The sequence below is a fragment of the Planosporangium thailandense genome, from assembly GCF_011947195.1.
Taxonomy (GTDB): domain Bacteria; phylum Actinomycetota; class Actinomycetes; order Mycobacteriales; family Micromonosporaceae; genus Planosporangium; species Planosporangium thailandense.
Map to the genome: position 1 here is coordinate 1 of NZ_JAATVY010000020.1, position 57,671 is coordinate 57,671.

45 protein-coding genes (1 of these 45 running past the window's edge) are annotated in these 57,671 nt (G+C 71.5%); 23 read left to right on the forward strand and 22 right to left on the reverse strand.

Annotated elements, in window-relative coordinates; translation table 11 throughout:
• Window positions 1–145 precede the first annotated feature (145 nt).
• Together HC031_RS23190 and HC031_RS23195 are read left to right on the forward strand one after the other, a co-directional pair.
• Window positions 146–439 (forward strand): cupin domain-containing protein, encoded by a 294-nt coding sequence (locus HC031_RS23190; RefSeq protein WP_205863131.1) that lies wholly within the window; start codon window positions 146–148, stop codon window positions 437–439.
• Window positions 440–474: 35 nt separating this feature from the next.
• Complete coding sequence (locus tag HC031_RS23195) at window positions 475–1,044, forward strand: sugar O-acetyltransferase (RefSeq protein WP_338090790.1); 570 nt, start codon at window positions 475–477, stop codon at window positions 1,042–1,044.
• 29 nt (window positions 1,045–1,073) lie between these two features.
• On the opposite strand, the gene HC031_RS23200 is transcribed toward HC031_RS23195, so the two are convergent.
• Window positions 1,074–6,329, reverse strand: a complete 5,256-nt coding sequence (locus HC031_RS23200; RefSeq protein WP_338090791.1) for a diguanylate cyclase — start codon at window positions 6,327–6,329, stop codon at window positions 1,074–1,076.
• A 169-nt stretch (window positions 6,330–6,498) separates the two neighbouring features.
• On the opposite strand from HC031_RS23200, the gene HC031_RS23205 reads away from it, so the two are divergent.
• The 3 genes from HC031_RS23205 (at window position 6,499) to paaI (ending at window position 14,841) form a co-directional block, all read left to right on the forward strand.
• Window positions 6,499–12,612, forward strand: a complete 6,114-nt coding sequence (locus tag HC031_RS23205; protein WP_167927515.1) for a DUF4011 domain-containing protein — start codon at window positions 6,499–6,501, stop codon at window positions 12,610–12,612.
• Between the two features lie 301 nt (window positions 12,613–12,913).
• Window positions 12,914–14,401: a GGDEF domain-containing protein gene (locus HC031_RS23210; protein WP_167927516.1), complete on the forward strand. Its 1,488-nt coding sequence runs from the start codon at window positions 12,914–12,916 to the stop codon at window positions 14,399–14,401.
• Between the two features lie 68 nt (window positions 14,402–14,469).
• Complete coding sequence (gene paaI, locus HC031_RS23215) at window positions 14,470–14,841, forward strand: hydroxyphenylacetyl-CoA thioesterase PaaI (protein ID WP_167927595.1); 372 nt, start codon at window positions 14,470–14,472, stop codon at window positions 14,839–14,841.
• A gap of 39 nt (window positions 14,842–14,880) precedes the next feature.
• On the opposite strand, the gene speB is transcribed toward paaI, so the two are convergent.
• From speB to HC031_RS23230, 3 genes are read right to left on the reverse strand one after another with little or no spacing between them, the layout of a single operon-like run.
• Complete coding sequence (gene speB / locus HC031_RS23220) at window positions 14,881–15,858, reverse strand: agmatinase (protein ID WP_167927517.1); 978 nt, start codon at window positions 15,856–15,858, stop codon at window positions 14,881–14,883.
• Window positions 15,859–15,866: 8 nt separating this feature from the next.
• Window positions 15,867–16,697 (reverse strand): nitrilase-related carbon-nitrogen hydrolase, encoded by an 831-nt coding sequence (locus HC031_RS23225; protein WP_338090792.1) that lies wholly within the window; start codon window positions 16,695–16,697, stop codon window positions 15,867–15,869.
• Between the two features lie 4 nt (window positions 16,698–16,701).
• The gene (locus tag HC031_RS23230; RefSeq protein ID WP_167927519.1) at window positions 16,702–17,202 is read right to left on the reverse strand and encodes a YybH family protein; all 501 of its coding nucleotides are present in this window, start codon (window positions 17,200–17,202) and stop codon (window positions 16,702–16,704) included.
• Window positions 17,203–17,410: 208 nt separating this feature from the next.
• Between HC031_RS23230 and HC031_RS23235 the strand changes: the two genes are divergently transcribed.
• From HC031_RS23235 to HC031_RS23270, 8 genes are all read left to right on the forward strand, one after another.
• The gene (locus tag HC031_RS23235) at window positions 17,411–17,998 is read left to right on the forward strand and encodes a helix-turn-helix domain-containing protein (protein ID WP_167927520.1); all 588 of its coding nucleotides are present in this window, start codon (window positions 17,411–17,413) and stop codon (window positions 17,996–17,998) included.
• A gap of 172 nt (window positions 17,999–18,170) precedes the next feature.
• Window positions 18,171–19,646 carry a cytosine permease gene (locus HC031_RS23240; protein ID WP_205863132.1) on the forward strand — a complete coding sequence of 492 codons (1,476 nt, stop codon included), beginning with the start codon at window positions 18,171–18,173 and terminating at the stop codon, window positions 19,644–19,646.
• On the forward strand, window positions 19,643–20,746 hold the full coding sequence (locus HC031_RS23245; protein ID WP_167927521.1) for an alcohol dehydrogenase catalytic domain-containing protein: 1,104 nt from the start codon (window positions 19,643–19,645) through the stop codon (window positions 20,744–20,746). Before HC031_RS23240 ends, HC031_RS23245 begins: the two co-directional genes overlap by 4 nt.
• Window positions 20,747–20,774: 28 nt before the next feature.
• Window positions 20,775–22,205, forward strand: a complete 1,431-nt coding sequence (locus HC031_RS23250) for a gamma-aminobutyraldehyde dehydrogenase (RefSeq protein ID WP_167927522.1) — start codon at window positions 20,775–20,777, stop codon at window positions 22,203–22,205.
• A gap of 66 nt (window positions 22,206–22,271) precedes the next feature.
• Entirely contained in the window at window positions 22,272–23,609 is a 1,338-nt protein-coding gene (gabT, locus tag HC031_RS23255) for a 4-aminobutyrate--2-oxoglutarate transaminase (protein ID WP_167927523.1), read from the forward strand.
• Complete coding sequence (locus HC031_RS23260) at window positions 23,606–25,054, forward strand: NAD-dependent succinate-semialdehyde dehydrogenase (protein WP_167927524.1); 1,449 nt, start codon at window positions 23,606–23,608, stop codon at window positions 25,052–25,054. The genes gabT and HC031_RS23260 overlap by 4 nt, the downstream gene beginning before the upstream one ends.
• Before the next feature lie 253 nt (window positions 25,055–25,307).
• Window positions 25,308–26,831: a GGDEF domain-containing protein gene (locus HC031_RS23265; protein ID WP_167927525.1), complete on the forward strand. Its 1,524-nt coding sequence runs from the start codon at window positions 25,308–25,310 to the stop codon at window positions 26,829–26,831.
• Between the two features lie 175 nt (window positions 26,832–27,006).
• Window positions 27,007–28,563: a GGDEF domain-containing protein gene (locus HC031_RS23270; RefSeq protein ID WP_167927526.1), complete on the forward strand. Its 1,557-nt coding sequence runs from the start codon at window positions 27,007–27,009 to the stop codon at window positions 28,561–28,563.
• A gap of 34 nt (window positions 28,564–28,597) precedes the next feature.
• Here HC031_RS23270 and HC031_RS34520 read toward each other — a convergent pair whose 3' ends face one another.
• Window positions 28,598–29,803 carry a SpoIIE family protein phosphatase gene (locus HC031_RS34520; RefSeq protein WP_167927527.1) on the reverse strand — a complete coding sequence of 402 codons (1,206 nt, stop codon included), beginning with the start codon at window positions 29,801–29,803 and terminating at the stop codon, window positions 28,598–28,600.
• A gap of 145 nt (window positions 29,804–29,948) precedes the next feature.
• Between HC031_RS34520 and HC031_RS23280 the strand changes: the two genes are divergently transcribed.
• On the forward strand, window positions 29,949–30,299 hold the full coding sequence (locus tag HC031_RS23280; protein WP_167927528.1) for an STAS domain-containing protein: 351 nt from the start codon (window positions 29,949–29,951) through the stop codon (window positions 30,297–30,299).
• A gap of 84 nt (window positions 30,300–30,383) precedes the next feature.
• A complete protein-coding gene (locus HC031_RS23285) occupies window positions 30,384–30,860 on the forward strand; it encodes a VOC family protein (protein WP_167927529.1) in 477 nt (158 codons plus the stop codon).
• A 68-nt stretch (window positions 30,861–30,928) separates the two neighbouring features.
• On the opposite strand, the gene HC031_RS23290 is transcribed toward HC031_RS23285, so the two are convergent.
• From HC031_RS23290 to HC031_RS23315, 6 genes are all read right to left on the reverse strand, one after another.
• Window positions 30,929–32,311 carry an L-serine ammonia-lyase gene (locus HC031_RS23290; RefSeq protein WP_167927530.1) on the reverse strand — a complete coding sequence of 461 codons (1,383 nt, stop codon included), beginning with the start codon at window positions 32,309–32,311 and terminating at the stop codon, window positions 30,929–30,931.
• Entirely contained in the window at window positions 32,311–33,441 is a 1,131-nt protein-coding gene (locus tag HC031_RS23295; protein ID WP_167927531.1) for an SRPBCC family protein, read from the reverse strand. The genes HC031_RS23290 and HC031_RS23295 overlap by 1 nt, the downstream gene beginning before the upstream one ends.
• Window positions 33,442–33,534: 93 nt before the next feature.
• A complete protein-coding gene (locus tag HC031_RS23300) occupies window positions 33,535–35,985 on the reverse strand; it encodes a GcvT family protein (RefSeq protein ID WP_167927532.1) in 2,451 nt (816 codons plus the stop codon).
• A gap of 259 nt (window positions 35,986–36,244) precedes the next feature.
• Window positions 36,245–37,792 (reverse strand): FtsX-like permease family protein, encoded by a 1,548-nt coding sequence (locus HC031_RS23305; protein WP_167927533.1) that lies wholly within the window; start codon window positions 37,790–37,792, stop codon window positions 36,245–36,247.
• On the reverse strand, window positions 37,789–38,481 hold the full coding sequence (locus tag HC031_RS23310) for an ABC transporter ATP-binding protein (protein WP_167927534.1): 693 nt from the start codon (window positions 38,479–38,481) through the stop codon (window positions 37,789–37,791). The genes HC031_RS23305 and HC031_RS23310 overlap by 4 nt, the downstream gene beginning before the upstream one ends.
• Window positions 38,478–39,038 (reverse strand): helix-turn-helix transcriptional regulator, encoded by a 561-nt coding sequence (locus HC031_RS23315; protein ID WP_167927535.1) that lies wholly within the window; start codon window positions 39,036–39,038, stop codon window positions 38,478–38,480. The genes HC031_RS23310 and HC031_RS23315 overlap by 4 nt, the downstream gene beginning before the upstream one ends.
• Before the next feature lie 190 nt (window positions 39,039–39,228).
• On the opposite strand from HC031_RS23315, the gene HC031_RS23320 reads away from it, so the two are divergent.
• On the forward strand, window positions 39,229–40,287 hold the full coding sequence (locus tag HC031_RS23320; protein ID WP_167927536.1) for an alpha/beta hydrolase: 1,059 nt from the start codon (window positions 39,229–39,231) through the stop codon (window positions 40,285–40,287).
• Window positions 40,288–40,320: 33 nt separating this feature from the next.
• Here HC031_RS23320 and HC031_RS23325 read toward each other — a convergent pair whose 3' ends face one another.
• The gene (locus HC031_RS23325; RefSeq protein WP_167927537.1) at window positions 40,321–40,947 is read right to left on the reverse strand and encodes a hypothetical protein; all 627 of its coding nucleotides are present in this window, start codon (window positions 40,945–40,947) and stop codon (window positions 40,321–40,323) included.
• Window positions 40,948–41,170: 223 nt separating this feature from the next.
• On the opposite strand from HC031_RS23325, the gene HC031_RS23330 reads away from it, so the two are divergent.
• Window positions 41,171–42,052, forward strand: a complete 882-nt coding sequence (locus tag HC031_RS23330) for a GH12 family glycosyl hydrolase domain-containing protein (protein ID WP_338090793.1) — start codon at window positions 41,171–41,173, stop codon at window positions 42,050–42,052.
• A 460-nt stretch (window positions 42,053–42,512) separates the two neighbouring features.
• Here the strand turns inward: HC031_RS23330 and HC031_RS23335 are convergent, their stop codons facing one another.
• Window positions 42,513–43,052, reverse strand: coding sequence for a hypothetical protein (locus HC031_RS23335; protein WP_205863133.1), 540 nt, complete (start codon window positions 43,050–43,052; stop codon window positions 42,513–42,515).
• Window positions 43,053–43,138: 86 nt separating this feature from the next.
• Here HC031_RS23335 and HC031_RS23340 point away from each other — a divergent pair, with 86 nt between their 5' ends.
• Complete coding sequence (locus HC031_RS23340; RefSeq protein ID WP_167927539.1) at window positions 43,139–43,762, forward strand: TetR/AcrR family transcriptional regulator; 624 nt, start codon at window positions 43,139–43,141, stop codon at window positions 43,760–43,762.
• Window positions 43,759–45,027 (forward strand): MFS transporter, encoded by a 1,269-nt coding sequence (locus HC031_RS23345; protein WP_167927540.1) that lies wholly within the window; start codon window positions 43,759–43,761, stop codon window positions 45,025–45,027. Before HC031_RS23340 ends, HC031_RS23345 begins: the two co-directional genes overlap by 4 nt.
• A gap of 96 nt (window positions 45,028–45,123) precedes the next feature.
• Here the strand turns inward: HC031_RS23345 and HC031_RS23350 are convergent, their stop codons facing one another.
• Both HC031_RS23350 and HC031_RS23360 read right to left on the reverse strand, forming a co-directional pair.
• Complete coding sequence (locus tag HC031_RS23350) at window positions 45,124–46,002, reverse strand: ornithine cyclodeaminase family protein (protein WP_167927541.1); 879 nt, start codon at window positions 46,000–46,002, stop codon at window positions 45,124–45,126.
• Window positions 46,003–46,332: 330 nt separating this feature from the next.
• Window positions 46,333–46,515: a hypothetical protein gene (locus tag HC031_RS23360; protein WP_167927543.1), complete on the reverse strand. Its 183-nt coding sequence runs from the start codon at window positions 46,513–46,515 to the stop codon at window positions 46,333–46,335.
• Window positions 46,516–46,799: 284 nt separating this feature from the next.
• Between HC031_RS23360 and HC031_RS23365 the strand changes: the two genes are divergently transcribed.
• Window positions 46,800–48,233 carry a helix-turn-helix domain-containing protein gene (locus tag HC031_RS23365; RefSeq protein ID WP_167927544.1) on the forward strand — a complete coding sequence of 478 codons (1,434 nt, stop codon included), beginning with the start codon at window positions 46,800–46,802 and terminating at the stop codon, window positions 48,231–48,233.
• Here HC031_RS23365 and HC031_RS23370 read toward each other — a convergent pair.
• From HC031_RS23370 to HC031_RS23400, 7 genes are all read right to left on the reverse strand, one after another.
• Window positions 48,209–48,778: an NUDIX hydrolase gene (locus tag HC031_RS23370; protein ID WP_338090794.1), complete on the reverse strand. Its 570-nt coding sequence runs from the start codon at window positions 48,776–48,778 to the stop codon at window positions 48,209–48,211. The two genes, HC031_RS23365 and HC031_RS23370, sit on opposite strands and share 25 nt — an antisense overlap.
• A gap of 94 nt (window positions 48,779–48,872) precedes the next feature.
• Window positions 48,873–50,297 carry a stress response protein gene (locus HC031_RS23375; RefSeq protein ID WP_240942864.1) on the reverse strand — a complete coding sequence of 475 codons (1,425 nt, stop codon included), beginning with the start codon at window positions 50,295–50,297 and terminating at the stop codon, window positions 48,873–48,875.
• 362 nt (window positions 50,298–50,659) lie between these two features.
• Entirely contained in the window at window positions 50,660–51,289 is a 630-nt protein-coding gene (locus tag HC031_RS23380) for an MBL fold metallo-hydrolase (RefSeq protein WP_167927546.1), read from the reverse strand.
• Window positions 51,289–52,374, reverse strand: a complete 1,086-nt coding sequence (locus HC031_RS23385; protein ID WP_167927547.1) for an S-(hydroxymethyl)mycothiol dehydrogenase — start codon at window positions 52,372–52,374, stop codon at window positions 51,289–51,291. Before HC031_RS23385 ends, HC031_RS23380 begins: the two co-directional genes overlap by 1 nt.
• A gap of 51 nt (window positions 52,375–52,425) precedes the next feature.
• A complete protein-coding gene (gene purU, locus HC031_RS23390; RefSeq protein ID WP_167927548.1) occupies window positions 52,426–53,289 on the reverse strand; it encodes a formyltetrahydrofolate deformylase in 864 nt (287 codons plus the stop codon).
• Between the two features lie 5 nt (window positions 53,290–53,294).
• Entirely contained in the window at window positions 53,295–54,581 is a 1,287-nt protein-coding gene (glyA, locus tag HC031_RS23395) for a serine hydroxymethyltransferase (RefSeq protein WP_167927549.1), read from the reverse strand.
• Window positions 54,582–54,663: 82 nt separating this feature from the next.
• A complete protein-coding gene (locus HC031_RS23400; protein ID WP_167927550.1) occupies window positions 54,664–55,455 on the reverse strand; it encodes an IclR family transcriptional regulator in 792 nt (263 codons plus the stop codon).
• 174 nt (window positions 55,456–55,629) lie between these two features.
• Between HC031_RS23400 and HC031_RS23405 the strand changes: the two genes are divergently transcribed.
• The 3 genes from HC031_RS23405 to betA all read left to right on the forward strand — a co-directional run.
• A complete protein-coding gene (locus HC031_RS23405; RefSeq protein ID WP_167927551.1) occupies window positions 55,630–56,817 on the forward strand; it encodes an FAD-dependent oxidoreductase in 1,188 nt (395 codons plus the stop codon).
• Between the two features lie 109 nt (window positions 56,818–56,926).
• Window positions 56,927–57,280: a bifunctional 3-phenylpropionate/cinnamic acid dioxygenase ferredoxin subunit gene (locus HC031_RS23410; RefSeq protein ID WP_167927552.1), complete on the forward strand. Its 354-nt coding sequence runs from the start codon at window positions 56,927–56,929 to the stop codon at window positions 57,278–57,280.
• A gap of 7 nt (window positions 57,281–57,287) precedes the next feature.
• On the forward strand, window positions 57,288–57,671 hold the start of the coding sequence (betA, locus tag HC031_RS23415) for a choline dehydrogenase (protein ID WP_167927553.1). 1,275 nt of this gene lie beyond the right edge of the window; the window shows 384 of its 1,659 coding nt (coding positions 1–384); it begins with the start codon at window positions 57,288–57,290; its stop codon lies off the right edge, out of view.

The following is a 57,671-nucleotide window of genomic DNA, read 5'->3' on the forward strand; positions in this document are numbered from 1 at the left end:
TTTTAAAAGAAAAAGCCGCCAACCAAATACGTATTCGGTGATTGGTGTCATGCTTTTTCCCCTCCCCCCCCCGCTGAGGGACGCTCGTGGCGGCCCGCCGGCAACGCGCCGGCGGGCCGCCACGAGGCGATGGAACGGGGAAAAGGTGGAACAGGCACACTCAGAGGTACAGATCAACGAGGCCGGCGTCCGGGTGACCCGCTGGAGGTTCGAGGTCGGCGAGCACACCGGCACCCACCGGCACGAGGTGCCGTACGTCGTCGTACCCGTGGTGTCCGGCCGGGTCGGCGTGCGGGTGGGTGACGACGTGAACTACCAGGACCTCGTCGCGGGCCGGAGCTACCTCCGCCCGGCCGGAGCCGAGCACGACGTGTACAACGCCGGCATCGCCCCGTTCACGTTCGTCGAGATCGAACTCGTCGCCGACCACACCGCGTAAGCGTTCGCGCGGAGCGGCGTACGTAGGCTGGGGATGTGGCCCCGGACCGAACCATGCGCGAGCGGATGCTCGCCGGTGAGCTGTACATCGCCGACGACCCGGAGCTGGCCCGGGACTCCGCCCGCGCCCAGGCGTTGAGTCACCGGTACAACACCATGGACCCGACCGACGGCGACGCGCGTCGGGCCCTGCTCACCGAACTGCTGGGCGCCTTCGGCGCGGGCAGCGAGATCCGGCCGCCGTTCTACTGCGACTACGGCTACCAGACCTTCATCGGCGCGCGGACCTTCGCCAACTTCGGACTGGTGTGCCTGGACGTGGCCACGGTGACCATCGGCGACGACGTCCAGCTCGGACCCAACGTCCAGCTGCTGACGCCCACCCATCCGCTCGAGCCCGATCCGCGCCGGGACAAGTGGGAGGCCGCCCGCCCCATCGCCATCGGCGACAACGTCTGGCTCGGCGGCGGCGTCATCGTCTGTCCCGGCGTCACGATCGGGGCGAACACCGTGGTGGGCGCGGGCGCCATCGTCACCCGTGACCTGCCGCCGAACGTCGCCGCGGTCGGCAACCCGGCGCGCGTCGTGCGCGAGCTGACGCCCTAGCCACGGGTGGGGCGGCCCCACCGCCCCGGTCAGGCCTCCTCGACCCGGTTGCGGCCGGCCTGCTTGGCCCGGTACAGCGCGAGGTCGGCGCGGGCGAGCAGCTGGTCGAGGTCGTCGTCCACGGGGGTGAGCCGGGCCAGCCCGACACTGACCGTGACCGGGACCGGCCCGCCGCGGGTGGGCACCGGCGACGCCGCCACCGCCGCGCGGACCCGCTCGGCGAGGTCGACGTCGTCGTCGAGATCGGGCAGCACGGCGGCGAACTCCTCGCCGCCGTAGCGACCGAGCACGTCGCAGCTGCGGACAGTGGTCGCTACCCGGTGCGCCACCTCGCGGATGACGTCGTCGCCGACGGCGTGCCCGTACGTGTCGTTGATCTTTTTGAAGCTGTCGACATCGAGCATGATGGCGCCGAGCGCCCGGCCGTTGCGCCGCGCCGCGGCCACCAGCGTGCCGGCGAGAGCGTAGAAGTGCCGCCGGTTCGGCACCCCGGTCAGCTCGTCGGTGGTGGCCAGCTCCCGCACCCGGCTGAACAGCACCGCGTTGTCGTAGGCGCTCATGCCCTGACTCGCGAGGCCGGCGCAGATCGCCCGGCCGCTGTCGTCGAAGCCCGCACCGGCCAGGACCACGAGACCGACCGGCCCTTCGCGGGCGACCAGCGGTACGACCAGGGCCGCCGGGTGCTGACCGACCGCGGCGCGCAGCGCGGGCGGCAGCTCGTCACCGCTCACCACCGTAGGTGTCGAAGCAGACCAGAATGCCGCAAGCGCAGCGTCACCGGACAGGTCGATCTCCGCGCCGGACGCGACCGCGCCGGCGACCGCCATGGCCGTCAACCGCGGCCCGTGGCCGCGCAGCAGGCAGCCGGCCCGCGCCCCGGCCTGGTCGTACAGCGTGGCGAACAGCTTGTTCAGCAGCTCGGTCGGGTCGAGGATCGCGCTGAGCTCGACCATGCTCGCGCGCAGCGTCTCGGCCAGCTCCTGTTGCCGGCGGCTGGTGAGGACCTCGGCGTCGAGCTGCGCGGCGCGCGCGGTCTCCAGCGACACCGCCACGTGGTGGGTGATCGCGGTCAGCACCGACACGTCGTCTTCGGTGAAGACGCCACGCGCGACCCGGCTGTCGAGGTACACCACGCCGCGCACGACGCCCTTGAGCTGCACCGGGGCCACCATGATGCTGCGCAGCCCGTGCGCGACGACGCTGCGCGACCCGAGCGCCGCGCCCTCGTCGGTGCCGGTGACGACCAGCGCCTCACCGGTCTCGAGGACCCGCCGGACGAGTGTCGAGCCGTACCCGCTCGCTGCGTCAACGTCGTTGCCGGCCGCGTCGCGACCCGCGAACGGCACCGGCTCGCCGGCCTCGTCGACGACGAACATCAGCGCCCGCTCGGCGCCGAGGATGCCCAGCGTCTCGTCGAGCGCGACACCGGCCAGCCGCCGCGGGTCGAGGATGCTCGCCGCGGCGGCGCTGACCTGCTGCAGCGCCTCCAGCCGACGGTTGGTGCCGGAGCTGGCTCCGGCCGCGTGGGTGAACCGGGCGGCCGACGGCGCGTCGTCCACTCCGAACTCCACCCGCACCTGGCGGCGCCGGTGCTCCCAGCCGTGGTCGACGGCCAGCACGTACGCGTTGCGCGCCTGCCGTTCGGCCTCCGCGGTGAGCCCGAGCTGCCGGAAGGCGCGCGCCCGGATCCGGGCCACCTCGAACGACACCAGGGGCGCGTCCAGCGGCCGGGCCACCCGGTCGACCCGGTCGATCAGCTCGATGGCCTTCTCCGTACGCCCCCGCTGCTGCTCCAGCGCGGCTCTGGCGATCTGGTGGGCGACCTTGAGCAGCGGGGTGGTGGTGACGCGGCTCGTTTCCTTCACCGCGTGCTCGGCGACCGCGAGCCGGGCGGCCCGCTCGCCCTCCGGGGCCATCCGCAGCTGCGCGAGCCGTCCGTGCGCCCGGTAGATGTAGAACCATTTGACGTGGGGCATCAGCTCCGAGCGGCGCAGGCCCAGCCCTTCGAACTCGGCGACGAGCTCGTCGAACGGCGCGCCGAACTCGCCCTGCTCGACGGCGGCGGACGCGGCGGCCGTAATGATGTTCGCCCGCTGCACCGGCGTACCGGAGCCGTCCGGGAACGCCGCCCGCAGCGCGGCGTACGCGGCCGCGGCCTCGGCGTGCCGGCCCTGCTGGGCGGGGACCATGACGCCGAGCATCGCGAACGAGGTGCCGGCGGCCTGCGCCGGATCGGGTAGGTGGCGCAGACCCTGCTCGTAGGCTGTCCGCGCCTCACGGGTGTGGCCGCGCAGCACGAACCGCAGGCCGGCGGCGGCCTGTCCGGTGATGAACTGGGCGGGCTCCAGCCACCGGGTGTGCTGGGCGGTCGCCTTGTCCCAGCCGACCCCGTCGTCGAGGCCGCCCTGCACGAGCGCGATGCTGCGCATCCAGTCGGCGAAGGCGACCATCGCCGGGTCGTTGAGAGCCTCCGCCGCCCGGGCCGCCCGCGCGAACGCGCGCTCGGCGACCCGGCGCCGCTTCAACAGGGCCGCGAGGTATCCGAGCAGGCCGTACACCTGGACGTAGGGCGGGCACGGGCCGAGCCGGTTCACCGGGTACAGGGCCCGGAGCGCGAAGATCGCGACCTCCTTCAGCCGGAGACCGACCGCGGCGGCGTAGGCGCCCGAGCCGAGCAGGGCGGCCGCGGCTGCCAGCTCCTCGCGCCGGCGTCCACGGACGGCGCCGAAGCCGATGCGGAACCGGGCGGCCAGCATGCCCACCAGCCCGAGGGCGAGGGTCGTCACGATGAGCACGGCCTTGTTGCGCGGCAGTCCGTGCCCCAGTTCCGCAAGGCCCTGCCGCACCGCGTCGGTCGCCCGGTCGTCGGCCCAGGTGGTGTGGTGCAGTTCGACCATCGTCCGGTACAGCTCGGCGCGCCGCCGCGGCTCCCGCTCCCCGGCCAGCGCCTCCTCCAGCGTGGACAGCGTGTCGGCGAACCGGCCGGCCCGCAGGTACGCGATGGCGAGCGGGTGCAGCAGCTCGGCGCCGGCGGGGTGGCCGCCGGCTGCGGCGAGGGCCCGCGCCTGCTCCAGGAAAGCCACCGCCTCGCCCGGTACCTGGTCGGCGAGCGCCTGCTGCCCGGCGGCGAGGGCGCTGGCGTACCGTGCCGACGGGTCGGCGTCGGCGCCGGCCTGGGCGTGGTGGCGGGCGAGCGCGTACACGTGGCCGGCGTCGCGCGCCTGCGCGGGCAGGGCGTCGAGAGCGGCGGCGACCGTGGCGTGCAGCCGGCGCAGCGCCGTCGCCGGTACCCGGGCCAGCAGCGCGTCCCGGATGTTCGGATGGATGAACCCGTACCGGCCGTCGCCCCGGGGCTCGACGAGCCGGCGGGCTACCGCCACGTCGAGCGCGGCGACGATCCGCTCGTCGGGCAGCGCGCAGGCCGCCGTCACGAGGTCGAGCCGGAAGTGGCTGCCGACCACCGCGGCGGCCACGAGCAGGTCGCAGGCGTCCGGGGGCAGCCCGTCGAGCCGCGAGACGATCAGGTCGCCGACGTCCTGGGTCCGATTGAGGCTGTCCAGGCCGCGCTCGTCCAGCAGCCAGCGACCCCACAGCGGGGCCAGCAGCCCGGTGTCGACCAGCTGGCGCAGGTACTCCACGCTCGCCAGCGGCAGTCCGCCGGTACGGGCGGCGACGTGCGCGACGAGCTCCGGGGGAACGGTGGCGCCGGGAAGTCGGGAGGCCACCAGGGCGGCGGTACCGGCGAGGTCGAGCGGGCCGGCGGAGACCTCGACCTCAGCCGGGAATTCCGGGGCGCCCGCGTCATCGAGCCAGGTGAGGACGACCAGCAGCGGCGCGCCGGGCAGGTCGGCGGCGAGAACGTCGAGCACCCGGTGGGACGCCGCGTCGAGCCACTGGGCGTCGTCGACCTCGAGGACGCCGCCGCCGTACTGGCGGGCCAGCTCGGTGAGGAAGACCGCGAGCGCGGAGAACAGCCGGTCGTCGCGACCGTCGGCCGGCGGCCCGGGCCGGTCGCCGAGGATCGCCGTCAACGCCGGCGACAGGTTCGCGACCAGCGCGGGCCCGGCCGTGTCCGCCGCGCGCCGCAGCCGCTCGTGCGCCTCGGCGCGCCGCTCGTCGGGCAGCTCGCGTACCCGGGTCAGGTGCCCCTCCACGGCGGCGCGGACGGCGGCGAGGGGCAGCTCTTCGTCCTTGACGGCGCGCGTGCGCAGCACGAGCGCCGATCCGTCGGCGGCGGCGGCGACCTCGGCGGCGAGCCGGCTGCGGCCGCCACCGGCCGGGCCGCGAACGACCGCGAAGCCACCCCGGCCGTTCCTGACCTCCTCCCAGCGGGTGAGCAGCGCCCGCCGCTCGGCCGCCCGACCGCACAGCGGCCACTCGGCACCGGCGACCGCGACCGGAACGCCGGCTTGATCGGCCGCGCCGTCGATGCCGCTGAGCGCCGCCAGCAGCGCCGTCGCGCTCGGGTACCGGTCGTCCGGGTCCTTGGCGAGCAGCCGCGTGACGACGGCCGCGAAGGCCGGGTCGAGGTCGGGCCGGAGGTCGCGGGGGTCCGGCACCGGCGCCACGGCGTGCAGCCGCAGCAGTTCGCCGACGTCGTCGGCGAGGTACGGCGGACGCCCGGTGAGGCATTCGTACAGCACCGCGCCCAGGGAGTACAGGTCCGACCGGCCGTCGACCGGCCGCTTGAGCATGCCCGACTGCTCGGGCGCGCCGTACGCGAAGGTGCCGACCGCCGCGTCCGGCGCGATCCGGTTCTGACCCAGCGCCGCGAGGCCGAAGTCGATGAGCACCGCCGGGCGGCCCGCCGGCACCATGATGTTCTGGGGCTTGATGTCGCGGTGGACCAGTCCGGTGCGGTGGGCGGCGGCCAGCGCCTCGGCCAGCTCACGGGCAAGGACGGCGACCCGGTCGCGCGGCAGCGCCCCGTTGACCAGCTCGGCGGCGAGTGAGCGTCCGCCGATGAGTTCGGTGACCAGGGCGGGGCTGCCGTCGTAACGGCCGGCGGCGTAGGCGCGTACCACGCCGGGATGGTCGACGCAGGCGAGCAGCGCCGCCTCCCGGCGGAAGGAGGTCAGGACCGGCTCGTCGTCGACGGCGGGAGTGCGCGGGCGCTTGAGGGCGAAGCGGCGGTCGTCGCGGCGGACGCGGTGCACCACCGTGTACGCGCTACGCCCGATCTCCGCCTCGACCGCCATGCCGGTCAGTTCCATGCCGGCCGGTTCCATGCCGGCCAACTCCGCCGGGTCCGTGTCACGGCCCGGCTGACGTGCGCCTGTGTCCACCTGCTTCACCCGTCGCCTTCACTCCCGTACGCAAGAGCCCATCGGCGTGCGATGGGTGTACGTGAATCTTTTTCTCCCGCCGACGCGGCGGCGCGTCAGCCGTGATTCACCCGATTCACGTAACACGCCGGAGTTTGCCTATTTCAGGGGATTACACCCTTAAAAGGGCATGATTGTCACTGACGGGCGTAGCGGGAGGGCCATGCGCAGCGGCGTGTTCGAGCGGTTCACGGAGGACGACGGCGAACTGCGGGTCGAACTGCACGTCCAGCCGGCGATCAACTACGCGCTCGTACACAACCGGGTACCCGTCGTCCGGCACCTGTCGGTCACCAACCGGACCGGCCAGCCGGTCACCGACCTGCGGATCACGCTCGAACTGCTCGGCCCCGACGGCCCCCTCGCCCCACAGTGGACCCGCTTCGTGTCCGCGCCCGTACCGCCCGGCTCCACCGTCGGCTGGGAGGACTTCACCGAGTTCGTACCCGACCACGGGCGTCTACGCGACACCGACGAGGCGTTCCCGGTCGACTACCGGCTCACGGTCGTGCGACCCGGACAGCCCGACACCCGGCTGGTCGCGCCGTCGTCGGTGCTCGCGCACAACGAGTGGTTCAACAGCCCGGCCCTGTACGACAGCCTGGCCGCGTTCGTGCAGCCCAACACGCCCGCGGTGGATGCGACGCTGCGGGCCACGGCGCGAATCCTCCTCGACCGCACCGGCTCCGGGTCGCTGCAGGGCTACCAGGCCGGACCGGAGCGCGCCGCGCACATCGCCGGCGCGGTGTACGAGGCGCTGCGCCAGCTCGGCATTCACTACCAGCACGTACCGGCGTCCTTCGAGCACACCGGACAGAAGGTGCGCACCACCGCGGCGGTGCTCGACGGCCGGATGGGCAACTGCCTGGACCTGTCGGTGACGTACGCCGCCTGCCTGGAAGCCGCCGGGCTGCACCCGCTGATCTGGCTGACCGGCACCCACGCGTTCGCCGGCTTCCTGCTCGACGCCGACCGGCTCAGCGACGCCGTCGTGACCGAGGCCAACCTGCTCATCTCGATGGTCGAGGCGGGCCGGACCGTACCCGTGGAGCTGACCCGGATCGGTCCGGGCGCCACCTGCGCCGACTTCACCGACGCCGTCCGGGCCGGCCTGGAGCACTTCCGGGCCCGCCGCCACGACCTGCAGGGCGTGGTCGACGTGCACCTCGCGCACCGGTGCGGCATCCGCCCGCTACCCTCGACGGCCACCGTGGACGGCGGCCAGCCCCCGCGGCCCGCCGAGCCGACGGCCGCGCCCGCCGCCGGCTCCATCGACCTTCCCGACGGGGTGGCCCGCGCACAGCTGCGCAAGCGCGCCGAGGCCGGCGAGGCGCCCGAGCGCGCCGACGACTCACCCCGCCGCGTGCAGCAGTGGAAACGGTCCCTGCTCGACCTCAGCCTGCGCAACCCGCTGCTCAACCTGCCCACCCGCGGGCGCGGGCTCGACCTGCACGTACCGGCCGGCGCACTGGCCCTGCTCGACAGCCTCGTCCACGAGGGCGGCCAGATCCAGGTCATCCCGCAGGACGCGATCAGCCAGCTGCACCGGCTCGCCGGGACGGTGCGGGCCCAGGATCTCGACCCGGACGTCCTGGCCCGGGAGCTGCGCACCGACCGGCGCATCTACGGCGCGGTCAGCGAGCAGAAGTACGTGTCCACCATGCGCGACCTCCAGCGCGAGGCCCGCACGATGGAGCAGGAGACCGGCAGCAACTACCTCTACCTGACGATCGGCACGCTCGTACACACCCGGAGCAACGGCGCCGAGGCGCACGCCCCGCTGTTCCTGGTTCCGGTACGCGTCGAGGGCGGCACCGGCCGCCGGCCGTACTTCTTCGCGGCCGACGGCCCCGAGCTCGCCGCGCCCAACCACTGCCTGATCGAGTGGCTGCGCCGCCGGCACGGGGTGGAGATCCCGGAGCTGACGAACCCGGTCGTGGACGACTACGGCATCGACATCGCCAAGACCCTCGCGGCGATCAACGGAAGGCTCGTCGACAGCCGCCTCAACTACCGCATCGACGAGCGCGCCAGCCTGCGGCTGCTGCAGTTCTCGACGTACCGGATGTGGCGCGATCTCGCCGACCACTGGCCGGCTTTCGTCGAGAACCCGGTCGTCCGCCACCTGGTCGACCCCGGCACGGCGCGGTTCGACGACCCGGCCGGCACCGACGGAGCGCACGTCGACGAGGCGGCGCTACACGTGCCGATCCAGGCCGACGGCTCCCAGCTGCAGGCCATCGCGATGGCCGAGCAGGGCCGCTCGTTCGTCCTCGAGGGGCCGCCCGGCACCGGCAAGTCACAGACCATCACCAACCTGATCGCCCGCGCCGTCGCCGCCGGGCGCTCGGTGCTGTTCGTGGCCGAGAAGCAGGCCGCGCTCGACGTCGTCAAGCGCCGGCTCGGCCAGGTCGGGCTCGCCCCCTTCGCCCTCGACCTGCACGGACGCAAGCAGTCGATGAACGCGATCCGCGAGCAGCTGCGCGAAGCTCTCGACCAGCGCGAACGCGGCGGCGAGGCGGGCTTCACTGCCGTCGAGACCGGCTACCGCGCCCGGCTCGCCCCGCTCGCCGGGTACCCGGCCCGCGTCCACACCGCCGGCCGGACGGGCCTGTCCGCCTGGTCGGCGTACGAGGCGACCCTCGCGTACGGCGACGGGCCGAGCGCCCCGGTGCCCGGCAGCTATCTCGCCGCCGCCGGTCACGAGCGGGTGGAGCAGGCGCTCCGGTCGCTGCCCGCCGTCGCCCGGGCGGCCCGGCTGCGCCCGCACCACCCGTGGGCGCTCAGCGGCCGCCGGAGCCTCGACGGCCTGCACGCCGGCGCCGCGACGCAGGTCGCCGCCGAGCTGGAAGAGGTCCGGGGCCTGGTGAGCGAGCGGCCGCATCTGATCCGGCTGCTGCGCGGGCTGCCCAGCCCCACCGCGATCGGCGCGTTCCTGCCGGCCGCCCGGCTCGCCGCCCGCGGCGACCTGCCGGACCGCGAGGTCGTGGCGCGGGCCGCCGATCCACGCTGGGAGCCGGCGCTCGCACGGCTGACCGCGGAGCTGGACCGGTTCCGCGCCGAGTACGCCGCCGAGCTCGCGGCCTTCTCCCCCGAGGTGTTCAGCCTCCCCGACCTGCCGCACCTGCACGCGGAGGCCCGGGAAGCGGCGACCCGCCTGTTCGGCAAGGCCCGGCGCCTGCAGGAGGTCGCCGACCGGCTCACCCCGTACCTGCGGCCCGGCGCCACGGTGGCCGCCGACGACGTCGAGCGGGTGATCGGCCGGCTGCTGCACGCCGGGAGCGCCGCGTCCACCCTCCACCGGCGCATCGAGGAGCTCGGCGGGCTGGTCCTCCCGGACGGCTGGCTGCCCACCGGGCCGGCCGCGCCCGCCGAGCTGGTCCACGCCCGCCAGGCGAGCGTGGCCAGCCGCCAGCTCGTCGCCGGGCACCCGGTGGCGTGGGCGGCCCTGCGCGCGGGCGTCACCGACAACGACGTGCGCGTGCTGGAACGACTCGCCGCGGCCTGGCGGGCCTGGGCCGGCATCCTGCGCAGCGGCCCGCCCCAGCTCCGCCTGTGGACGGCCGGCCTGCACTGGCTCGACGCCTGGGACCGGGACGGCTCGGCCTGGCTGACCGACCTGGGCGCCGAGGAGCTGGCCCCGGTGCGGCACTGGGCGGCGGTCCTCGCCCACACCGACGTGCTGGCCGAGGCCGGTCTGACGGACCTCGCCGACCAGCTGCTGCGCGGCGAGGTCGACCCGGACCTGGCCGAGGAGGCGTACCGGCGCGGGCTTGCGCGGGCCTGCCTCGCCGAGCGGCTGCGCGCCGGCGGGCTGGACCGCTTCGACCCGACGCTGATCGACAAGCACATCGAGCAGTTCGAGGCGGCCGGCCGGCAGCTGCGCGCCGCCCTGCGCGACCAGCTGCCCTCGACCCTGGTACGCCACCGGGCCCGCGCCACCGACGGCCAGGGCGACCGGCTCGCCGAGTTCGCCGCCGAGCTGCGCCGCAAGCGCGGCGGCCGGTCGTTCCGGGACCTGTTTTCGGCCTACCCCGACCTCGTGCTGGCGCTGACCCCGTGCGTGCTGGTCAGCCCGGCCTCGGCGGCCAACTTCCTGGCGCCCACCGCGGCGCGGTTCGACCTGGTCGTGTTCGACGAGGCGTCCCAGATCCGGGTGGCGGAGGCGGTCGGCGCGATGGGGCGCGGCCGGTCGGTGGTCATCGTCGGTGACTCCCGCCAGATGCCGCCGAGCACGATGATGCAGGCCGCGGCCGGCGGCGACGAGGCGGCCGGCACGGCCGGCGACAACGGCCCGGCCGAGGACCTGGAGAGCATCCTCAGCGAGGCCGTCGAGTCCGGTCTCCCCCAGCGGTGGTTGACGTGGCACTACCGCAGCCGCGACGAGTCGCTCGTCGCCTTCTCCAACCGGTACTACTACGACAGCAGGCTGTCGACCCTGCCCGCCCCGGGCCCGAGCAGCACGGCCGGCATCGGCTGGCGCCGGGTCGACGGCGCCTTCGACCGGGGCGGTACCCGTACCAACGAGGTGGAGGCCCGCGCGGTCGTCGCGGAGATCGCCGCCCGGCTGCGCGACCCGGCGACCGCCGACGACTCGATCGGCGTGGTGACCTTCAACATCCAGCAGCGTGACCTCATCCTCAACCTGCTGGAGGACAGCTCGGACCGGTTGATCCGCAACCGGATGGCACCCACCGCGGTCGAGCCGATCTTCGTCAAGAACCTGGAGAACGTACAGGGGGACGAGCGGGACCTGATCCTGTTCTCGTTGGCGTTCTCCACCAACCCGGAGACCGGGCAGCTTCCGTTGAACTTCGGGCCGCTCAGCCAGGTGGGCGGGGAGCGCCGGCTGAACGTCGCGATCACGCGGGCCCGGCGGCAGGTCGTGCTGTTCTCCTCCTTCGACCCGGCCGACATCGACCTGTCGCGCACCACGGCCACCGGTACCCGGCACCTGCGGGCCTACTGCGAACTGGCCGCCGCCGGCGCGGACCGCCTCGGCGACCTCGCCCCCGGCGCCCGCGCCGACCACGACCGGGTCCGGGAGGCGGTCGCGGACGCGATCCGGGCCCGCGGCCACGAGGTGGTCACCGGGTACGGGCTGTCGGACTTCACCGTCGACATCGCGGTACGCGCCCCCGGTTCGCCGCGCTGGCAGGTCGCCGTGATGCTCGACGGTCCCCGGTGGAGCGCGCGGCCGACCGTCGCCGACCGGGACGGCGCGCCGCTGCTGCTGCGTACGGTCATGGGCTGGCCCGAGGTCGTGCGCTGCTGGCTGCCGGCCTGGGTCCAGGACCGCGAGGCGGTGCTGGACCGCATCGACGCCGCCGTGGCCCAGGCGGTCGCCGCCGCCGCAGCGCAGGCGGTCGCCGCCGCCGCAGCCGAGCGGGACGCACCGGCCATTCCCGCGCGGCCCGCGGTCGACCCGCCGGAGGAGAGCGGGATCCCGGACCCGCCGACCCCGTCCGCCGACGCCGGCCCGCTCGACCTCGTCGCGCGCGCGAGAAACGGCGCGAGGCGGGACGCAGCCGCCAGGAGCGGGCCGGCCCGCAACGGCGCGGTGACCGGACGCCGAGCCCGTTCGCAGGCGACGCCGGGCCGGCGCCAGGTGCCCGAGCAGGTGCTGGTCGCGTCGATCGACGCGCCGCCGGCGCCCGCCGCCGAACGCAGACCGGGCGGCGCCGGCGCGCCGTTCGTGCCGTACACGCCGACCCCGCTCGGCAGCCAGTCCGACATCGACGCCCTCGGCACCGACCAGCGCGTACGCAAGCTGGTCCGGGCCAGCCTCAACGAGATCGTCGCCGCCGAGGGTCCCATCGAGCAGCATCGACTCGCGCGCCTGACGCTGGCCCGGTTCGGCTTCGCCAAGATCCGGGAGGACCGCCGCAACGCCGTCCTGGCCCTGGTCGATCCCGCCACGCTCCGCCACCACGAGGGTGTCGGCACCTTCGCCTGGCCGAGCGGGCTCGATCCCCGGCGGTGGAACGGCTTCCGCACCACGCAGTCCCGGACCGACCGCGCCTTCGAGGAGATCGCTCCCGAGGAGATCGCCAACGCCGTGCGGTACGCGCTGACCGCGGCGCCGGAGCTGACCGAGCAGGAGCTGTTCCGCAGCACGCTGGAGCTGCTCGGGTACCAGCGCCGGACCGAGAAGATCACGAAGCTGCTGCGGTACGGCCTGCTGACGGCGCTCACCAGTGGCCGGGTGGTTCACGGCGGCCACGGCCGCTACCTGCTCAGCTGACCAGCCGGTAACACCCGGGAAAACAGTGCCTACCGTCGATGCCCCCATCCGTTACTCTGATCGCGTGCCCGCTGACTTTCCGCATACGTCGGCGTTGACGCTGCCGGAGCGCGACCCACCGGGACGCGACCGGCCCGGGCGCGATCAGTCCAGACGCGACGGCCCGCACGACGGACCCGGATCCGCAGCTGTAAACCCGCCGTTCACACCTGCCCGCGCGGCGCGGACGGCTTCCCTGAACTGCTCAACCATCCCTGACCGGTGCCGATGACACTCACGAGGCCGAGGGAGAGGAGGCGCCATGCGCTGGCCCCGCAGTGCCTCGTCGGCCGCCCCGGTCCATGCCGGGTTCATCGGCGTGACCCTGATGGCCACCATCTCGTACGCCCTCGCCGACCCGGCCGGGCGCACCGTGGTGTACGCGCTGGTCACGCTCGTGCCGGTCACCACCTTCCTGCTCGCGCTCCGGGCCGGGCACCTGCCTGACCGCGTACCGTGGGGCGCCGCCATCGGCGGCCTCGCCCTGCTCACGTTGAGTCACCTGGTGTGGCCGGACTGGATCCCCGCCCACCACCTCGGCCGGGCCGAGGGTTCGCTCACCGACCTCACCATGAACGTCTCCCACACGCTGTTCCTCGTGGGCACGGGCGCGGCGCTGCGCCGGCACGCGGTCCACGACAGCGGCGGGCTGCTGGACGCCGCGATGGTCGGTCTGTGCGCGGGCGGTCCACTGTGGGAGTGGGTGATCCGGCCGCACCTCGGGCCGGACGCGTCACCGTTCGGCCAGGTCATGCTCCTGCTGGACCTGCTGACCCTCGCCGGGGTGGGCGGCTGCCTCCTGCGCATCGGCGTCACAGCGAAGAAGGCGCGCGGACCGCTCGGGTACCTGATCGCCTGCGACGCGTTCACGCTGCTCGCCAACGCCACCGCGGTCCTGACCGTGCACGGCCCCTCGGTGTGGACCGCCGAGTTCATGATGCTGGGCTATCTGACCCTCGCCGCGGCACCGTTGCACCCGGCCGCCCCGTACTGCACCCTGCCGGAGCCCACCGCCGGCCGGGCGACGGGTCACCCACATCTCGGCTGGCTCGGCGCCGCCCTGTGCGCCAACCCGCTGATCGCCGCCGTGCAGACCATTCGCGGCGGTGCCGGCTCCAGCCTGCTGCTGCCGGTCGGTACCCTGCTGGTCATCCCGCTGGTGCTGCTGCGCTTCCAGCAGCTTTCCGCGCAACGGGACAGGGCCGAACGGACCCTTGCGCACCACGCGAGCCACGACGAACTGACCGGCCTGTACAACCGGCGGCACATCGTCGCCGAGATCGACCGCGCGCTGGACGAGGTCCGGCAGGGCGCGCTCGACGGGATCGCCCTCGTGCTGTGCGACCTCGACGGGTTCAAACCGGTCAACGACCGGATGGGCCACCAGGCCGGCGACCTGGTCCTGCAGACCGTCGCGGCGCGGCTCGCCGGCTGCCTGCGCGGCGACGACGTGGTCGGCCGGCTCGGCGGCGACGAGTTCCTGATCCTCTGCCGGGGCGCACCGGAGCGCGCGGTGGCGCAGCTCATCGAGCGCATCCCGCGAGCGGTGGGCACGCCGGTGGAGCTTGCGGGGGTCACCGTGACCGTCGGGGTCACGATCGGTTCGGCGATCGCCGGCACCGCCACCACCCTGGACCGGGACGCGCTGATCGGGCAGGCCGACGCCACCATGTACGCCGGCAAGGCGGGGCGGCGCCGCCTCCCCGGCCCGGGTACCACCCCTCGGGTGGCCATCGAGACGTACAAGTAGTCTCGACCGCCGGAGCGTGACGACGGGAGGCGGGCGTGGAATCGGGGAACCCGGGTGGGGCCGCGGCGATGCTGGCCGCCGATCGGGCGTCCGCCGGGCTGGGCATCGAACCGGTCGAGCTCTCCCCCGGCCGCGCCGTGCTCCGGATGACGGTCACCGAGACGATGCTCAACGGGCACGGCATCGCCCACGGCGGATACGTCTTCCTGCTCGCCGACAGCGCGTTCGCGTGCGCGTGCAACTATCCCGGCTCGACCACCGTCGCGGCGAACGCCGAGATCGACTTCCTCGCGCCGGTCCGCGTGGGCGACCAGCTCGTCGCCGAGGCGGTCGAGCGGGTGCGCCGCGGCCGCAGCGGCATCTACGACATCACCGTCCGGCGCGGTGACGAGGTGGTGGCGGAGTTCCGGGGCCGCAGCCGCACGCTGCGCACCGGCTGACGCCCGCACCCGCCGGCAACGGGCGCCAGCCGGCAACGCCTACTTCGCCGGGTGGCGCAGGGCCATCGCGGACAGCAGCTCGTACGCGGCGTGCGACGCGGCGATCCCGGTGATCTCCGCGTGGTCGTACGCGGGCGCCACCTCGACGATGTCGGCGCCGACGAGGTTGAGCGTGGCGAACGAGCGGAGGATGGCGAGCAGCTCGCGGCTGAGCAGGCCGCCGGACTCGGGGGTGCCGGTGCCCGGGGCGAAAGCGGGGTCGAGCACGTCGATGTCGACCGAGACGTAGACCGGCCGGTCGCCGACCCGTGCCCGGATGCGTTCCGCCACGCCGCGGGTACCGAGGTCCTCCATCTCCCGCGCGTGCACGATCTGGAAGCCGAGCTCGACGTCGTCGGTCAGGTCCGCCGAGGAGTACAGCGGCCCGCGGATGCCGACGTGCAGGCAGCCGGACTGATCGATCAGCCCTTCCTCGGAGGCGCGGCGGAACGGGGTGCCGTGGGTGTACGCCGCGCCGAAGTAGGTGTCCCAGGTGTCGAGGTGGGCGTCGAAGTGCACGACCGCGACCGGGCCGTGCTTGTGCGCCATCGCCCGCAGCAGCGGCAGCGCGATGGTGTGGTCGCCGCCGATGGTGAGCAGCCGGCCGGCCCGCTCGAGGAGGCTGCGCGCGCCCCGGTCGATCCCGGTGATCGCCTCGTCGAGAGAGAACGGGTTGGCCACGATGTCACCGGCGTCGACGACCTGCTGCCGACCGAACGGCTCGACGTCGAGCGCCGGGTTGTACGGGCGCAGCAGGCGCGAGGACTCCCGGACGTGGGTGGGGCCGAAGCGGGCGCCGGGCCGGTAGCTGACGCCGGTGTCGAACGGCACCCCGACGACGGCGACGTCCACGTCGGACACCTCGTCGATGCGCGGCAGCCGGGCGAACGTGGCGGGGCCGGCGAAGCGGGGCAGGACGCTGGCGTCGACCGGACCCACGTTGGTGCCGGAGACGACGCGCGGCGGATTGTCAGTCATGCAGTTCCTCAGATTCGGTAGACGGGCGCGTAGAGATCCGGGCGGCGGTCGGCGTGCACGTCGTTGTGCTCGCTGATGCGCTTGTCGCGGGCGGCCGCGAGATCGAGGTCGGCCACCACCGTCGCCTCCCGGCCGAGGACCAGGTCGCGCAGCGGCCAGCCGTCCGGATCGACGACCACCGTGCCGCCGACCCAGTCCACGCCACGTTCGCCGGCGGTACGGTCGGCCACCGCGACGAACATGCGGTTGATGGCGGCCGCCGCCTGCACCCGGACGATCTCGCTCGGGCGCTCACCCGCCGGCCGGGGCAGCTGCGGCCAGTTGACCGGGGCGCACAACAGCTGGGTCCCGGCGAGCGCGGCCATCCGGGTCCACTCGGGAAACTCGAGGTCGTAGCAGATCATGACCGCGAGCCGGCCGTACGCGGTGTCCACCACGGCCGGGGCCGCGTCACCCGGGTCGAACACGAGCTTCTCGCGGTCCCACAGGTGCGCCTTGCGGTACAGCGCACGCACGCCGGAGGCGTCGACCAGCACGGCCGAGTTGCGCACCCGCCGGTCCGGGTCCAGCTCGCAGAAGCCGCCGACGAGGACGGCGTCGTGCCGGAGCGCCAGGTCGACCCAGCCGGCCACGGTCGGCCCGTCGGCCGGCTCGGCGAGCGAGCGGGCCTCGGCGGCGTCGCGGAACACGTACCCGCTGTTGGCCAGCTCGGGCAGGACGATGATCCGGGCGCCCGCTTCGGCCGCCTCCGCCACGGCGCGGCGTACCCTCGCCCGGTTGCCGTCGACGTCTCCGACAGCGAGCCGGACCTGGCAGCAGGCCACCCGCACGGCTGTCACCGGGTCACCGGAGGACATCGGCGGCCGGCGCTGTCGGCTCCAGCGCGGTGGCTTGCGGCGCCCTGTCATCCGTGGTCGCAGCATCCGGAGCCGCGTCATCCGGCGCCGGGTCGACCGACAGGTGCTCGTGCACCGCCAACCACCCGCCGGCGGGCTCGCGCCGGAACACGATCGTCTCCCGCTCCCTCAGCTCGGCCGGCTCACCGGCGACCCGGGTGCGCACCCGGTGGGTGAACACGGCCGTGTCGGGGGTGAGCAGCCGCACGCGCTGGTCGAGCGAACGGCACCCGTGGACCGCGAAGCCGTCGCGCTCCCATTCGCGCCAGACCTCCTGATAGCGCGAGCGGGAACCGATCAGCTCGGCGCAGTTGTGGAACACGAAGGTCGCGTCGGCCGCGAAGGCGGAGAAGTAGCGGTCCACGTCGTGCGAGCCGAACGCGTGGACCAGTGCCCGGGCCGCGCCCAGCACCTCGGCCCGCGCCACCTCGGCTTCCGTACGCGCCATGACAACCTCCGACCGCTGGCCTCTTGCGCATCAGTGGCAGCGATGTTGCCATGTGTTCAACGTCAGTTGCAAGTCAGTAAACATTCGACAAAAGGCCGCTCTGGCCCAATGATCTCTTCAGGCCCACCGGCCGCCATCGGCCGACGACGCTCGGTCACACAACCCGACGAGGACTGAAGCCGGGAACCCGGCGAGGAAAGGGGATGCGGTGAAATCCGTCCCGGTCTCCCCCAGCAACGGCAGGCTGCGCATCGGCGCGCGGCTGCGCGCCGCCCGGCAGCGGCAAGGGCTCACCATCGACCAGGTGGCCGCGAGCGCGGAGGTGACCAAGGGCTTCATCAGCCGCATCGAACGCGACGAGACCTCGCCCAGCGTCGCCACGCTGGTGACCATCTGCGAGGTCCTGTCGCTGCCGATCGGCACGCTGTTCGAGTCGCCGCAGACCGACCTGGTCCGCGCCGACGAGGCGCCGCGCATCCAGCTCACCGGCGCCGGCGCGGACGAGCGGCTGCTGACGCCGCGCGGGCAGGCCCGACTGCAGCTGATCCGGTCGGTGATTGAGCCGGGCGGCACCGGCGGCACCGAGCTGTACACCCTGAACTGCGAGATCGAGGTGCTGCATGTCCTGCACGGCACCATCGAGCTGGTATTCAGCCAGCACACCGAGCGCCTGGGCAGCGGCGACGCCATCACCTTCTCCGGCCGCGAACCGCACACCTGGATCAACCCCGACCAGGCCCGCAGCGCCGAGGTCATGTGGGTCATCGCGCCCGCGGCCTGGGACACGTCGGCCTGACCCGGCCCCGACGGGGACCACCACGCCGAGTAGACATTACGCGGAGTAGGCACACCGCCACCCCACCCGGCGGATCCGCAGGGTGGACATGGTTGACTGCCAGGCAAGTTTAGTTCAACATTGGGCAACTTCACGCCCTTACCGTCATACGCACTTCCCATGGAGCTGTCTGGTGGCATCTGATACATCGCAGGCGGCGGTCGCCGCGCCTCCGCTCATCGAGGTCCGCTCGATCGACTGGGTGCCCGACGAGGAGCGCCACGGCCGGCTGTGGCACCAGGCGCCCCTGTGGTTCCTCGGCAACTTCCAGTACTTCACGATCCCGATCGGCTTCATCGGCCCCGGGCTCGGCCTGTCGCTGGGCTGGACCGCCGTCGCCGGCATCCTCGGCATCATCATCGGCACCCTGTTCATGGCCTTCCACGCCTCGCAGGGGCCGACGCTCGGGCTGCCGCAGATGATCCAGTCGCGCGCCCAGTTCGGCTACCGCGGCGTCATCATCCCGCTGTTCGCCACGCTGTTCACGTACCTCGCGTTCAACGTCGCCGACCAGGTCCTGCTCGGCGACGGCCTGAACAGCGCGTTCGGTTTGAACGCCAACCTCGTCGCGGTCATCGCGGCGCTCGCTGCCGCCCTGCTGGCGATCTTCGGCCACGACTGGGTGCACAAGGCGTTCCGGGCCCTGCTGTACGTCTCGCTGCCGCTGATGGCGATCCTGACCATCGGCGTCATCACCGGCCACGGCGGCGGCGCGCCCAGCAGCCACCACTACGGGTTCAACACGGTCGGGTTCATGGCCGAGCTCGCCGCGGCCGCCGCTTACAACATCACCTACGCGCCCTACGTCTCGGACTACTCCCGCTACCTGCCGGCGTCGACCAAGCCCCGCGCGGTCATCGCGTCCGTCTTCTTCGGCGCCTCCGGCTCGGCGGTCTGGCTGATCGTGCTCGGCGCCTGGCTGGCGATCCGGCTCGGCGCCACCGACGGCCTGGCCGGCCTGGTGACCGCCGGCAACAACGTGATCCCCCACCTGGGCCAGGTGGTGGCGCTTCTGTCCACGCTGGCGCTGGTCGCCACCATGGGCATGAACGCCTACGGCGGCATGCTGACGATCCTCACCGGGGTCGACTCGATCCGCCCGATCAAACCCAGGCGCACCGCTCGCGTGGTCACGATCATCGTGCTCACGGTGGTCTGGTTCGTCATCGGCAAGTCGATCACCGCCGGCGCGGTCGACACGGTGTTCTCGGCGCTGACCCTGATGCTGTACCTGCTGGTGCCGTGGACGGCCAGCAACCTGATGGACTTCTTCGTGGTCCGCCGGGGGCACTACGCGATCACCGAGCTGTTCCGGCCGCGCGGCCTGTACGGGTCGTGGGGCTGGCGGGGCCTGACCTCGTACGCGATCGGCATCCTGGTCGAGATCCCGTTCATGGTGCTGCCGCAGCTCGGTCACTGGAGCTACACCGGGCCGCTGGCCAAGGCGCTGGGCGGCGTCGACATCGCATGGCTGGCCGGGCTGGTCGTCACCGGCATCGCCTACTGGCTGTTCAGCCGCTCCATCGATGTGACCGCCGAGCACAACGCCGAGGTCGCCAGCGACCGGGCGCTCGACGACGCGCTGCACGCCGGGGAGGCGACCGCATGACCATCCACGGCCGTGTCCTCACCGCGGCCGGCGCGCCGACCGTCGAGACCCCGCTGGAGCTCGTCGAGCCCGACGGGGACCTCGTGCGGGTCCGGCTGACCGCCAGCGGCGTATGCCACTCGGACCTGCACGTGGCCAATGGCGAGTGGTCCGCTCCCCTGCCGATGGTGCTGGGCCACGAGGGCGCCGGCGTCGTCGAGGCGGTCGGACCGCAGGTCCGCACGCTGCGCCCCGGCGACCACGTCGCGCTGTCCTGGTACGCCCAGTGCGGGCACTGCCGGCGCTGCCGGTCCGGCCGCGCCTGGCTGTGCACCGGCACCCGGGCGACCAGCCACGAGCTGCCCGACGGCCGCACCTCGCTGCGCGACGCGCACGGCGCCCCGGTGCACGCGTTCCTGGGGCTCGGCACGTTCGCCGAGGCGGCGGTCGTACCCGAAGCGGCGGCCGTGGCCGTCCCCGACGACGTGCCGGCCAGGATCGCCGCCCTCATCGGCTGCGCGGTCACCACCGGCGTGGGCGCCGTCCTGAACACCGCCCAGGTACGCGCGGGCGACAGCGCGGTCGTGGTCGGCTGCGGTGGCGTCGGCCAGTCCATCCTGCTCGGGCTGGCGCTGGCCGGGGCCCACCCGATCATCGCGGTGGACCTCTCCGACGACCGGCTGGCCCACGCGCGCGCCCTCGGCGCGACGCACGTGCTGCGCGGCGACGACCCGGACCTGGTGGCGCACGTGGCCGCGATCACCGACGACGGGGCCGACCACGCGTTCGAGGCGATCGGCCGGCCGGAGACGATCGAGCAGTTGCCGTCGCTCGTCGGGCGGGGCGGGAACGCGGTCCTGGTCGGCATGCCGGCCGAGGGCGTACGTGCCAGCTTCGACCCGTTCGACCTCGCCGACGCCGGGAAGAGAGTACTCGGCTGCAACTACGGAAGCAGTGTGCCGGCCGTCGACTTCCCCCGCATCGCCGGGCTGTACCGGTCGGGTCGCCTTCCGCTGGACGCCCTGGTCGGCGCGGTCCGCCCGCTCGCCGAGCTGGACGCGGCGTTCGGCGACCTGCGTGACGCCGTCGGCCTGCGCACCGTCCTGGACCTGACCAAATAGCTCATCTCGCAACCCCGTTAGGAGTGTCATGACCAGGCGAGTACAGAACGTCATCGACGGGAAGCTCGTCGACGCCGCCGACGGCCGCACCACCGACCTGATCGACCCGTCGACCGGCGAGGTCTTCGGCACCGCGCCGCGGTCCGGACCCGAAGACGTCGACCGTGCGTACGCCAGCGCCGCCCGCGCGTTCGAGACATGGCGCGACACCACCCCCGGCGAGCGGCAGCAGGCGCTGCTGCGCTTCGCCGACGCCCTCGAACGGCGCGCCGAGGAGCTGGTGGCCGCCGAGGCCGAGAACACCGGCAAGCCGATCGAGCTGACCAGCACGCTGGAGCTGGCCCCCTCGATCGACCAGATCCGGTTCTTCGCCGGTGCCGCGCGCCTGCTGGAAGGCAAGAGCGCCGGGGAGTACCTCGCCGGGCACACGTCGTACGTGCGCCGCGAGCCGGTCGGCGTGGTGGGGCAGGTCGCGCCGTGGAACTACCCGCTCATGATGGCGGTGTGGAAGTTCGCGCCGGCCGTGGCGGCCGGCAACACGGTGGTCCTCAAGCCCAGCGACACCACCCCGGTCACCAGCGCGCTGATGGCCGAGATCGCCGCGGAGTTCTTCCCGCCGGGCGTGCTGAACGTGGTCTGCGGCGACCGTGACACCGGCAAGGCGGTCGTCTCGCACAAGACCCCGGCGATGGTGTCGATCACCGGCTCCACGAGGGCCGGGTACGAGGTGGCCGCCGCCGCGGCCGCCGACCTCAAGCGGGTCCAGTTGGAGCTGGGCGGCAAGGCGCCGGTGATCGTGTTCGACGACGTCGACATCGAGGCCGCGGCCGAGGGAATCACCGGCGCCGCGTACTTCAACGCCGGCCAGGACTGCACCGCGGCGACCCGGGTGCTGGTCAGCGACCGGGTGGCCGACGAGTTCGCGGAGGCCCTGGCCGAGCAGGCCCGCGTCACCCGTACCGGCCCGCCGAGCGACCCCGACGCGGCCTATGGCCCACTCAACAACGCCAACCAGCTCGCCCACGTGGACGGCCTAATGTCCCGGCTGCCCGACCACGCACGGGTGCTGGCCGGCGGCTCGCGCGCCGGCGACCGCGGGTACTTCTGGTCGCCCACGGTCGTGGCGGGCCTGGAGCAGTCCGACGAGCTCAGCCAGACCGAAATCTTCGGCCCGGTCATCACCGTGCAGCGGTTCAGCGACGAGGACCAGGCGGTCCGGTGGGCCAACGACGTGGAGTACGGCCTCGCGTCCAGCGTCTGGACCCGCGACCACGGCCGCGCCATGCGCGTCGTCCGCCGGCTGGACTTCGGCGCCGTGTGGGTCAACTGCCACACCGCGATCGTGGCCGAGATGCCGCACGGCGGGTTCAAGCACTCCGGCTATGGAAAGGATCTTTCCATGTACGGTCTGGAGGACTACACCAGGATCAAGCACGTCATGCACAACATCGAGTTCTGACCTGCGAACATACGACGAACCCGTCCCCCACCCCCGGCGGTACAACGATCCGATGGAGACACTGAAGTGAGTACGATTCCGCAACAGCGCCTGCTACGTACGGAGGTCCCCGGTCCGCGCTCGCGCGAGCTGCACGCCCGCAAGAACGCGGCGGTCTCGGCAGGCGTCGGCACCACCCTGCCGGTCTACATCGAACGCGCCGGCGGGGGCATCCTCGTCGACGTCGACGGCAACCAGCTCATCGACTTCGGCTCCGGCATCGCCGTGACGTCGGTCGGCAACGCCGCGCCCCGCGTGGTCGACGCGGTACGCGAGCAGGTCGGGGACTTCACCCACACCTGCTTCATGGTCACCCCGTACGAGGAGTACCTGGCGGTCTGCGAGGCCCTCAACGAGCTGACCCCCGGTACGCACGAGAAGCGCTCGGCGCTGTTCAACTCGGGCGCGGAGGCGGTCGAGAACGCGATCAAGATCGCGCGGCACGCCACCGGCCGGAGCGCGGTGGTCGCCTTCGACCACGCCTACCACGGCCGCACCAACCTCACGATGGCGCTGACGGCGAAGTCCATGCCGTACAAGCACGGTTTCGGCCCCTTCGCCGGCGAGATCTACCGGGCGCCGATGGCGTACCCGTACCGCTGGCCCACCGGCGTCGAGAACTGTGCCGAGGAGGCCTTCGCGGCCTTCGTCGAGCAGGTGCACGCCCAGGTCGGCGAGTCCAACGTGGCGGCCGTCGTCGTGGAGCCGATCCAGGGCGAGGGCGGCTTCGTCGTACCCGCGCCGGGCTTCCTGAAGTCGGTGGCCGACTGGTGCCGCGAGCACGGCATCGTGTTCATCGCCGATGAGATCCAGACCGGCTTCTGCCGTACCGGCGACTGGTTCGCCTGCGAGCACGAGGGCATCGTGCCCGACCTCATCACCACGGCCAAGGGCATCGCCGGCGGCCTGCCGCTCGCGGCGGTCACCGGCCGCGCCGAGCTGATGGACGCCGTGCACGGCGGCGGCCTGGGCGGCACGTACGGCGGCAACCCGGTCGCCTGCGCCGCGGCGCTCGCCGCCATCGAGACGATGCGCGCGGACGACCTCGCGGGCGCCGCCCGGCGGATCGAGTCCATCATGCTGCCCCGGCTGCGGGAGCTCGCCGACAAGTACGACGTCATCGGCGACGTCCGCGGCCGCGGCGCGATGATCGCCGTCGAACTGGTGGCCGGCGGCGGCTCGAAGGAGCCCAACGCCGCGCTGACCGGCAAGATCTCGGCGGCGTGCCACGCCGAGGGCCTGGTCACGCTCACCGCCGGTACCTTCGGCAACGTGCTGCGGTTCCTCCCGCCGCTGGTCATCGGCGAGGACCTGCTCACCGAGGGGCTCGACATCATCGAGGGCGCCCTGGCGGCGAACGCATGAGCGCCCCGCTGCCCGCCGGTACGCCCACGCAGCAGCTCGTGGGCGGCGCCTGGACCGCTGGTGAGCAGGGCGACTTCGCCGTGCTCAACCCGTCGACCGGGGAAGAGATCGCCCGCGTGCCGCGGGCCGGCCGGGGTGACGTGGCCCGCGCCGTGGACGCCGCGGCCGCGGCGCTGCCCGGGTGGGCCGCCACCGCGCCCCGCGAGCGCGCCGAGGCGCTGCGCCGGATGTTCGAGCTGATGACCGCGCGGCGCGAGGACCTCGCGTACCTGATGTCGCTGGAGATGGGCAAAGCGCTGTCGGATGCCCGGGGCGAGGTCACGTACGCGGCGGAGTTCTTCCGCTGGTTCTCCGAGGAGGCGGTCCGCGTCGGCGGCGAGCTGCGGATGGCGCCGTCGGGCGCGAACCGGATCCTCACCTTCAAGCGGCCCGTCGGCGTCGCGCTGCTGCTGACGCCGTGGAACTTCCCCGCGGCGATGGCCACCCGCAAGATCGCCCCGGCGCTGGCCGCGGGCTGCACCGTGCTGCTCAAGCCCGCCGAGGACACGCCGCTGACCGCGTTGCTGCTGGGTCAGCTGCTGGCCGAGGCCGGCGTACCGGACGGCGTGGTCAACGTGCTGACCACCGACCGGCCCGGTGAGGTGGTGGAGTGGGCGCTCGCCGACTCCCGCGTACGGAAGCTGTCGTTCACCGGCTCCACCGGGGTGGGGCGGATCCTGCTCAAGCAGGCCGCCGACCGGATCGTCAACGCCTCGATGGAGCTGGGCGGCAACGCGCCGTTCATCGTGCTCGACGACGCCGACCTCGACGCGGCCGTCGAGGGGGCGATGCTGGCCAAGATGCGCAACGGTGGTCAGGCCTGCACCGCCGCCAACCGGTTCTTCGTCCACCACAGCGTGGCCGCGGACTTCGCCGACCGGCTGGCGCAGGCGATGGGCGCGTTGCGGATGGGGCCCGGTACCGACGAGAAGACCCAGCTCGGCCCGATCATCAACGCCAAGCAGGTCGACGGCATCGCGCAGAAGGTCGACGCGTCCGTCGCGGCCGGCGCGAAGGTGCTCCTCGGTGGAGCGCGGCACGAGGGCCCGGGGTTCTTCTACCCCGCCACGGTCCTCACCGACGTGCCGGCGGACGCTCCGGCCGGCCGGGAGGAGATCTTCGGCCCGGTCGCGGCGATCGTCCCCGTCGCCGACGAGGACGAGGCGGTACGGCTGGCCAACAGCACCGACATGGGGCTGTCCGGCTACGTCTACACCCGTGACCTCGCGCGGGGCCTGCGGATCAGCGAGCGGCTCGAGGTCGGGATGGTCGGCCTCAACCGCGGCCTGGTCTCCGACCCGGCCGCCCCGTTCGGCGGTGTCAAGGAGTCCGGCCTCGGCCGGGAGGGCAGCCACGAAGGGATCGAGGAGTACCTCGAGACGACGTACGTCGCCACCCAGTGGTGACCGTCTCGACCGGCTGAGCTCCGCGCCGTGCGGGCCGGGTCGACGCATCCGCGTCGGCCCGGCCCGCTGCGCTTCACCCGGCCTCGTGAGCGTCATTATCATGATCGACCGCGCCGACGACACGGGCATCCACCCACTGTGACCGCGTCCTATTACGAGGGTCACGGCCGGTTTCGGTCAGCATCATGATCATGGTGCCGATCCGGCGTCAGTGAGTACTGAGGGGCCGGGGAGCACTGACGGGTCGGGCGCGATGACGCATGGTTGGGGACGTACGGTATCCGCGCTGGTCGCCGCCGCCGTCGCCGTCGCGGCATACCTGGCGATCCAGCTGACCCGACCCGGCTCACCGGCCCTGATGACCGTCCTCACCCGCGGACTCGCCGTCGCGCCCGCCCTGGTCAGCGGAGTCCTGTGGCTACGCGCCGCACGATGGGCGTCCGGCCGCGCCAGGTTGGCGCTGCGGCTGGCCAGCGGCGCCATGCTCGGATGGGCGGCCGGCGAGGTGATCCGAATCGGCGACTACCTGCTCCACGGGCCCCGGCCCGGCGCCCCGCTGTCGGCGACTCTCCTCTTCCTCGCCACCACGCTGCTGGTGCCGGTGGCCGTACTGCTCCTGTTCGGCGCCCGGAACTTCACCAGCCTCCGTACCGTGCTCGACGCGCTGCTCATCGCCGCCAGCACGCTGTATGTGGCCTGGTCCGTCGCGCTGCACACGGTGTACCGGGCGCGGGGCGGCGGTGTCGGCGCGCTGACGTCGCTGGGGTACTCCCTGGCGGACATCGCCTTCATCGCCATCGTGCTCATCCTGGTCCGCGACGCCGCTCCGATCCTGCGCACACCGGCGGCCCTCGTCGCGACCGGACTGATCCTCAAATGCGCCAGCGACTTCGCCTCGTCCTACTTCTCGGTGCGGGCCACTGCGTCGCAGGGCGCGCTGACCGACATCGGCTGGCTCGTGGCGTTCGTCGCGATCGCCCTCGCGACGCCGCGCCGCCCCGAGATCGCCGGCCTGGCCGAAGGCCCGGACGGCCAGTCCGCCTGGCTGTTCCTGCCGTACGCGCCGTTCCTGCTCGCGCTCGTCACCGCCGGTGTGCTGTTCGTCGCCAAGCACGGACACGTGGATCCGACCCAGTACCTCATCAGCGTGGTGCTGGTCGTACTGATCTTGTTGCGGCAACTGATCACACAGCACGACAACCGGGCCCTGACCCGCCGGCTGAAGACCGCCGCCGAGGACCTGCGGTACCGCGCCTACCACGACCCGCTGACCGGAATGGCCAACCGGGACAAGTTCATGGAGTCCGTCGAGCGCCGACTCGCGGCCCCCACCGGCCCCCAGATCGCCGTGCTCTACATCGACCTCGACGGGTTCAAACCAATCAACGACACCTTCGGCCACGCCGCCGGCGACCGGGCCCTGGCCGCCGTCGCCGAGCGGCTCACCCGCGCCACCCGGACCGGTGACCTGGTGGCGCGGCTCGGCGGCGACGAGTTCGCCGTCCTGCTCCCCGACCTCCACTACATGCCGGACGCGCACAGTGTCGCGCAGCGGATCCAGTCCGCACTCGACACCGATCTCGACATCACGGACGGGCCGGTACGGGTGGGCGCCAGCATCGGCGTCGCCTACGGCCGCCCCGGCCGCATCGGCCTCGGCGAGCTGCTCCGCAACGCCGACGTGGCCATGTACACCGCCAAGCTGCAGGGCCGCCGCCGCACCGTCACCTTCGACCCCCGGCTGCTGACGCGCCGCCGGCTCGACCAGGCCTCCTGAAGCTCTTTATCATGATCAACCGGCCGCCGACGGGAGCCCCCCACCCGCTGTGACCGCGCCCTATTACGAGGGTCACGGCCGGTTTCGATCAGCCAGATGATCATCGTGCCGACCTTGATGCAGTACGTGCAAAGTTGCCCTCCGCAGGGACGGCACAGCTGAAGGAGCGGGCGCCATGGCCTCAGGTCGCAACCGGGAGATCCGGGCGCTCGCCGCCACCGCCGTCACGGTGTACGTCGGGATCCAGACCGGCCGACCCGGCTCGCCCACGGTGGTGGCCGCGCTCACCGGCGGGCTCACGATCGCCGCCGCGCTCGTCACCACCGTCGTCTGGCTGCGGGCGTCGCGCTGGGCATCCGGACGTGCCAGGCTGGGGCTGCGACTGATCGGTATCGCCATGGCCGGCTGGGCGACCGGCGACGCCATCTGGATCGGCGGCTACGCGGCCCACGGCGCGCGCGGCGCGAACGTACCGCCGCTGGCAGACCTCGCGTTCCTGATCCCGATGGTGCTCGGCCCGCTGGCCATGGCGCTGCTCTACGGCACGCGCCGGATCGCCAGCATCCGCACCCTGCTCGACGCGCTGCTCATCACCTGTGCGCTGCTGTACATGGCCTGGGCGTTCGTGCTGGGCCCCACGTACCGCGCCCACGGCGGCGGCACGGGCGCGTTCGCCCTGCTCATCTACCCGCTCGCCGACGTGGTCATCGCGAGCACCGCGCTCCTGCTGGTCCGCGACGCCGTTCCCGCCATGCGCGTACCCGCACGGCTCGCCGCGGCCGGGCTGATCCTGATGTGCCTCAGCGACGTCACCTACGCCTATCTGTCGGTACGCGGCAGCTACCAGCCGGGGCGCATCAGTGACCTCGGCTGGTTCCTCGGCCTCGTGGTGATGGCCGTCGCCGCGCCGCGCCGACAGGAGCTGACCGGCTGGTCGGCGAGCGCCGACGCCGAGCCGGGCTCGCTGTTCCTGCCGTACGTGCCGTTCGGCCTCGCCCTCGTCACCGCCATGGCGTTGTTCGTTGCCCGGCACGGACAGGTCGAGCCGGGCCTGTACGGCATCAGCATCGCGCTCGTGATCCTGGTCGTGGTCCGGCAACTGGTGGTGCTGGCCGACAACCAGCGACTGACCCGGCGGCTCACCCGCGCCGTCCGGGACCTGCGGTACCGGGCCTATCACGACCCGCTGACCGGACTGGCCAACCGGGACAAGTTCATGGAGTCGGTCGAGCACGCCCTCGCCGGCCCGTCGGGACGGCAGGTCGCCGTGCTCTACATCGACCTCGACGGGTTCAAACCGATCAATGACAGTCTCGGCCACGCCGTCGGCGACCGGGTGCTGTCCGTCGTCGCGGAGCGACTGGCCGGCGCCGCCCGGCCCGGAGATCTGGTGGGGCGGCTCGGCGGTGACGAGTTCGCCGTCCTGCTCCCGGACCTCCGCCACCCGCCGAGCGCGCTCGGAGTCGCCCAGCGGATCCAGGCCGCGCTGGACGCAGACCTCGACGTCGACCTCGACCTCGACGTCGACCTCGACGTCGACGTCGACGGTGCGCCGGTACGGGTCGGCGCGAGCATCGGTGTCGCCTACGGCCGCCCCGGCCACATCGGCCTCGGCGAACTCCTCCGCAACGCCGACGTGGCCATGTACACCGCCAAGCTCCAGGGCCGCCGCCGCACCGTCACCTTCGACCCCCGGCTGCTCGCCGGCCGCCCGCTCGGCCGGGCATCCTAGGTTCGCCGTCGGCCGCGCCCGTGCGCCGCCCCGGTCAGACCAGCACCCTCCGGCTGTCCTCCTCCGACCAGCTGACCATCAACAGCGTCGCGTCGTCACGCAGCGGGCCGTACTGGTGGGCCAACACGTCGTGGGACAGCCGGCGGAGGGTTTCGGGTACGGGCAGGCCGGCCGCCGCGTGCCGTTCGGCGAAGTCGACGAGCCGGTGCACGCCGAACTCCCCGCCGTGCTCGTCGCGCGCCTCGGTGAAGCCGTCGGTGTGAAACAACAGCCGGTCGCCGGGCTCGAGGGCCAGCTCGGCGGGCTCGACGGCGGGGTCGTCGAGCCCGAGCGGCATCCGCCGGCCCCGGTCGAGGACACCGACCGCCTTGCCACCGCGCAGCAGCACGGGCGGCGGGTGCCCGGCGTTGACGTAGCGCACCGCGCCGCTGATGAGGTCGATCTCGGCGAGGACCGCGGTGACGTACCGCTGGTCGCCGAAGTTGTCGGTGAGCGCCTCGTCGGCGGCGCGGGCCACCGCGTACAGGCCGTCGCCGTCGATCCGGGCGGTACGCATCGCCGACAGCGCGACGGCGGCGGTCAGCCCGGCGTGCAGCCCACGTCCGACGGCGTCGAGGACCGCCACCCTGGCGACGTCGGCGTCGACCGCGTAGTCGAACGCGTCGCCGCCGACCTCGTAGGCCGGCTCCAGGATCGCCGAGATCACGACGTGGTCGGTGGCGAAGCTCAGCGGCGGCAGCATCCGCCACAGCAGCTCCGAGGCGGTCGACGGCCGCCGCGAGCGCCGGGCCCGCCGGAGGGCGTCGCCGTACGGGTTCTTGGCCGCTACGAGGTGGCCGACCAGCTCGTTGAACTGCCGGAGACCCGCGGTCACCTCGGGGTCGCCCGGGTCGAGCCACTCCGGCAGCCTCAGGTTCAGCACGCCGAGCCGCTCGGTGCCGTCCTGAAGCTGCGTCCACAGCCGCCACCGCTCGCCGGCGACCGGCACGAGGGTACCGGTCATGAACGCGCGACCGGCCAGGCTGGCGTCGACGGGCAACGACTGGGGCGTCGGCCGGCCGCGACCGGGCACGGCCCGCAGCGTCCGCTGTTCGTGGTCGACCAGGTAGATGGTGATCTCGGCGTCGAGCGGGCGGACCGCGGCGTTCGCCGCGTCGGCGAGGTCGCCGGGCTGCGCGCGCTGTGTGCGTCGCAGCAGCTCGAAGATCGCGTCCTGCCACAGCTCCGGCGGAGGCTTCACGCTCCCACCGTATGCCGGCCGGAGAAACGGGGGCGCGGACTCCCCCTTCGGCTACGAGGGCGTCCCGTCGGCCTTCTTTACGGGCGCGTCCCGGCGGGCGGCGGCAGCGGCAGGCTAGACTCCTGGGTCGGCGAAGGAGGACCGGATGAGTGCCGCTGAGATCGATTTCGAGCCGGCCCGTCTGGAGCTCGACCGGGTCGTCGACGGTGAGGGCCGGGGCCGGCTGATCGCCACCGGTGAGGTCGACATCAGCACCCTCGAGCGGCTGCGGGCCGCGATCGCCGCCATCCTGACCGAACCGGGTTTGACGGATCTGGTCGTCGATCTCGAGCCACTGGAGTTCATCGACTCCGCCGGCGTGCAGGCGCTGCTGAACGGAAAACGGATGGCCGACGACCGCGGAATCGCCTTCCGCGTGGCCAACGCCCGCGGCAAGGTGCTGCGGGTGCTGACGATCCTCAACCTGGACCGGGTGCTCGCCCCGACCACCTCCTGACGGTCCGTCTCCCCCGGTCGCCGATGAGTTCCCGGCACGGGACCGGTCACTACGGCGAACACGTCCACGTACAGGGAGGTACCGGTGACCACCGCGGAGCTGACCACGTGCCTGTGGTTCGACGGCCAGGCCGAAGAGGCGGCGAACCACTACGTTTCCATCTTCAAGCGCTCCAGGCTCGGGGCGGTGAGCCGCTTCGCCGAGGGCGCGCCGGGTGCCGCCGGCAGCGTCATGGCCGTCGAGTTCGAACTCAACGGCCAGAAGTTCGTCGCCCTGAACGGCGGCCCGCAGTTCACGTTCAACGAGTCCATCTCGTTCCAGATCCACTGCGCTGACCAGGACGAGGTGGACTACTACTGGAGCAGGCTCTGCGAGGGCGGGCAGGAAGGCCCCTGTGGCTGGCTCACGGACAGGTACGGCGTGTCCTGGCAGGTCATTCCGGCGGCGCTGAGCGAACTGATCGGCGGGCCGGACCCGGCGAAGGCGAAGCGGGCCACCGAGGCGATGCTGTCGATGAAGAAGCTCGACATCGCCGCGCTCTGGAAGGCGTACGAGGACTGATCTCCATGATCACGGAAACTTTTCCGTGCTTGAGGGCGGAAAAGTTTCCGTGATCATGGAGAAGGAGATCAACACTCGATGACGTTGACCGCCAGGCCACCGCGCGCGGTCTCCTTGTACTTGATCTTCATGTCCATCCCGGTCTCGCGCATGGTCTTGATGACCTTGTCGAGCGAGACGTGGTGCTGGCCGTCGCCGCGCAGCGCGATCCGCGCTCCCGTGATCGCCTTGACCGCGGCCACCGCGTTGCGCTCGATGCACGGGATCTGGACCAAGCCGCCGACCGGGTCGCAGGTGAGGCCGAGGTTGTGCTCCATGCCGATCTCGGCCGCGTTCTCCACCTGCGGCGGCGTGCCGCCGAGCACCTCGGCCAGCCCGGCCGCCGCCATCGAGCAGGCCGAGCCGACCTCACCCTGGCAGCCCACCTCGGCGCCGGAGATGGAGGCGTTCTCCTTGAACAGCACGCCGATCGCGCCGGCCGTGAGCAGGAACCGGACGACGCCGTCCTCGTCGGCGCCCGGGATGAATGTCATGTAGTAGTGCAGCACCGCCGGGATGATGCCGGCCGCGCCGTTGGTCGGCGCGGTGACGACCCGGCCGCCGGCCGCGTTCTCCTCGTTGACGGCGAGGGCGTACAGCGCGACCCAGTCCATCGCGCGCAGGCCGCCATCGGTTGCGCCGTCGCCGGCGACCTGTTCGAGCTGCCGCCGCAGGGCCGCGGCCCGCCGGCGCACCTTCAACCCGCCGGGCAGGACACCCTCCCGGCCGCAGCCGGCGTCGACGCACTCTCGCATGACCTTCCAGATGTCCAGCAACCCGGCCCGGATCTCGGCCTCGGTACGCCACGCCTTCTCGTTTTCGAGCATGATGGCGCTGATGGGCAGGCCGGTCTCGGCAGCGTGCTGGAGCAGCTGCGCACCGGTCGTGAACGGGTACCGCAGCACGGTCGTGTCCGGCTTGATCCGGTCGGCGCCCGCGGCCGACTCGTCGACGACGAATCCGCCGCCGACGGAGTAGTACGTGCGCTCCGACAGCAGCCCGCCGTGCGCATCGAGGGCCCGCAACCGCATCCCGTTCGAGTGGTACGGAAGGGACTTGCGGCGGTGCAGGGTCAGGTGGTCGTTCTCCCTGAAACGGATCGGGTGGTGGCCGAGCAGCCGAAGCTGCCCGGCCGCCCGGATCTCGGCAAGCCGCTGTTCAGCGGCGTCCGGATCGATCGATTCCGGCTTGTGGCCCTCCAGCCCGAGCAGCACGGCCTTCGGCGTGCCGTGCCCGTGGCCGGTGGCGCCGAGCGAACCGAACAGCTCCGCCTCGACCGTCGCCGTCGGGCCGAGGAGTCCGCCGTCGGCGAGCGACTCCGCGAACATGGCGGCCGCCCGCATCGGTCCGACGGTGTGGGAACTCGACGGACCGATGCCGATGGAGAACAGGTCGAAGACGCTGAGGCTCATCAGCTGTCGAAGCTGCCGATCTTCTCGGTGACCCACTCGTGGAACGCGCCGATGTGGTGCTCGGACGGCACGAGGACACCGCCGGCCGCGTACGCCCGCGAGCTCATCGCCGGCTGGCAGCGCTCGCACACGTCGAAGTCCTGGGTGTTGACCCGGTGGAACAGCTCGACCGAGCGCGAGACGTCCTTGCCCGACGCCACGACCTCCTTGGAGTACAGCCAGTCACACTCCACGATGGTCCGGTCGACCGCCACCGGGTACATCCGGTGCCAGATGATGTGGTCGGGCACCAGGTTGACGAACACCTGCGGCTTGATCGTGATGGCGTAGTAGCGCCGGTCCTGGTCGTCGCCCACGCCGGGCAGCTTCTCGAAGCCCTCGCTGCCGTCGACGGTGAAGCCCTTGATCTCCTCACCGAACTCCGCGCCGTGGCCCACGTAGTACTGCGCGGCGTAGCCGTCGGCGAACTCCGGCAAAACCTCGGTCAGTTCGGGGTGGATCGTGGCGCAGTGGTAGCACTCCATGAAGTTCTCGATGAGCAGCTTCCAGTTGGCCTTCACGTCGTAGACGATCCGTCTGCCGACGGCCAGGTCGCCGATCTCGTACGAGTCGATCACCTCGAGCTCGCCGAGCCGCTCGGTCACCGCGCCCATCACGTCGTCCTCGAACGACGGCGGCTCGTCGGCCAGGCAGACCCACACGTACCCGAGCCACTCCCGCAGGTGTACGTTGACCAGTCCGTACTCGGTACGGTCGATGTCGGGCATCTTGGTGAGGTTCGGGGCGGCAACGAGCTTGCCGTCCAGGCCGTACGTCCACGCGTGGTACGGGCACTGGAAGGCGCGCTTGACCTCGCCGCTGTCCTCCGTGCACAGCTTGGCGCCGCGGTGGCGGCAGATGTTGAGGAACGCGCGCAATTCGCCCTGCCGGCCGCGCACGATGATGACGCTCTCCTTGCCGATGTCCACCGACTTAAAGCTGCCCGGGTTGGCCAGGTCGCTGGCGCGCACCGCGCAGAACCACATGCTCTCGAAGATGCGCGACTGTTCCAGGCTGAAGATGGCCGGGTCGGTGTAGTAGTGGCCGGGCAGCGTCGGGAGGAGGCTGGCAGGCAGGCTGATAGCGGTCACGGTGACACCTCAGGAAGAGCGTCGGGCGACGTGCGGAAGGTCACGCCGCGGGTCGAAGAGGCTGATGGAGTACGACTTGGTGTGCCTGCGCGGTCAGCCGCGCAGGCGCGCCATCTGCGGGTCGAACAGCGGCTCGGCGGCCACCGTGGCCGGCAGCCGGGCGCCGAAGTACTCGATCTCGACGGCCGTGCCGGGGACCGACACCGCGGCGGGCAGCCACGCGTACGCGATCGCGCGGCCGATGCTGTAGCCGTAGGAGGCGCTGGTGACGTAGCCGGAGGCGGCGCCGCCCACGTACACCGGCTCCTTGCCCATCACGATCGCGGCCGGGTCGTCGAGGGTCAGGCAGGTGAGCCGCTTCGAGACGCTCTCCGCCGACCGCCCCTCGATGGCCGCCCGCCCGATGAAGTCGCCGGAGTCCATGCGGACGGCGAACCCCAGGCCCGCTTCGTACGGGTCGTGCTCGGTGGTGACGTCGGTGCCCCAGGACCGGTAGCCCTTCTCCAGCCGGAGGCTGTTGAAGGCGCTGCGCCCGGCGGCGACCACGCCGTACGCCTGGCCGGCGGCCCACAGCGTGTCCCACAGCTTCAGCCCGGCATCGGCGGTCGTGTAGAGCTCCCAGCCGAGCTCACCGACGTACGACAGCCGCATGGCCGTCACCGGCACCTCGCCGATGTAGGCCTTCTTGGCCCGGAAGTACTTCAGACCGGCGTTGGAGAAGTCCTCGCGGGTCAGCGGCTGCAGCAGGTCGCGGGCGCGCGGGCCCCACAGGCCGATGCAGCAGGTGCCGGCGGTGATGTCGCGGATGTACACCGAGCCGTCGGCGGGCAGGTGCTGGCGCATCCAGTCCTCGTCGATGGGACCGTTCGCACCGACCTGGAACACGTCAGGGGCGAGGCGGGCCACCGTGACGTCGCTGCGGACGCCGCCGTCGTGGCCGAGCATGAGTGAGTACGTGACCGAGCCGACCGACTTGTCGAGGTTGTTGGTGTTCAGCCGCTGGAGGAACGTCAGGGCGCCGGGGCCGGCGACCTCGTAGCGCTTGAGCGGGGTCATGTCGTACATCGCCACGCGCTCGCGGGTGGCCTTCGCCTCGGCGGCCGCGATCGGCGACCAGTACCGGGCCGACCACTCGTCGCGTTCCGGAACCTCGACGCCGTCGAGCAGGCCCGCGTTGGCCTCGAACCAGTACGGCCGCTCCCAGCCGGCGCCCTCCAGGAAGAAGGCGCCCAGCTCCTGCTGGCGGGGGTAGAACGGGCTGACGCGCAGCGGGCGCGGGCGCGCAAGCGGTTGGAGCGGGTGGATGATGTCGTACACCTCGATGAAGTTCTGGTTGCTGCGCTCGAAGATGTAGTCGGGCGCGAGCTGGACCTCCTCGAAGCGGCGCAGGTCGCACTCGTGGACGTCGATGCGCGGCTGGCCCTCGACCAGCCACTCCGCCATGGCGCGGGCGACACCGGCCGACTGGGTCACCCAGACCGCCTCGGCCACCCAGAAACCGGACAGCTCCCGGTGCTCGCCCATGATCGGGTTGCCGTCGGGGGTGAAGGAGAAGATGCCGTTGAAGCCCTCCTCCACCTTGGTCTCGGACAGCTCCGGCAGCAGCGCGACCGTCTGCTCCCAGGCCTCGGTGAAGTCGTCTTCGGTGAACGGCAGCATGCTTGGCATCTCCGGCGCGTCGGCCGGCGAGAGGATGTCGTCGACGTCGACCGGCATGGTCCGGTGGCCGTAGTAGCCGATGCCGATGCGGTCGCCGTGCTCGCGGTAGTACAAGTCCTGGTCCTGGTGGCGCAGGATCGGCTTGCTGGCCTCCAGCACCGGGTCGTTGACGCCGACGAGCGAGGCGACCTGGCCGGTCTTGGCGTACTGGTGGGCCATCGGCACCAGCGGGATCGTCAGGCCGACCATCCGGCCGATCTTCGGGCCCCAGAAGCCGGCGCAGCAGACCACGATGTCGGCCGGGATGAAGCCCTTGTCGGTCTCGACGCCGGTGACCCGGCCGTCCTCCTGGCCGATGCCGGTGACCGTGGTGTCACCCTGGAAAGTGGCGCCCCGCGCTCGAGCCCGCCGCGCCTGCGCCTCGACGGCGCGCGGGGCCTTGGCCAGGCCGTCGCTGGGGACGTACCACCCACCGAGGATCCTGCTCGCGTCCACCAGTGGGTGCAGCGTGGCGCACTCCTCCGGGCTGAGCAGGGTGCCCTCGATGCCCCAGGAGGCGGCCAGGCCGCTCTTGCGCTTGAGGTCGGCCCACCGGGCTTCGGTGGTGGCGACCTCGAGGCCGCCGATCTGCTGGAAGCACCACGTGCCGTCGAGGGTCAGGCTGCTGAGCTTCTGCACCGTGTAGGTCGCGAACGCGGCCATCGTCTTCGACGAGTTGGTCTGGAACACCAGGCCCGGGGCGTGCGAGCTCGATCCACCGGTCTGGAACAGCGGCCCCTGGTCGACCACGGTCACGTCGGTCCAGCCGCGCTCGGTCAGCTCGTCCGCGAGCGCCGCTCCGACGACACCGGCACCGATGATCACTACACGGGGGGGCTTGGTCATCGGGGTTCCTTTCCAAGCGTCTGGTCTCAGCCCGACCTGGCCTTCCGCACTCGACTGTTCCACAACACGCAACAACGAGTGGAATACGCAACAGCATGCGCCAACGTAGCCAGTGAGTCAATAGCCACACGTGTCGCTCATTCGAGGTGTCGGGCCGGGTCCTCAGCTGGCACGGCCGGGTCCTCAGCTGGCACGGCCGGGTCCTCAGCTGGCACGGTCGCCTCCCCAGCCCCGACCGGGACCTGCGCTGCCGACGCCCTCAGGCGGAGCGCAACTCGTCCACCGAGGTCGCGCTACGCAGCACGAGCAGTCCTGCCCCCACAACCAGCAGCACCGCGGCCAACGCGCCCACGCCGACCACGGCGAGATCTGCGAACGGTACCGGGATGGTGTGCGCGAACGTGGGCACCTCGAGCGTGCGCAGGTTGGGTGAGTTGGGATCCTGGCACAGGTCCCAGTCGCCGACACAGTACTGTGTGCTGCCGCCGCCGGCGCGTGACTCACCGGCGATGCCGCGGGGCAGGGCCGCCCCCGCGACAAGCGCCACCAGGACGGCCGGCACCACCGGTGCGAACGTCTGCCAGAGGATGGCCCGGGCGAGCGTGCCGCGTGGCACGCCGGTCGCGACCAGCGACGCGTACGCGCGCCGCCGCGACACGATGCCCTCCACGATCGCGACCAGCATGCCGGCCGCGGCCAGCGCCGTCGCCACTCCGACCACGCCGTTGACCAGGTCCATCGAGTCGAAGTAGAAGCTGGTGTCGCGCGGCACGTACGGCTGGCCCTGCGCCCGCGCCATCCACCGGGAAGCCTCCTCGCTGGTGGCGAAGTCGCTGGCGAACCAGGCGCGCACGGCGGCCGCACCGGCGCCGAACAGCACACAGACCAGGAGAACGGCGAAGGTGCGGCTGCCGGACCACGGATCCGCCATGAGCCTGCGGGCGGCGAGCAGCGCGGCCGGCCGTCGCGCGAACCGGTGCAGGATCCGTCCGGCGGCGTGCGACACCGAACCGGTGCCGACGACGACCCCGACGGCCGCCAGCAGGACCGCGACGAAAAGCAGGATCGGAAAGAGCGGTACAGGCAGCGTCCAGTGCCGCCGGTCAGCCCACCGCGCGAGCGGTTGCAGCAGCGAGATGAGCCCGAATCCGGCGACGACGAGCACCACCGGCCACGGTCTGGGTGCCCGGGTGCGGGTGCGGCGTACGACGCCGAACGGGGTGAACGACACCCGCCGCAGGAGCACGACGGTGACCGCCATCGCGAGCAGCGGCAGCCCGACGCACACGACGCCGATGCCCGGCCATGGCGGCGGCACGTCGGTGGGCAGCAGCAGCCTGCCCTCGGCATCGGGCCGGTGCAGCAGCACCCGTCCCGCGAGATAGCCGGCGAGCCCGAGCAGCGCGCCGAGCGCGGTAGCGACTCCGGTTTCCGTCGCCGCGAGCATGGCGGTCTGGCGAGGCGTGGCGCCGGCCATCCGGATCGCGGCGAGCCGCCGGTCGCGGGCCGGCGCGCCGAGCCGTCCGCACTGTCCGGCGAGGACCAGCACCGGAACGGCCAGGAGCACCAGCGCGATGACGACGCCCGGCCGCAGCCCCGGCTCGACGAGCAGTTCGAGCCGGTACTGCCGCGACCAGCTGTCGGAGCTGGTGTCCCCCGGCTTCCCCGGGGTCGGAATGGCGAGCACCGTGACCGCGAGGAGAAGCACGACCGTGGCGAGCGCTCCGCTCGCGGTGGTCAGCACGACCCGGAGGGCGTCGGTACGCGTGCCGGCGAGCGCGAGCCGCACGGCCGCCGACGGCCTCATGCGCCGACCGCCTTGTCCGTCAGCCCCATACCGGTGGCGTCGATGACGCCGTCGCGCAGCGTGAGCTCGCGGTCGGCGTATCCGGCGATTCGCGGCTCGTGGGTGACCAGCACGACCGTGGTGCCCTGCTCGCGGGCGAGCCGGACCAGATGCCCCAGCACCTGCTCGCCCGCGAGCGTGTCGAGCGCGCCGGTCGGCTCGTCGGCGAACAGTACCCGCGGCTCGGTGACCAGCGCCCGGGCGAGAGCCACCCGCTGTTGCTGACCGCCGGAGACCTCCCCCGGGCGCTGGTCGGCCAGTTCCGCCACGCCGAGCCGCTCCAGCCACGACAGCGCCGCGGTCCGCGCCTCTCGCCGCCCCGTGCCGGCGAGCATGAGCGGCAACGCGACGTTCTCCGCCGCGGTCAGCTCGGCGACGAGCTGACCGAACTGGAACAGCACCCCGAACGCACCGCGACGCAGCTTCGAACGGGCCGCTTCGGACAGCGTGTCGACGCGCTGTCCGAGATAGAGCACCTCGCCGGCGTCCGGCCGCAGGATGCCGGCGAGACAGTGGATGAGGGTGGACTTGCCGCAGCCGCTCGGACCGGTGACGGCGAGGATCTCGCCCTCGGCGAGGCCGAGGGTGACGCCGCGCAGGGCCGGTGTCGCACCGTACGACCGGACGAGTCCCCGGGCTTGCAAGATCATGAGCGTACTTCCCCGTGGGTGTTGGCGACGCGCTCCAGGGTGGTCTGCAGCCACCGCAGGTCGGCGTCCAAGTGGACGATGGCGAAGTCGGCCGCGATCACGGCGCCGAGATCGGCGCCGGGCGCCGTCTTGACCGCGGTCAGCTCGCGCAGCCGTTCGACGTGCGCCCGGCGCTGGGCGACGAGGTACGTGCGGGCCTTGTCCGCATCGGCGACGAGCAACGCGACGGCGACCTTGGCGAGCAAGGTGCTGGTGACGTACGGAGCGGGCGTCTCGATGCGTTCGAGCCAGCTGTCCAGCTGCGCACGGCCGGCCGGGGTGAGCGCGTACGACGTGCGCTCAGGACCGCCGGCCTGGTCCTGACCGACGGCGGTGACCAGACCGTCCCGCTGCAACCTGCCCAGGGTGGCGTACACCTGGCCGTAGGCGAGCGGCTTCGCGCGCGGCAGCCGCTCGTCATGGGCCCGTTTGAGCTCGTACCCGTGGCGCGGGCCGGCGGCGAGCAGGCCGAGCAGGACGTGCGCCGTGGTCGATCCGGCGGCGGGGGTGGCGGACACGAGCGCAACTATTCATTGAATGAATAGTGGCTGTCAAGGAGGTGGCGTCGGCGCGGACGGCGCCGGCCACGGTGTTGGGCCGCCGGCCATGGCGTTGGGCCGCCCCGAGTGCGGCGCCGCCACCTCCCCCGTGTTCGACATGTGGCGCGACGCCACTGCCCGGCCGGTCCGGCGGTGGCATCATCCGGCGATGGACGTCGACCGGATCCGGCTCACCGCCAACGGGATCAGCCAGAACGTACTCGTGCGTGGCCCGGCGGGCGGCCGGCCCGTACTCCTCGTGCACGGCAACTGCTCGTCGGCCGCGTTCTGGCTGCCGCTGCTGCGCCACCTGCCGGACACCGTCCGCGTCGTCGCGCCGGACCTGCGCGGGTACGGCGACAGCGAGGGCGCGCCGGTCGACGCCACCCGGGGCCTGCGTGACTTCGCCGACGACGTGGCGGCGCTGCTCGACGCGCCCGGCCCCTTCTCCCCCGACGCCCGCCCGGTGCTCGTCGGCCACTCCATGGGCGGCGGCGTGGCGATGCAGCTTGCCGTCGACCGTCCGGGGCGGTTCGCCGCCCTCCTGCTGGAGTCACCCGTGTCGCCCTACGGCTTCGGCGGCACCCGCGACGCTGACGGCACACCGACCACACCGGACTTCGCCGGCACCGGCGGCGGCTCGGTCAACCCGGAGTTCGTCGCGCGACTGGCGGCCAAGGACCGTACCGGCGACGATCCGGCCAGCCCCCGGGCGGTGCTGCGCGCCACGTACGTCGCTGACCCGGCGAGCCTGGGCGACGACGAGGAGCCGCTGCTCGACAGCGCGCTGTCCACCCTGGTCGGCGAGGACAACTACCCGGGAGACGGCGCGCCGAGCCCGCACTGGCCGTGCACCGGGCCCGGCACGCGCGGCGTGCTCAACGCGATGTCGCCGCGGTGGTTCCGGCTGGCGGAGGCGCTCGTCGCGCTCGACCCGAAACCGCCGATTGCCTGGGTACGCGGGGACGCCGACGTGATCGTGTCCGACACGTCGCTGTTCGACCTGGCGTACCTCGGCAAGCTGGGCGCAGTACCCGGTTGGCCCGGTGACGACGCCTGCCCACCGCAGCCGATGGTCACCCAGACCCGGGCCGTCCTCGACCGGTACGCCGCCGCCGGCGGCTCGTACACCGAGGTCGTGCAGCAGGGCTGTGGCCACTCCCCGCACGTCGAGCGGCCGGCCGAGTTCGCCGCCGCGCTCATGGCGCTGGTCGAGTCGGCGGCCTGACGGTCAGCGTTCGTAGCACCGCGACCAGTCAGATCAGGCGCGTGGTGGTTCGCTGGCGGCCGGGCGACGGCCTCCGTAGGAGGCGACCAACGCCTCTACCACGGTCGCCGCGTCCGCCTCGGCCGCGTCCGCCGGATACTCCGGCAGCAGGTCGTCCCAGACGACCATCCACGACCCGTACAGCTGGGCCTGCCCCTCCGGCCGGGCGAAGAACCAGATGTGCAGATGCGCGCCGCCATCCCCGAAGCGGTAGACATGGGACCGCGCGATGTGCGGCAGCGCCTGCACGTGGCGGGCGATGTGAGTGGTCAGCAGCCCCAGTTCGGCCGCCAGCTCATCGGGCAGGTCCGCCAGGTCGTAGTGGTCGCGTGGAAGCAGCATCAGCACCAGCGGCACACCGACTTTCGTGATCCGCGTCAGCCGCCAGCGGTCGTCGAACCAGATCCCTTCGTCCCGGTTACGGCACGCGCTGCAGTCCGACGGGTCCTCGCCGTGCCGCGGCGGCTCGGGCAGAACCGGCGGGCGCAACGGCGCGACGCGTAGCCCGTCGGGCTCGAACGGACTGATGTCCCACCCCGTCATTCGGGCCAGCGGGAGGCGGCGCGCACCGTCCGCGGTGGCGATCGCGTGCTCGTAGAACTCGTCCGGTCGCAGGGCCATGATCCGAAGACTAGTACGGCAGCGACGACTCAGGATCATGCACCTGGTTCGATGGCTGGTCGTCGCGGCCGGCGCCGCTGCGGCCGGCGCCCGCCGGAGCGGGTGTGATTTTCGCCCGTGCGCCGCTTCGTTCAGACGTGCTAACGTGCCGGAACTTCTTGGGAGCGCTCCCATTTAGGCGCGCTCCCAAGAAGTTGCTCGACCCCCTCGCACAAGGAGCACCGTGGCACGTCTACTGCACAACCTGGCGGCTGCTGGCCTGCTGCTCGCAGCCTCGGCGTCGACCGTTGCCTGCGGCGGCAGTTCGACCGCCGTGCACAAGAGTTCGGCAGCCCCTGCCGCCGGCAGCACGTCGACCGGCGCGGCCGGCGCGGCCGGCGCGGCCGGCAGCACCACGCACGTCGACACCAAGCTCTGCAACAAGACCGAAACGACGACGATCCAGGACCAGTACGTCGTCATGAACAACGTCTGGGGCGCCGACACCCCCCAGTGCATCAACGTGACCGACGATGGCTTCTCGGTCACCGCGGACCACAACAAGCCGCAGAACGGCGCCCCGGCCTCGTACCCGGCCATCTACGTCGGCTGCCACTACACCAACTGCTCCGACGGCACCAACCTGCCCATGCAGGTCAACAAGATCCACAGCGCGACGAGCAGCATCACCTACGCGTACCCGAGCAGCGGCGCATACGACGCCGCGTACGACATCTGGCTGGACCCGTCGCCCAAGAAGGACGGGGTCAACCAGCAGGAGCTGATGATCTGGTTCAACCACCAGGGCTCCGTCCAGCCGGTCGGCACGAAGACCGGTACGGTGACGGTCGGCGGCCGTAGCTGGGACGTCTGGACCGGCAACAACGGCTCGAACGACGTCGTCTCGTACGTCGCGTCGTCACCGATCCAGAGCTGGAAGTTCAGCGTGCTGGACTTCATCAACGACGCCAAGAAGCGCAGCAAGGTCACCGACGAGTGGTACCTGACCAGCATCCAGGCCGGGTTCGAACCCTGGACGGGCGGCAACGGCCTGTCCGTCACCTCGTTCAGCGCCAGCATCAACGGTGTCGGCGGTAGCGCGAAGCCGGCCGCGCCGAAGAGCTGAGGGCGTCGGGTTCCCCGCGACCCTGCGATCAGCGCCGGTGTTGCGTTATCGACGTTATGAGGGCCCCATAACGTCGATAACCCACCGCTGGCGTGCGTCCGGAGTAGACCGCCGGCCTCGGTTTCCGGCACCGGCGCGGCGTGCCGCCTCTCGATCCCGGCGATCGGCAGCGTCTCGTTCGTGCTCGATGACGGCCGTAGCGGCGCCGACCCGCCCCGTACGGTCCTCAGTGGAACCGCCGGCACGACCGCGTAACCAACGCGCGGCGGTGACACCCGGCTCCGGCGCGTCGGCCTGTACGGGTCGACGCGCCGGAGCCGATCCTTTTCAATCGGGCCCGCCATGATCCTGAAGGGTTCGAGGTGCTATCGCCCCCGGAACCCTTCAGGGTCATGGAGTCCGCGACGCAAACCGATGCGTGAAGATTCCGGCTCTGGTCGTACTCAACGACTGATGCTCTTCAGCCCTTCTTCAGGTGGGGCGGGAAGCGCGAAGACAGGATGTCCGGTGGTCCGCCGGGCGACCACCTCGAGTACGGCAGGAGGTTCGCCATGAAACCGATCGCTCGCGTCGTGACGACAGTTGCGGCAGGCTCCGTCGTAGCGATCAGCGGAGGGGTTGGCGCGGCATGGGGCCAGGGCTCGCCAACGCCTGCGCCGAGCCCGACGAGCACGCCCAGTCCGACAAGCGTGCCCAGCCCGACGACCACGCCGAGTCCGACAACGGTGGTCGTCCCGCCCACCTCACCCGGCGGGCCGTCCTCGACCATGACGACGACCGTGCCGAGCCCCACGACCACGCCGAGCCAGACCACCATTCCCAGCCCGACGACGGTCACGGCCTCGCCGAGCCCGACCACGACGCCCAGTCCGACAACCGTGCCCAGCCCCACCATGGTGCCGAGCCCGACAACGGTGGTCGTCCCGCCCACCTCACCCGGCGGGCCCTCCTCGACCATGACGACGACCGTGCCCAGTCCGACATTGACGCCCAGCCCCACGACGACGCAGCGGTGATCGTTCCCCGTATCAGCGCCGCCGGGCGTCGTTGTGTACGGCCGTACATTTCATGTGTACCGTTGTACGCATGGACATGGGGGGCAAGCCGGTGGTCCGGCGGGCCCGCCGGTTCGACCCGAAGCGGCGGGAGCGCATCCTGGATGCCGCGATCGAGGTCATCGCCGAGCACGGCGTGGCAGGCACGACGCACCGGCTGATCGCCCGTGCGGCGGACGTGCCGCTAGGCTCGTTGACGTACCACTTCACCGGCCTCGACGAGCTGCGCGCGTTGGCGTTCACGCGGCTGGCCGAGCGGCTGTCGCGGGCGTACGCGGCGCACTTCGACGGCGTCCGGACGCTGGACGACCTCGTCGAGGCGGTCACCGACATGGTGCACGGCAACGTGGGCACCGATGCGCGGGAATGGGCCGTCAGCTACGAGCTCTACCTGGCCGCGCTGCGCGACCCGGCGCTGCGGACGGTGACCGAGGAGTGGATGCGCACCAGCCGGACGGTGCTGGAGCGGTTCGTCGACCCGGACACCGCCCGCGGCCTCGACGCCCTGATCGAGGGCCTCGTCATGCACCGGATGCTGTCGACCGCACCGTTCCCGCGCGCGGTCACGCGGGCCGCGGTCGCCCGCGCCGTCCAGCCGCTGCCCGGCACCGACGCCGGGCGAACGCCCACCCATGAGCCAGAAGGACGCCCATGACCCCGACCACCGCCGCACCGATCACACCGGCAGCGGTCCGGGCCGCCACCGCGGCCACCTACGCCGCCTTCATCGGCTCGGGTTTCGCGATCGCCAGCTGGGCCTCGCGCATCCCGCAGGTACGCGACCGTCTGGAGCTCAACCCGGCGACCCTCGGCCTGGTACTGCTCACGGTAGCCGCCGGGTCCCTTCTCGCGCTGCCGCTGTCCGGGCCCGTCGTCACGCGGTTCGGCTCCGCGCGGACGGTCCGGACGATGGCGGTACTGCTCTGCGTCGGCCTGGCCACCACCGCGGTCGGCTCCCTCGTCGGCGTGGTGCCGGTCGTCATCGGGCTGCTCCTGCTCGGCTTCGCCAACGGCGCGTGGGACGTGGCGATGAACGTGCAGGGCACGGTCGTGGAGCAGCATCTCGGACGGTCGATCATGTCCCGTTTCCACGCGGGATTCAGCCTCGGCACCGTCGCCGGCGCGCTCCTCGGCGCGGCCATGGTCGCCCTGCACGTGTCGGTCGCCGCGCACCTGGCCGGCGTCGCGCTCGCCGTCGGGGTCGGCGTCCCGTGGTTCGCGCGGCGCTTCGTCCCCGATCACGTTGAGACCGCGCCGGCCGTCGCTGGCGAGCCGCCGCGCGTCGGCGCGTTCAGCGCCTGGCGTGAGCCGCGCACCCTGCTCATCGGGGTGTTCGTGCTCGCCTTCGCGTTCGCCGAGGGTACCGGCAACGACTGGATCAGCGTCGCCGCCATCGACGGCCACCACGTCGCGGCGACGCTCGGTACGCTCGCTTTCGCCGGCTTCCTCACCGCGATGACCGCCGGCCGCTGGTTCGGTCCCGGGCTGCTGGACCGCTACGGCCGGGTGCCGGTCGTGCGGATTCTCGCGCTCGTCGGCATCGCCGGCGTCGCGCTGTTCGTCTTCGGGCCGTTGCCGGTCGTCGCGTTCGCCGGCACCTTGCTCTGGGGATTCGGTGTCTCGCTCGGCTTCCCGGTGGGCATGAGCGCCGGCGGCGACGACCCGCGGCGGGCGGCCGCCCGGGTCAGCGTCATCTCCTCGATCGGATACTGTGCGTTCCTCGGCGGTCCGCCCGCCATCGGCTTCCTCGGCGTCCACGTCACCGTGCTGCGCGCCCTGACCGTCGTCGCGGTGCTGCTCGGCCTGGCCGCCCTGATCGCCGCCAGCGTCCGCCCGCTCGGTACCGGGCCGGTAGCACCCGGTGCCGTGCCGGACGACCGCGAGACGGCGGGCGAAACCACCACGGCGGCGCACTCCTGATCTAGAGCGTGTTTCGAAAGTGAGTTGAGATCGAGTTCTCTCGGCGGGCGGGATGGTCAGGTTGTGGAGCACCACGGCGGGCTGCCGGTCGGGTCGCTACAGGGCCAGTAGATCGGCGAGAAGGTACGGCTCGGTGCCGGCCAGGCCGACGGATGCGTACACGGTTATAGCGTCGGGGTTTGTCCGACCGGGGTGATCTCCGGCGATGATCGCGCCCAGTGCGACCGCTGCGTTGTTCGTGAGCAGTGCAGGTGGATCGTAGGCGCGCAGCTGGGGTAACGAGTCGGTGACGATCAGCTGTGCTCGCATGGGTAGGTCGAGGCCGAACTCGGCGCGATCAATCTGCTTCGGCCCGACGGTGGTCACGGCGCTCCCGGGTGCGAGCCAACTGGCGTCGAGGACGGGTGTCGGCGATGAGGTCGCCAGGACCACGATGTCGCGGGCGGCGACGGCCTCGTGGGCGGTCTGGACAGCGCGGGCCGGAATGCGAAGTTCGGTCTGCACGCGGTCGACCAGGGCGGACTGGCGTTGTGGCGTCCGACTGTAGATCGCGACGTCGGATAGTTGACGGACCGCGGACAGCGCCCACAGTTGGGTCCATGCCTGCCGGCCGGTGCCGATCACACCAACGGTGGTCGCGTCACGTCGGGCCAGGACATCGGCTGCGACTGCGCCGAGCGCGCCGGTACGGAAGGCGCCGAGCGCTGTTCCGACCGCGACGCCAGCGAGATCACCGGTCGGTTCAGCGTGGACGGCTACAACCTGTTGACCGCCCACGTGGGTGTCATAGGCGCGGTACCCGTACCAGCGTCCGGGCAGCCGACCTGCGGTAAAGGTCAGGCCTCCGGCATGCACCCGCGGCGGCGCTACAAGCTCGCCACGGTGCGCAGCGAGCAGAGCGGCCCGCATCGCGGCGACTGCGGCGGTTGGTCGAAGACGGGTGGTCACCGCAACGTCGTCGAGCATGATCGACATGCGGGCATCGTGGCAGTTGAAGCTGGGTTGAGGTCAAGCCGGAAGGCCGTCATGGCACACCGCCCGGATACGCCCCTTTTGAAACACGCCCTAGGAGCACCTCCTATCGGGCGCCACGGAGCCACCCGAGGAAGCGGACGCGCAACTCCCCTGCCGGCACGTCGTGCAGATCCTCCGAAGCCTCGACGAAACGCGACGCCATCACCAACGCCAGGCACGCCGGCGCCCGGTCGTACGCCGCGGAGAGCTGGCCCCGACGGGTCGGACACGGCCACGCCCGCGCGCAGGCGGCGCAGATCCACCGAGGCAGTATCGGTGTGTGGAGAGAGGTCACCGGAACCGCCCGGAATTGCCGCGTACCCGCTCCAGGCGGAGCCGCTCCTCCAGCGCGACGATCGCCAGGCACGGGTACGCGTCGCGGCAGGTCAGGCAGGTGAGCTGGACGGCGCAGCCCCACCAGGTGATCGTGGGGGCATGAGCGGCCCGTATCCGGGCCACCGTGTCCGGGTCCATGGGATCCCCTCGAAGCAATGACGGCGTGGCTTCATTGCGGTTCCTTGAACAGTGGAACGGCACCGAGACGAGCGGGGTCTGTGCCACAGCACCCGCCCCGGTGCCAGCCAGCGGTGCGAGGACCATTCCTCGCACCGCTGACCATTCCGGAGTTCACGCTCGCAACCCATGGCGCGGACTCATGTCACGGTGACATGACGTACTCGACCGCTAACCGCGCCTACGCCTACGCTCGACCCGAGGACCGCCGGTAGCCCTGCCCACGACAATGAGTTGAGGGACGCATGCCGCATGGCGCGCTCAGTCCACTCCGGATCCAGTACGAGTTCTGGAGTCGCGACGATGTCGTCGCTGCCTTACGCACTCGGGATATCGGAGCACTCTTCCGGCTCATCCGTCGCTACACCGGGGCGAGCCAGACCCAGCTCGGCATAGCGGTCGGCCTGGAGCAGGGCTACGTCAGCCGCATCATCAGCGGGCGGAAGGTGATGACGATCGACGTGCTCGAGCGCATCGCCGACGGTTGTGGAATGCCTGACGAGGCTCGCATCACGGTCGGCTTGGCGCCCTGCCGCACTGCCGCCGATGACACATCAACGATCTCAGCCGGGCAGGCCGACGGTTCGTGGCAGTGCGCAGTCGGGCGTGCGGTCGAGTTTTGGGGAGGTGACGTGGAACGTCGGGATATGCTCCGCTACGGGGTGTTCAGTGCCGCCGGCTACGCCCTGCCAGCGTTGCAGTGGTTCACCTCAGAGGACGACCTCCCCCACTCCATCGCTGGGCGGCGGACGGTCGGCCAGCCCGACGTCGACATGATCCGCGAGATGACCGGCACGCTGCGCCAACTGGACAACCAGTACGGCGGCGTTCGGACCCGCGCGACCGCCGCGCGTTACCTCTACAGCGAAGTAGCGCCGCTACTGCGGGACGGGCGCTTCGACGATCGAACCGGCCGCTTACTGTTCAGCGCGGTGGCAGAGGTGTCCCAGCTTGCTGGGTGGATGGCCTACGACAGTGGCGAACATGGGGTGGCGCAGCGGTATCTCACCCATGCGCTCGATCTCGCGCGTTCGGCCGGCGACCGACCGCTCGGTGCGGAGATCCTCGCTGCCATGAGCCATCAGGCCACCTATCTCGGTGACGCCCGTACGGCGATCGACCTTGCCCGTGCGGCTCGCCGGACGGCAGCGGAGGCCGGTATCCAGGTGCTGGTTGCGGAGGCTGCCGTCATGGAGGCACATGCGCATGCGCGAGGCGGAGATGGCCGAGCCTGCGCCACGTCATTGTCGCGCGCTGAGCAGGCACTTGACCGGGCCGACCGCAGTCTCGACCCGCAATGGATCTCCTACTTCGACACCGCGTACATGTCGGCCAAGTTCGCACACTGCTTCCGCGAGCTGGGTCAGGCCAGGAAAGCCGAGCACTTCGCGATCCAGTCGCTGCGTATGGACGGTCGGTACGTTCGCGGCCGGACGTTTAACCTGCTCCTCCTGGCAACGACGCACGCCCAGCAGGACGACTACGAACGCGCCTGCGTAATCGGCGGGCAGGCGCTGACCCTTATGGCCCAGATTCAGTCTGTGCGCGCGGTCGAGTACCTGCGCGTGTTGCAGGAACGGCTCAGTCGGTACGCGACGTTTCCGGTGGTGCGGCAGTTCAACGCCCGCGCTGCGGCTGCTACGGGGCGCGACGCTCAGGCCTCCAGCTCGCCGCGCTGACGCCGGGCGAGCACGTCGAGTATGCCGACGACCGAGGCCGCACCGACGATCTCACCTCGCGCGATGTAGTCCAGGACCTTATCGAGCGGAATCCAGTCGATCCGCTCGGCCTCGTTGACGTCCTCGGGGGTACCGACGTAGTCCGCGCCGCGCGCGAGGAACAGTAGGTTCTCCGCGTCGGCGGTCCCCACCATAGGCTGGAATGACAGCAGCGGCTCGATGCTCCGCGGTCGCCACCCGGTCTCTTCCTCGACCTCGCGGGCGGCCGTGGTGGCTGGGTCTTCCGACTCGTCGACGTAGCCGCCGGGCAGCTCCCATACCCAGCGGTCGATGATGAACCGGTGGCGCCACATCATGAGGACCCGGTCGTCTTCATCGAGCACGACCACGATCGCGGCCTTCGGCAGCCGAAGCACGTACTGCTCGAACCGCACTCCATCGGGCAGTTCCACCTCGGCGATGCTCCATCGCGCCCGACGCGTGTCGTCGATGACGCGCTCACCGTGGATGGTCCAACGCGTCAACTCAGCCGGTCCCTCGGTCACGCTTCGACCGTACTCGACGCCCCGGTCGGGAAGTTCCCGGCAGCAGCCGACAGGCGCGCCCAACGAAGATCCCTCGGGCGCGCCTGTCGGCGATCTAGACATCGACCGGAGTATCCCGGTTGTCCACCTGCGTCGACACTTGGTCTTCGATTCTGGCTTGGCTTAGGTCGCTGCCCTCCGACTGCGGGCCATCTTGAGACGAGATCGCGGTGGAGACCAGGCTCGCAGGTACTGGCTCGACGGGTTTGGGATCATCCGGAGAGCGCAACCGGGGGGCCGCCGGCATCCACGGCTTCAGGTTCTGGATCACCTGCGCATAGAAGTCGTCGATGGCACCGAGAAGTGAATCGATGAACGATCCACGGCCGGTTCCGCGCTTGGTACCGGCCGGGTAGGTCATCGCTATGCGAAAAGAACGGAGCTCTTTAGCGGTGTCGCCGATCAGGATTGTCGGCTCAGTGCGGACCGCCCCCAGCAGTTCAGCCTTACCTGGTCCACGGGCATGCATGGTGAACGCCTCGATGCGCACGTTGTCTGGGGCTTCTTTGAGCTGGCGCACCAACCAATTGACCCTTGTCGTGGGCCTGCCCTCACGCGGCGCCTCAACATCCACATGGCACGTGACCTTTCCGGCTCGCAGGTCAGCCGTCACCTGCAGCGGACCAACAGCACCGGGAATCTTGAGGCCTGCCGTCATCGTTCCAACGCTTGCCAGCTGGGTGCCAAGTGCCTGCGTTCGCGTGGCAGGTTCGCTGACCTCCCGACGTGTGAGCGCAGGCATAACTTCAGTACCAAGCTGCCTTCCCAACTTCAGGCCGGCGTACCGAACCAAAGCGTCGAAGCGCCCAGCCACTTCAGGAACAACCTTGTCGCCTGGGCGCAGAGTGCCTGCGCTGATTGCCTCGCGCGTTGGGACCCAGGCCGGGCCCATGTCGCTGAACTCCATGGCACCCGATCGGGGGTGCTCAAGATACCGAATCAGCTCACCGAGGATCCATGCCTGGTCGGGATCCGCGACTCCTCGGTATTCCTTCTGCATCACTGCAGCGGTGAGGATCTCGGTCCAGGGCAAGTGATGGAGCGAGACCTTCCTCAGCTTCCGCTTGTCGACCGGTGTCGGATGCTGCCCGGGGATGGGCGGAATCTCGTTGGAGATGGTGATAACCGCATCGAAGCCCTGCTCGCGCGCGATGTCCAAGTAACGCTCAAGCTGCTCCGTAGCCAGCTGATTGCTCCCGGTTTTTACCTCGACAAGGGCAGTCCACTGTCGCTGCCCACGGGTCACCCTGATCAGGCCGTCTGGGAAGTACTGCTTGTCGCCAAGCTTGAAAGGAACCTCGATGAAGGTCTGCACCGTCCCGGCCGGCGCACCGTACGGCTGGGTGAGCGCCCGACCAAACTCCCGTACCGCGCTCATTACCGCCAGGAGCGCCGAGGTCGCTCGACGCTCCTGCTCCTCAGCGCCGTTGATCCCGGAGGTGGGGATGAGACGCGCAGCGAGCCAGGTCTCCTCAGACATTCATCACTCCTCGTGGCAGGGGCTTAACGCAACTTACTCCTGCATTGACGAAGGGAACGGATGCCGTAACCGGAACGAGTGCACATGAAGAGTTGACCGTACGGCTCAAACTGCTGGCACTTCTGGATAGACCGCTCCCAATCAGTAGCGGTAGCTGAAGCGGTGCAGCAACTCGCCGACGCCAAGCTACGGGAGTAGTCCTGACGCCAGGCCTGGACGTGTGTGTCCAACACACTGCAACGTTTGACACCGGGAAAACTTGCCTGGCACCCCTCGGTCTCGAGGGGAAGCACCAGCAGATACAGATCGGCCGTCGCCCGCAGCGACTGCGAGCGACGGCCGACCTATCAATACAGACCCGCTCAGTGCCCCCGGGCCAGCCATTCCTCCACGTCACCGGCTTCCGCGCCGATGCTCGTGTCGGACCCGTGCCCGGTGTGGACGACCGTCTCCCCCGGCAACGACAACAGCCGCTGCCGGATCGACTCCACGATCGTCGGGAAGTCGCTGTACGACCGGCCCGTGGCGCCCGGCCCGCCCTGGAACAGCGTGTCCCCGGTGAACACGACACCCAGCGAAGGCGCGTACAGGCACACCGCACCCGGCGCGTGACCGGGCGTGTGCCGGACCTCCAGCTCCGTACCGGCGACCGGGAGCCGCTGCCCATCGGACAGCGAACCGTCAGGCGCCCGGTCCGGGTGGGTCATGTCCCACAGCACCCGGTCGTCGGGGTGCAGCAGGATCGGCGCTCCGGTGGCAGCCGCCAACGCGGGTGCCGCGTCGATGTGGTCGTTGTGCGCGTGGGTGCACACGATCGCGACGACCCGCCGCTCCCCGACCGCCGAGGCGATCGCGGCCGCGTCGTGGGCGGCGTCGATGACGACCACCTCATTGTCGTCGCCGACCAGCCAGACGTTGTTGTCGACGTCCCAGGTGCCACCGTCCAGGCTGAACGTGCCGGAGGTGACCAGATGCTCGACCCGTGCGGCCATCAGAGGATGACCACCGAGCGCAGCACGTCGCCGTGGTGCATCTTCTCGAACGCCTGCTCGACGTCGTCGAGGCCGATCTTCTCGGAGACGAACGCGTCGAGGTCGAGGCGCCCCTGCTGGTACAGGTCGACCAGCATCGGGAAGTCGCGCGAGGGCAGGCAGTCGCCGTACCACGACGACTTCAGCGAACCGCCCCGGCCGAACACGTCCAGCAGCGGCAGTTCGAGCTTCATCTCCGGGGTGGGCACGCCGACGAGCACGACCGTACCGGCGAGGTCGCGGGCGTAGAACGCCTGCTTGTACGTCTCCGGCCGGCCGACCGCGTCGATGACGACGTCGGCGCCGAACCCGCCGGTCAGCGACTGGATCGCTGCGACCGGGTCGCCTTCGGAGGCGTTGACCGTGTGGGTGGCGCCGAGCTTCTTCGCCCACTCCAGCTTCCGCGGGTCCACGTCGACCGCGATGATCTTCGCCGCGCCCGCCAGCCGCGCGCCGGCGATGGCCGCGTCGCCGACGCCGCCGCAGCCGATGACGGCGACCGAGTCACCGCGGGTGACGTTACCGGTGTTGATCGCGGCGCCCAGGCCGGCCATCACGCCGCAGCCGAGCAGGCCGACTGCGGCCGGGGACGCGCTCGGGTCGACCTTGGTGCACTGGCCGGCCGCGACGAGGGTCTTCTCGACGAACGCGCCGATGCCCAGGGCCGGCGACAGTTCGGTGCCGTCGGCGAGCGTCATCTTCTGCTTGGCGTTGTGGGTGTTGAAGCAGTACCACGGGCGGCCGCGCAGGCAGGCCCGGCACTGACCGCAGACGGCGCGCCAGTTGAGGACGACGAAGTCGCCGGGGGCCACCTCGGTGACGCCCTCGCCGACCGCCTCGACCACGCCGGCTGCCTCGTGGCCGAGCAGGAACGGGAAGTCGTCGTTGATGCCGCCCTCGCGGTAGTGCAGGTCGGTGTGGCAGACGCCGCACGCCTGTACCTTCACCAGCGCCTCGCCCGGACCCGGGTCCGGCACGATGATCGTCTCGACCGAGACCGGGGCGCCCTTGCTTAGGGCGACGACTCCGCGTACCTCGTGTGCCATCGACGTTGTGCTCCTGTTCAAGAAAATTGGTTACGCGTCGAACGGGTTCAGTTACCGGAAGACCACTGTACGGTTCCCATTAAGTAGGACGCGCCGCTCCACGATCGCCTGGACGGCGTGGGCCAGCGCCAGGCACTCGACCTCACGGCCGATCGCGGTCAGCTCGGCGGGGGTCTTGGTGTGGTCTACCCGCACGACCTCCTGCTCGATGATGGGTCCCTCGTCGAGGTCCGAGGTGACGAAGTGCGCCGTCGCTCCGATCAGCTTCACCCCTCGGGCGTACGCCTGGTGGTACGGCCGGGCGCCGGCGAAGCTGGGCAGGAACGAGTGGTGGATGTTCACCGCCCGGCCGGCGAGGGCGTCGCACAGCTCCGGCGACAGCACCTGCATGTACCGGGCCAGCACCACCAGGTCGACCTGGTGCTCGGCGACGATCTCCAGCAGGCGCTCCTCGGCCTGGGGTTTCGTCTCCGGGGTGACCGGCACGTGGTAGTACGGCAGCTTGTGGGACGCCGCCAGGTCGGCGAAGTCGGGGTGGTTGGAGACGATGCCGACGATCTCGGCGTTCAGCGATCCGATGCTCCACCGGAACAGCAGGTCGTTGAGGCAGTGCCCGAGACGGGAGACCATCAGCAGCAGGCGCGGCCGGTCGTCGACGGCGTGGATGCCCCACTCCATGTCGGGGCGGGCCGCGCTCGCGGCGAACCGGGCCCGCAGCGCGGCGACATCGAGGTCGATGCCTGGGCGCCGGAACTGGATCCGCAGGAAGAAGCGGCCGGAGTCCCGGTCGCCGAACTGCTGGCTCTCCATGATGTCGCAGTCGTTTGCGACGAGGAAGCCGGTGACCGAGTGCACGATGCCCGGCCGGTCCTCGCAGGTGAGCGTGAAGACGAATTCGCGTGCCTGTTCGGTCATGACGGTCACAGTTCCGCGTAGAGCGGGTGGCGACGGGCCAGGTCGGCGACGCGGGCGCGCAGCTTCTCGCCGAGCGCCTCGTCGAACGCGGGCTGGAGCGCGGTGGCGATCACGTCGGCCACCTCACGGAAGTCCTCGGCGCCGAAGCCGCGGGTGGCCAGCGCCGGCGTGCCGATACGCAGCCCCGAGGTGACCATCGGCGGGCGGGGGTCGAACGGTACCGCGTTGCGGTTGACGGTGATGCCGATGTGGTGCAGCCGGTCCTCGGCCTGCTTGCCGTCGAGTTCGGAGTCGCGCAGGTCGACCAGGACCAGGTGCACGTCGGTACCGCCGGTGAGCACTTTGACCCCCGCGGCCGGGTCGGTGGCGGTGAGCCGGTCGGCCAGGATCTGGGCGCCTTCGAGGGTGCGCTGCTGCCGCTCGCGGAAGGGTTGCGACGCGGCGACCTTGAAGGCGACCGCCTTCGCCGCGATGACGTGCTCGAGGGGGCCGCCCTGCTGGCCGGGGAACACGGCGGAGGCGATCTTCTTGCCCAGGTCGGGGTCGGCGCTGAGGATGACGCCGCCACGCGGGCCGCCGAGCGTCTTGTGGGTGGTCGTGGTGACCACGTGGGCGTGCGGCACGGGGCTGGGGTGCAGCCCGGCGGCGACCAGGCCGGCGAAGTGCGCCATGTCCACCATGAGGTAGGCGCCGACCTCGTCGGCGATCCGGCGGAAGTGCGCGAAGTCGAGCTGGCGCGGGTACGCCGACCAGCCGGCGATGATGAGCTTGGGCCGGTGCTCGCGCGCCAGCCGCTCCACCTCGTCCATGTCGACCAGGCAGTCGGACTCACGGACGTGGTACGCGACGACGTTGTAGAGCTTGCCGGAGAAGTTGATGCGCATGCCGTGCGTCAGGTGCCCGCCGTGCGCGAGGTCGAGGCCGAGGATCGTGTCCCCGGGGGTCAGCAGCGCCATCATCGCGGCGGCGTTGGCCTGTGCGCCCGAGTGCGGCTGCACGTTGGCGTACTCCGCGCCGAACAGCGCCTTCACCCGGTCGATCGCCAACTGCTCGGTGACGTCGACGTACTCGCAGCCCCCGTAGTAGCGGCGGCCCGGGTAACCCTCGGCATACTTGTTGGTCAGCACCGATCCCTGGGCTTCCATGACCGCGCGCGGAGCGAAGTTCTCCGAAGCGATCATCTCCAGCGTCGTCTGCTGGCGTCGTAGCTCCTGGTCGACCGCGTGGGCGACCTCCGGATCGAGCTCGGCGAGTGGCAGATCGAGCAGCGTGCGGGAATCGACATGGACCATGAACTGACTCCTTCGCGGTGACCAACAGTTGCACCATACGATGCGCGTTGCGTAAAGCACAACGCCGTACCCGAAGATTCCCTCAGCCGAAGAAGCCCATCTGCGCGCTCACCTCGTTGGCGGCAGCGACGACGTGCTGCGCGATCCTCGGGAACTCGTCCGGGGGCAGGCGGTAGGCGGGGCCCGAGACACTCAGCGCCGCGATCACAGTACCGTCAGCGCCCCGCACCGGCGCGGCGACCGCGTTCAAACCGACCTCGTACTCCTCGGCGGTGCAGCCCCAGCCGAGCGCCTTGATCTGGTCCAGCTCGAGCGCGAGCACCTGCGGGTCGGTGATGGTGGCGGCGGTGAACCGTTCGAGGGGCTGGGCGAGGATGCGGGCGCGCTCACTGGCGGACGCGTACGCGACGAGCACCTTCCCACTCGACGTGGCGTGCAGCGGCGTCTGCTGGCCGACCCAGTTGTAGCTGGCGACCGACGACGCGCCGAGGGCCTGGGTGACGTTCACCGCCCGGTCGGCGTCGCGGATCGCGATGTTGACGGTCTCGCCCAGGGCGGCAGCGAGCCGGTCGCACGCCACGCGACTCTGTCGGGTCAGGTCGAGCTGGGCGGTGATGGCGCCGGCCAACCGCACGATCCCGAAGCCGAGCCGGTAGTTGCCCCGCTCCTCGGCCTGCTCGACGAAGCCGCGGTTTTCCAGGACGGCCAGGAGCCGGAACGCGGTGGACTTGTGTACGCCAAGCTCCTTGCCGATGTCGGTGACACCCGCTTCGCCCCGGCGCGCCAGGATTTCGAGAATATTGAGTGCACGGTCGACGGACTGGACGAGGGCGGGACCGGCGTCACCCGGCCTGGAGTCGACAGAGTTGCTCATGGCGCAACCGTAAGCGAAATCCGACGATATCGCGAGGTCCACCCACCGTGTAAAGAGCCGGTTTCGTGTCTTGACTAGGCCCGAGCCTGCGTGCACGCTGTTGCGTAATTCACGAACCGTTTCGTATGTCACAACGGAGCGGTTCGACGCCTGTCGCGATTCGGAGGTACCGGCGTGAAACGGACGATCGCGATCGTCGGTGCCTCCCTCGCCGGCCTGTCGGCCGCCCGTGCCCTCCGTGACCAGTCCTACGACGGGACGATCATCGCGATCGGCGCCGAGCGGCACGAGCCGTACGACCGGCCGCCGCTGTCGAAAGACTTCCTGACCGGCGCGATGGCCGCGGCCGACCTGGCGCTGGGCGCGCCCGACGAGGACCTCGACGTGCAGTGGCGGCTCGGCGTCCCCGCCGTACGCCTGTCCGCGGCCGACCGCAGCATCACCCTCGCCGACGGCGATGAGATCCGCGTCGACGGCGTCATCGTCGCGACCGGTTCCCGGGCCCGGCCGCTGCCGGGCACGGGAGGCCTCGAAGGCGTGCACACCCTGCGCACCCTCGACGACGCGATCGCGCTGCGGTCCGACCTCACCGCCGGCCGCCGACTCGTCGTGATCGGCGCCGGCTTCATCGGCGCCGAGGTCGCCTCCAGCGCCCGCTCGCTCGACCTCGACGTCACCGTCGTCGAAGCCCTCCCCACGCCGCTCGCCGGGGCGCTCGGCGTCGAGATGGGCGCGATCTGCGCGGGCCTGCACGCCGACCACGGCGTACGCCTGCTGACCGGCGTCGGCGTCGCCCGACTGGCCGGCTCGTCCCGGGTCGAGGCGGTCGAACTGGCCGACGGCACCCGACTGCCCGCCGACGTCGTGGTGGTCGGCATCGGGGCCCAGCCGAACGTGGAGTGGCTGGCCAACTCCGGCCTCGAGATCGCCGGCGGGGTCGTCACCGACGCGACCGGCGCGACCAACCTGCCCGGCGTCGTCGCCACCGGCGACTGCGCGGTGTCGTACCGCCCGTACACCGGCGCCAGCGTCCGCAACGAGCACTGGACCCACGCGCTCGAGCACCCGGCCACCGCCGTCGCGACCCTGCTCGGCAGCGCCACCGCGCCCCGCCGCCCGGGTTCGGACGTCCCCTACTTCTGGTCCGACCAGTACGGCGTACGTATCCAGTTCGCCGGCCACCGCGAGGAAGGCGACCCGGTACGGGTCGTGGAAGGCGATCCGGACCAGCGCAGCTTCCTCGCCGTGTACGAGCGCGACGGCCGGCCCGTCGCGGTACTCGGCCTGAACCAGCCCAGACTGTTCACCCGGTGGCGGCGTCAACTGCGCACGCCGGATCAGGCCGCGCTGTCCGCCTCATGACGACGTCCGCGTCGCGCTGACCGTCCACATCGAACTGAACTTCACGACGCACTGAACTCCACGACGCACTGAACTCCACATCGCACCGAGCGCATCAGGAGCCCATACGATGCAACCCGTTTGTCCCCTCAGCGCCATCCCGCGCGGTGAAGCCTTCCGGTGGGACGTCGAACCCCCCGTCGCGATCTTCCACACCGAGGACGGCGAGGTGTTCGCGATCGACGACACGTGTACCCACCAGGACGCCTCCCTGGCGGACGGCTGGCTGGAAGGCTGCGAGGTCGAGTGCCCGCTGCACGCGTCGCGGTTCGACCTGCGGACCGGAAAGGTGGACGCGCCGCCGGCCAAGAAGCCGGTGCGCACGCACGGAGTCGAGGTGATCGACGGGGTGGTCCACGTCGGCCTCTCCGACGAGGAGCCGAACCTCCCACCGAGCATGGCCACCAACAACGAGGCGAAGTGAGGCTGATATGACGTCACCGCGGTACGACTTCGTCATCGTCGGCGGCGGTTCGGCGGGCAGCGCGCTCGCCAACCGGCTGTCGGCCGACCCGAACAACAAGGTGCTGGTGCTCGAGGCGGGACGGCCCGACTACCGCTGGGACGTCTTCATCCACATGCCGGCGGCGCTGACGTACCCGATCGGCAGCCGGTTCTACGACTGGAAGTACGAGTCCGAGCCCGAGCCGTACATGCACAACCGGCGCATCTACCACGCCCGGGGCAAGGTGCTCGGCGGGTCGAGCAGCATCAACGGCATGATCTTCCAGCGGGGCAACCCCATGGACTACGAGCGCTGGGGCGCCGACCCGGGCATGGGGACCTGGGACTACGCGCACTGCCTGCCGTACTTC

Bases quoted from the DNA above. Each gene is read 5' to 3' on its own strand.
- HC031_RS23205 (WP_167927515.1), top strand. From the start codon at position 6,499: ATGATTGTCACTGACGGGCGTAGCGGGAGGGCCATGCGCAGCGGCGTG.
- HC031_RS23210 (WP_167927516.1), top strand. From the start codon at position 12,914: ATGCGCTGGCCCCGCAGTGCCTCGTCGGCCGCCCCGGTCCATGCCGGG.
- paaI (WP_167927595.1), top strand. From the start codon at position 14,470: ATGCTGGCCGCCGATCGGGCGTCCGCCGGGCTGGGCATCGAACCGGTC.
- speB (WP_167927517.1), bottom strand. From the start codon at position 15,858: ATGACTGACAATCCGCCGCGCGTCGTCTCCGGCACCAACGTGGGTCCG.
- HC031_RS23230 (WP_167927519.1), bottom strand. From the start codon at position 17,202: ATGGCGCGTACGGAAGCCGAGGTGGCGCGGGCCGAGGTGCTGGGCGCG.
- HC031_RS23245 (WP_167927521.1), top strand. From the start codon at position 19,643: ATGACCATCCACGGCCGTGTCCTCACCGCGGCCGGCGCGCCGACCGTC.
- HC031_RS23250 (WP_167927522.1), top strand. From the start codon at position 20,775: ATGACCAGGCGAGTACAGAACGTCATCGACGGGAAGCTCGTCGACGCC.
- HC031_RS23260 (WP_167927524.1), top strand. From the start codon at position 23,606: ATGAGCGCCCCGCTGCCCGCCGGTACGCCCACGCAGCAGCTCGTGGGC.
- HC031_RS23265 (WP_167927525.1), top strand. From the start codon at position 25,308: ATGACGCATGGTTGGGGACGTACGGTATCCGCGCTGGTCGCCGCCGCC.
- HC031_RS23270 (WP_167927526.1), top strand. From the start codon at position 27,007: ATGGCCTCAGGTCGCAACCGGGAGATCCGGGCGCTCGCCGCCACCGCC.
- HC031_RS23280 (WP_167927528.1), top strand. From the start codon at position 29,949: ATGAGTGCCGCTGAGATCGATTTCGAGCCGGCCCGTCTGGAGCTCGAC.
- HC031_RS23290 (WP_167927530.1), bottom strand. From the start codon at position 32,311: ATGAGCCTCAGCGTCTTCGACCTGTTCTCCATCGGCATCGGTCCGTCG.
- HC031_RS23300 (WP_167927532.1), bottom strand. From the start codon at position 35,985: ATGACCAAGCCCCCCCGTGTAGTGATCATCGGTGCCGGTGTCGTCGGA.
- HC031_RS23305 (WP_167927533.1), bottom strand. From the start codon at position 37,792: ATGAGGCCGTCGGCGGCCGTGCGGCTCGCGCTCGCCGGCACGCGTACC.
- HC031_RS23310 (WP_167927534.1), bottom strand. From the start codon at position 38,481: ATGATCTTGCAAGCCCGGGGACTCGTCCGGTCGTACGGTGCGACACCG.
- HC031_RS23320 (WP_167927536.1), top strand. From the start codon at position 39,229: ATGGACGTCGACCGGATCCGGCTCACCGCCAACGGGATCAGCCAGAAC.
- HC031_RS23325 (WP_167927537.1), bottom strand. From the start codon at position 40,947: ATGGCCCTGCGACCGGACGAGTTCTACGAGCACGCGATCGCCACCGCG.
- HC031_RS23340 (WP_167927539.1), top strand. From the start codon at position 43,139: ATGGACATGGGGGGCAAGCCGGTGGTCCGGCGGGCCCGCCGGTTCGAC.
- HC031_RS23345 (WP_167927540.1), top strand. From the start codon at position 43,759: ATGACCCCGACCACCGCCGCACCGATCACACCGGCAGCGGTCCGGGCC.
- HC031_RS23350 (WP_167927541.1), bottom strand. From the start codon at position 46,002: ATGTCGATCATGCTCGACGACGTTGCGGTGACCACCCGTCTTCGACCA.
- HC031_RS23360 (WP_167927543.1), bottom strand. From the start codon at position 46,515: ATGGACCCGGACACGGTGGCCCGGATACGGGCCGCTCATGCCCCCACG.
- HC031_RS23365 (WP_167927544.1), top strand. From the start codon at position 46,800: ATGCCGCATGGCGCGCTCAGTCCACTCCGGATCCAGTACGAGTTCTGG.
- HC031_RS23375 (WP_240942864.1), bottom strand. From the start codon at position 50,297: ATGTCTGAGGAGACCTGGCTCGCTGCGCGTCTCATCCCCACCTCCGGG.
- HC031_RS23380 (WP_167927546.1), bottom strand. From the start codon at position 51,289: ATGGCCGCACGGGTCGAGCATCTGGTCACCTCCGGCACGTTCAGCCTG.
- HC031_RS23385 (WP_167927547.1), bottom strand. From the start codon at position 52,374: ATGGCACACGAGGTACGCGGAGTCGTCGCCCTAAGCAAGGGCGCCCCG.
- purU (WP_167927548.1), bottom strand. From the start codon at position 53,289: ATGACCGAACAGGCACGCGAATTCGTCTTCACGCTCACCTGCGAGGAC.
- glyA (WP_167927549.1), bottom strand. From the start codon at position 54,581: ATGGTCCATGTCGATTCCCGCACGCTGCTCGATCTGCCACTCGCCGAG.
- HC031_RS23400 (WP_167927550.1), bottom strand. From the start codon at position 55,455: ATGAGCAACTCTGTCGACTCCAGGCCGGGTGACGCCGGTCCCGCCCTC.
- HC031_RS23410 (WP_167927552.1), top strand. From the start codon at position 56,927: ATGCAACCCGTTTGTCCCCTCAGCGCCATCCCGCGCGGTGAAGCCTTC.